At 74.3% G+C, this 57,671-nt stretch carries 40 protein-coding genes (2 of these 40 only partly in view); 31 read left to right on the top strand and 9 right to left on the bottom strand.

Translation table 11 applies throughout. The features are described 5' to 3' along the window. Positions 1–699: the 5' portion of an agmatinase gene (speB, locus tag LV78_RS29195; protein ID WP_253848946.1), read on the bottom strand. The gene continues 315 nt to the left of window position 1, outside the view; 699 of the gene's 1,014 nt are visible here — the first part of the coding sequence; the start codon lies at positions 697–699; its stop codon lies beyond the left edge, outside the window. Positions 700–1,375: 676 nt separating this feature from the next. Here speB and LV78_RS29190 point away from each other — a divergent pair. Genes LV78_RS29190 through LV78_RS29165 form a run of 6 tightly spaced genes read left to right on the top strand, consistent with a single transcriptional unit; the run spans position 1,376 to position 11,295 of the window. Next, the gene (locus tag LV78_RS29190) at positions 1,376–2,869 is read left to right on the top strand and encodes an NAD(P)/FAD-dependent oxidoreductase (RefSeq protein WP_253848944.1); all 1,494 of its coding nucleotides are present in this window, start codon (positions 1,376–1,378) and stop codon (positions 2,867–2,869) included. Continuing rightward, positions 2,866–3,183, top strand: coding sequence for a phosphopantetheine-binding protein (locus tag LV78_RS29185; RefSeq protein WP_253848942.1), 318 nt, complete (start codon positions 2,866–2,868; stop codon positions 3,181–3,183). Before LV78_RS29190 ends, LV78_RS29185 begins: the two co-directional genes overlap by 4 nt. A gap of 48 nt (positions 3,184–3,231) precedes the next feature. Next, a complete protein-coding gene (locus LV78_RS29180) occupies positions 3,232–7,065 on the top strand; it encodes a non-ribosomal peptide synthetase (RefSeq protein ID WP_253848939.1) in 3,834 nt (1,277 codons plus the stop codon). Between the two features lie 44 nt (positions 7,066–7,109). Then, the gene (locus LV78_RS29175; RefSeq protein WP_253848937.1) at positions 7,110–8,813 is read left to right on the top strand and encodes an amino acid adenylation domain-containing protein; all 1,704 of its coding nucleotides are present in this window, start codon (positions 7,110–7,112) and stop codon (positions 8,811–8,813) included. Between the two features lie 14 nt (positions 8,814–8,827). Beyond that, positions 8,828–10,057, top strand: coding sequence for an ATP-grasp domain-containing protein (locus LV78_RS29170; RefSeq protein WP_253848935.1), 1,230 nt, complete (start codon positions 8,828–8,830; stop codon positions 10,055–10,057). Then, positions 10,054–11,295, top strand: coding sequence for an MFS transporter (locus tag LV78_RS29165; RefSeq protein WP_253848934.1), 1,242 nt, complete (start codon positions 10,054–10,056; stop codon positions 11,293–11,295). The genes LV78_RS29170 and LV78_RS29165 overlap by 4 nt, the downstream gene beginning before the upstream one ends. Positions 11,296–11,414: 119 nt before the next feature. Here the strand turns inward: LV78_RS29165 and LV78_RS29160 are convergent, their stop codons facing one another. Further along, the gene (locus tag LV78_RS29160; protein WP_253848931.1) at positions 11,415–12,173 is read right to left on the bottom strand and encodes an AfsR/SARP family transcriptional regulator; all 759 of its coding nucleotides are present in this window, start codon (positions 12,171–12,173) and stop codon (positions 11,415–11,417) included. Between the two features lie 156 nt (positions 12,174–12,329). Here LV78_RS29160 and LV78_RS29155 point away from each other — a divergent pair, with 156 nt between their 5' ends. Together LV78_RS29155 and LV78_RS29150 are read left to right on the top strand one after the other, a co-directional pair. Further along, positions 12,330–12,656, top strand: a complete 327-nt coding sequence (locus LV78_RS29155) for an alpha-amylase inhibitor (RefSeq protein WP_253848929.1) — start codon at positions 12,330–12,332, stop codon at positions 12,654–12,656. Positions 12,657–13,063: 407 nt separating this feature from the next. Further along, the gene (locus LV78_RS29150) at positions 13,064–16,144 is read left to right on the top strand and encodes a S8 family serine peptidase (RefSeq protein WP_253848928.1); all 3,081 of its coding nucleotides are present in this window, start codon (positions 13,064–13,066) and stop codon (positions 16,142–16,144) included. Positions 16,145–16,256: 112 nt separating this feature from the next. Here LV78_RS29150 and LV78_RS29145 read toward each other — a convergent pair whose 3' ends face one another. Then, positions 16,257–16,748 (bottom strand): MarR family winged helix-turn-helix transcriptional regulator, encoded by a 492-nt coding sequence (locus LV78_RS29145; RefSeq protein WP_253848926.1) that lies wholly within the window; start codon positions 16,746–16,748, stop codon positions 16,257–16,259. 106 nt (positions 16,749–16,854) lie between these two features. Further along, the gene (locus LV78_RS29140; protein ID WP_253848925.1) at positions 16,855–18,018 is read right to left on the bottom strand and encodes an FAD-dependent monooxygenase; all 1,164 of its coding nucleotides are present in this window, start codon (positions 18,016–18,018) and stop codon (positions 16,855–16,857) included. Between the two features lie 247 nt (positions 18,019–18,265). On the opposite strand from LV78_RS29140, the gene LV78_RS29135 reads away from it, so the two are divergent. The 7 genes from LV78_RS29135 to LV78_RS29105 all read left to right on the top strand — a co-directional run bounded on the left by LV78_RS29135 (position 18,266) and on the right by LV78_RS29105 (position 32,422). Next, on the top strand, positions 18,266–20,098 hold the full coding sequence (locus LV78_RS29135; RefSeq protein ID WP_253848923.1) for a chorismate-binding protein: 1,833 nt from the start codon (positions 18,266–18,268) through the stop codon (positions 20,096–20,098). A gap of 518 nt (positions 20,099–20,616) precedes the next feature. After that, positions 20,617–22,464, top strand: coding sequence for a non-ribosomal peptide synthetase (locus LV78_RS29130; RefSeq protein WP_253848922.1), 1,848 nt, complete (start codon positions 20,617–20,619; stop codon positions 22,462–22,464). Positions 22,465–22,509: 45 nt separating this feature from the next. Further along, entirely contained in the window at positions 22,510–27,135 is a 4,626-nt protein-coding gene (locus tag LV78_RS29125; RefSeq protein ID WP_253848919.1) for a non-ribosomal peptide synthetase family protein, read from the top strand. Between the two features lie 73 nt (positions 27,136–27,208). Continuing rightward, a complete protein-coding gene (locus LV78_RS29120) occupies positions 27,209–28,423 on the top strand; it encodes a 3-deoxy-7-phosphoheptulonate synthase (RefSeq protein ID WP_253848918.1) in 1,215 nt (404 codons plus the stop codon). Further along, the gene (locus tag LV78_RS29115) at positions 28,420–30,324 is read left to right on the top strand and encodes an anthranilate synthase family protein (RefSeq protein ID WP_253848916.1); all 1,905 of its coding nucleotides are present in this window, start codon (positions 28,420–28,422) and stop codon (positions 30,322–30,324) included. Before LV78_RS29120 ends, LV78_RS29115 begins: the two co-directional genes overlap by 4 nt. After that, on the top strand, positions 30,311–30,856 hold the full coding sequence (locus LV78_RS29110) for a flavin reductase family protein (RefSeq protein WP_253848914.1): 546 nt from the start codon (positions 30,311–30,313) through the stop codon (positions 30,854–30,856). Before LV78_RS29115 ends, LV78_RS29110 begins: the two co-directional genes overlap by 14 nt. 15 nt (positions 30,857–30,871) lie before the next feature. Beyond that, the gene (locus LV78_RS29105; protein WP_253848912.1) at positions 30,872–32,422 is read left to right on the top strand and encodes a 4-hydroxyphenylacetate 3-hydroxylase family protein; all 1,551 of its coding nucleotides are present in this window, start codon (positions 30,872–30,874) and stop codon (positions 32,420–32,422) included. A 63-nt stretch (positions 32,423–32,485) separates the two neighbouring features. Here LV78_RS29105 and LV78_RS29100 read toward each other — a convergent pair whose 3' ends face one another. Beyond that, positions 32,486–33,154 carry an O-methyltransferase gene (locus LV78_RS29100; RefSeq protein ID WP_253848911.1) on the bottom strand — a complete coding sequence of 223 codons (669 nt, stop codon included), beginning with the start codon at positions 33,152–33,154 and terminating at the stop codon, positions 32,486–32,488. A 247-nt stretch (positions 33,155–33,401) separates the two neighbouring features. Here LV78_RS29100 and LV78_RS29095 point away from each other — a divergent pair, with 247 nt between their 5' ends. The 10 genes from LV78_RS29095 (at position 33,402) to LV78_RS29050 (ending at position 44,488) form a co-directional block, all read left to right on the top strand. Beyond that, a complete protein-coding gene (locus LV78_RS29095; protein ID WP_253848909.1) occupies positions 33,402–33,908 on the top strand; it encodes a VOC family protein in 507 nt (168 codons plus the stop codon). Continuing rightward, positions 33,905–34,843: a 3-methyl-L-tyrosine peroxygenase-related protein gene (locus LV78_RS29090; protein WP_253848907.1), complete on the top strand. Its 939-nt coding sequence runs from the start codon at positions 33,905–33,907 to the stop codon at positions 34,841–34,843. Before LV78_RS29095 ends, LV78_RS29090 begins: the two co-directional genes overlap by 4 nt. Positions 34,844–34,859: 16 nt before the next feature. Then, positions 34,860–35,759 carry an LLM class flavin-dependent oxidoreductase gene (locus LV78_RS29085; RefSeq protein WP_253848905.1) on the top strand — a complete coding sequence of 300 codons (900 nt, stop codon included), beginning with the start codon at positions 34,860–34,862 and terminating at the stop codon, positions 35,757–35,759. Continuing rightward, a complete protein-coding gene (locus LV78_RS29080; protein WP_253848903.1) occupies positions 35,756–36,688 on the top strand; it encodes a PhzF family phenazine biosynthesis protein in 933 nt (310 codons plus the stop codon). Before LV78_RS29085 ends, LV78_RS29080 begins: the two co-directional genes overlap by 4 nt. Continuing rightward, complete coding sequence (locus tag LV78_RS29075) at positions 36,682–38,475, top strand: gamma-glutamyltransferase family protein (RefSeq protein WP_253848900.1); 1,794 nt, start codon at positions 36,682–36,684, stop codon at positions 38,473–38,475. Before LV78_RS29080 ends, LV78_RS29075 begins: the two co-directional genes overlap by 7 nt. Before the next feature lie 139 nt (positions 38,476–38,614). Then, the gene (locus LV78_RS29070) at positions 38,615–40,921 is read left to right on the top strand and encodes an ATP-binding cassette domain-containing protein (RefSeq protein ID WP_253848897.1); all 2,307 of its coding nucleotides are present in this window, start codon (positions 38,615–38,617) and stop codon (positions 40,919–40,921) included. After that, entirely contained in the window at positions 40,914–41,336 is a 423-nt protein-coding gene (locus LV78_RS29065; protein WP_253848895.1) for a helix-turn-helix domain-containing protein, read from the top strand. Before LV78_RS29070 ends, LV78_RS29065 begins: the two co-directional genes overlap by 8 nt. Positions 41,337–41,354: 18 nt before the next feature. Then, positions 41,355–41,558: a tautomerase family protein gene (locus LV78_RS29060; RefSeq protein WP_253848893.1), complete on the top strand. Its 204-nt coding sequence runs from the start codon at positions 41,355–41,357 to the stop codon at positions 41,556–41,558. Positions 41,559–41,600: 42 nt separating this feature from the next. Further along, a complete protein-coding gene (locus LV78_RS29055) occupies positions 41,601–43,034 on the top strand; it encodes a flavin monoamine oxidase family protein (protein ID WP_253848890.1) in 1,434 nt (477 codons plus the stop codon). Between the two features lie 125 nt (positions 43,035–43,159). Continuing rightward, positions 43,160–44,488: a glycoside hydrolase family 16 protein gene (locus LV78_RS29050; RefSeq protein WP_253848888.1), complete on the top strand. Its 1,329-nt coding sequence runs from the start codon at positions 43,160–43,162 to the stop codon at positions 44,486–44,488. A gap of 167 nt (positions 44,489–44,655) precedes the next feature. On the opposite strand, the gene LV78_RS29045 is transcribed toward LV78_RS29050, so the two are convergent. Next, entirely contained in the window at positions 44,656–45,426 is a 771-nt protein-coding gene (locus LV78_RS29045) for an AfsR/SARP family transcriptional regulator (RefSeq protein ID WP_253848886.1), read from the bottom strand. A gap of 167 nt (positions 45,427–45,593) precedes the next feature. Here LV78_RS29045 and LV78_RS29040 point away from each other — a divergent pair, with 167 nt between their 5' ends. Continuing rightward, on the top strand, positions 45,594–47,378 hold the full coding sequence (locus tag LV78_RS29040) for a serine/threonine-protein kinase (RefSeq protein ID WP_253848885.1): 1,785 nt from the start codon (positions 45,594–45,596) through the stop codon (positions 47,376–47,378). 70 nt (positions 47,379–47,448) lie between these two features. After that, positions 47,449–48,237 (top strand): FHA domain-containing protein, encoded by a 789-nt coding sequence (locus tag LV78_RS29035; RefSeq protein ID WP_253848882.1) that lies wholly within the window; start codon positions 47,449–47,451, stop codon positions 48,235–48,237. A gap of 39 nt (positions 48,238–48,276) precedes the next feature. Here LV78_RS29035 and LV78_RS29030 read toward each other — a convergent pair whose 3' ends face one another. The 3 genes from LV78_RS29030 to LV78_RS29020 all read right to left on the bottom strand — a co-directional run bounded on the left by LV78_RS29030 (position 48,277) and on the right by LV78_RS29020 (position 53,870). Beyond that, entirely contained in the window at positions 48,277–51,471 is a 3,195-nt protein-coding gene (locus LV78_RS29030) for a DUF4132 domain-containing protein (RefSeq protein ID WP_253848880.1), read from the bottom strand. A gap of 120 nt (positions 51,472–51,591) precedes the next feature. Further along, positions 51,592–52,839, bottom strand: a complete 1,248-nt coding sequence (locus tag LV78_RS29025; RefSeq protein WP_253848878.1) for a glycoside hydrolase 5 family protein — start codon at positions 52,837–52,839, stop codon at positions 51,592–51,594. Next, positions 52,836–53,870, bottom strand: a complete 1,035-nt coding sequence (locus LV78_RS29020) for a LacI family DNA-binding transcriptional regulator (protein WP_253848876.1) — start codon at positions 53,868–53,870, stop codon at positions 52,836–52,838. The genes LV78_RS29025 and LV78_RS29020 overlap by 4 nt, the downstream gene beginning before the upstream one ends. Positions 53,871–54,017: 147 nt before the next feature. On the opposite strand from LV78_RS29020, the gene LV78_RS29015 reads away from it, so the two are divergent. The 4 genes in view from LV78_RS29015 to LV78_RS29000 are tightly spaced (at most 21 nt apart) and all read left to right on the top strand, a layout consistent with a single transcriptional unit that may run on beyond the window. Continuing rightward, on the top strand, positions 54,018–55,301 hold the full coding sequence (locus LV78_RS29015; RefSeq protein ID WP_253848874.1) for an ABC transporter substrate-binding protein: 1,284 nt from the start codon (positions 54,018–54,020) through the stop codon (positions 55,299–55,301). A gap of 14 nt (positions 55,302–55,315) precedes the next feature. Further along, positions 55,316–56,251, top strand: a complete 936-nt coding sequence (locus LV78_RS29010; RefSeq protein ID WP_253848872.1) for a carbohydrate ABC transporter permease — start codon at positions 55,316–55,318, stop codon at positions 56,249–56,251. 21 nt (positions 56,252–56,272) lie between these two features. After that, positions 56,273–57,124: a carbohydrate ABC transporter permease gene (locus LV78_RS29005; protein ID WP_253848870.1), complete on the top strand. Its 852-nt coding sequence runs from the start codon at positions 56,273–56,275 to the stop codon at positions 57,122–57,124. Continuing rightward, a protein-coding gene (locus LV78_RS29000; RefSeq protein ID WP_253848868.1) for a glycoside hydrolase family 3 N-terminal domain-containing protein crosses the window boundary here: on the top strand, positions 57,121–57,671 show its beginning. 1,711 nt of this gene lie beyond the right edge of the window; the window shows 551 of its 2,262 coding nt (coding positions 1–551); its start codon is at positions 57,121–57,123; its stop codon lies off the right edge, out of view. Before LV78_RS29005 ends, LV78_RS29000 begins: the two co-directional genes overlap by 4 nt.

The raw sequence follows: 57,671 nt of genomic DNA, 5'->3' as shown, positions 1-57,671 counted from the left end.
GTCGGTGGCGGTGGTGAAGGCCTCGGTGAGGCAGGCGGCCAGGCCTCGTTCGCCGATCTCGGACATCTCGTAGGACCTCATGCCTCGCTCGGCCATCCACGTGAGGGTCTCCGGGCCGGGCCAGAAGCCTCGCAGGCCGATCTGCAGGAAGCGGTCGCCGCGCAGCGCCTCGGACTCGATGAGGCGTCGCATGGGCGCGCCGTGGCCCCACAGGGAGCCGAACTCGATGTCACCGGTGTCGGCGTGCGCGTCGAAGTGCACCATCGACACGCGGCCCGCGCCCAGCACGTCGGCGACGCCCGAGGCGTCGGCGTAGGCGATGGAGTGGTCGCCGCCCAGGACTAAGGGGATCGCGCCCGCGCGCGTGACGGTCCCCACTGCCGCGCGCAGCGCCGCGAGGGAGGTGACCACGTCGCCCGCGAACATCTCCACGTCGCCAGCGTCGTAGACCCGGAGGTCCCGCAGGCCGTCTGCGCGCAGCGCGAGGCTCGGCCGGGTCGCGTCGTGCGGCAGGTAGTCCGCCGCGCGAATGGCACCTGGGCCGAAGCGGGCGCCGGGACGGTTGGTGACGCTGCCGTCGAACGGCGCGCCGATGATGACGACATCCGCGTCGGCGTAGGTCGCCGGATCGGCGTGGTCGCACTTCGGAATACCGAGGAAAGTGATGTCAGGTCCGAACTGGGTCCCATAGCGAGCCATGCGTCCATGCTATCCGCACACGACCGGGCGGCAGCAGTGCCGCGCGACCCCGGTTTGAGTCGGGGTGCAACGCGTCCGCTTGGATCACCACCCCTCGCCCAACGGGGCCCACGAACAGCGGCATCAGCGTTCGGAACCGGTCGGAACATTAATGCCATTCGGACCGTTAATGCATTCCACACCGTCCGGAACGGATTGTTCGAGATCAAGAGGAGCGCGCTCGTACTTCTACCCATGAGCACTGAATGCGCTGTTCAGAGCGCTGCGGTCGAACCAGCGAACGGAACGGGGCGATACTCGGAAAAATGACGCTTGCGGGCCCGCCGGGGCGGTGCTCTACTGTCCTGGCGATCCCGAGGGGTCGATCACAGAATTACCACTGCTCGCACCGGTCGACACCGAGCTGCACGCAGCACAACCCAGGGGGAATCAATGCGGATCGAGACTCCGTCTCGCCGAAAAATTTTTCGGGGGCATTAACTCCCCCACCACCTGTCGCCCCGGGCTTCGCCCCGCCGTGCGCACTCGCGCTCCGGTCGGGCCGGGGCGCTGCCGGTGCGCGCTCATCTCTTCCGCACGTTCTGGTGAAAGAAGTGAGAGAAGTCGGGACTTCAGGCGCGGTGGTCCCGGCGTGCCGCCGTTCGAGCTGCGCCCGAGCTAGGGGGTTTTCGGAAAAGTGGCAGAGACCGAACACGCTCAACACCCGACGCAGGTCGACGTGGTGATCGTCGGCAACGGCGCGCTCGGCCTGTTCCTGGCCGACGAGCTGCTGGAGCGCGGGACCGGGACGGTGGCCGTGGTGGGCCCCGCGTCGCGGGACACCGGCGCCAGCCAGGCGGCTGGCGCGATGCTCGGCTGCTTCGGCGAGACGACGTCGGAGTCGCTGCGCACCGACGCGTCGCGCAAGCGCTTCGAGCTGGGCGTCACCGCGCACGACCGCTGGCCGTCGGTGCTGGAGAAGCTGGAGCCGCACTCCACGACGGGGCGCCCGCTGCAACCGGCGACCGGGTCGCACGTGGTGCTCAACAGCATCGGCTCCGAGCTGGACACGATCAACTTCACGGCGATCCTCGACGCGCTCGACACCTACGGCAAGCCATGGGAGGAGGTGGACCCGAAGGAGATCCCCGGTTTCCGGCCTCGGCTGGACACCCGGTCGCTGCGCGCGGTCCACCTGCCCGCGGAGGGCGCGGTGGACGCCAGGGGCGTGCTGATCGCGCTGGAGGCGAGACTGCGCGCGGCAGGCGCGGTGTTCGTCGACCAGACCGTGCGCAGGCTGCTGTGCGACGACGACGTGGCCACCGGCGTCGAGCTGGCGGACGGCTCCGTCATCGAGGCGGGCAAGGTCGTGGTCGCCGCGGGCGCGCACAGCGAGGCGCTGGTCAAGACGGCGTCCGACGACATCGAGCTGGTCCCGACCTTCGCGGGCCTCGGCTTCGCGATGCTCGCCCGCCGCACCGGCGGCGAGGCGTTCCGCACCGTCGTGCGCACCCCGAACCGGGGCTTCGCCTGCGGCCTGCACGTCGTGCCGCAGGGCGGCGGCCTGGAGTACTACGGCGCGACGAACCGGTTGGTGGACACCATCTCCGGCGTCACGTGGATGGCCGACGTCCGGTTCCTCGCCCAGTACTCGATGCAGCAGCTCGACGAGCGGGCCGCAAGCCACGAGGTGGTGCGGTGGCTGTCGGGCAACCGGCCGGTCACCCTCGACGGCTTCCCGATGATCGGCTGGCTGCCGGTCGCGGGGCTGTACCTGATGACGGGCACCTACCGCGACGGCTTCCACTGCGCGCCGCTGCTGGCCGAGCACGTCGCGAACGAGCTGCAGGGCAAGCCGGGGACCATCGACCCGATGTTCACGCCGACGCGCGCGCCCATCGCCACCAGGACGATCGAGCACTCGATCGACGAGTACGTCGAGCACAACCTGGCGGCGTGGTTCGAGACCGGCGCGGAGGCCGCGCCGCAGATGACCACCGCCCAGATCGCCGAGTACTACCGGACGAGGTGCGTGCAGGCCTACGACCAGCTCGGCATCGACTACGCGCTCGGCCCGGACATCCTGTGGTACGCCCAGGGCAGCCTGCTGGGCGCGCGTCGCGTCGCCCGGTACCTGCGCAGGCACAAGGGAACGCGGGCGCAGGTCGCGAGCGTCGGGGAGGCCCGGTGAGCGAGCGGGGCGGGAGCACCGTCGAGGTCGTGCGGGCGCTGGTGGACAAGCAGCTCAACTTCGCCGTGCACGGGTTCGAGCTCAAGCACGACGACGACCTGTGGAACCTCGGCATGACGTCGCTGACGTGCCTCGGGCTGATGCTGGGCATCGAGGACGCCTTCGACGTCGAACTGCCGGAGTCGCTGCTGAAGGAGGACACCTTCCGCAGCGTCGACAGCATCACCGCCGCCGTGGACGGCGCGCTCGGCGGCGGCGCGGGCGCAGGCACCGGGGAGGCAGCCAGACCGGAGGAGGTCCCGGCGCAGACCTGACCCGACCAGTCCGGCGCCCCCACCGCTCGTCCGAAGGCGAAGGCCGTCATGCCACGATCAGAGCCCCGTCCGACCAACCCGTTCCCGCTGGTGCGCACCGCCTCCGACACCCACCCGCTGACACCGGGGCAGGAGCGGTTGTGGTGGCTGCACCAGTCGGACGCGTCGCACGAGTACCACATCACCGGCGGTTGGCGGTTCCCGGACGGGCTCGACCGCCGGGCGCTGGAGGCCGCGGTGGCGGGCCTGGTGGCGCGGCACGACGTGCTGCGCGCCGGGTTCGCCCTGCGGCCGGACGGCACGACGGCGCAGGCGGTCGTCGACGGGGTGCGGGTGGAGGTGGAGTGGGCGGGCGCGCGGTGGCGGGCCGCCGTGGAGCGGGCCGCCACCGCGCCGTTCGACCTGGCGCGCCCGCCGCTGCTGCGGGTGGTCGCGGCGGAGCTCGAGGACGGGGCGGCCGGGGTGTTCGTGGCGATGCACCACGTCGTCACCGACCGCTGGTCCATGGACGTGCTGGCGCGGGACCTGGTCGAGCTGTACCGGGCGGCGCTGCGGGGCCGGGAGCCGGAGCTGCCGGAACTGCCGGTGCGGTACGGCGACTACGCGGCGTGGCACCGCCGCCTGCTGGACGACGACGACCTGCTCGCACCCCGGCTGGCGAACTGGGTGCGGGCGCTGCGGGGCGGCGAGCGGCTGGAGCTGCCGCTGGACCGGCCGCGCTCCGCGACGCCCGACCCGGCCGCGGCGACGGTGACGACCGAGCTGTCGGAGGAGGCCACCTCGGCGATGACCGCGCTGGCCTGGCGCGCCCGCGCGACCCAGGCGGTGGTGGTGACGGCGGCGCTGGCGGCGGGGCTGGGCGCGCTGTGCGGCCAGACCGACGTGGTGCTCGGGGCGATCATCTCCGACCGGCCGCGCCCCGAGCTGCAGGACCTGGTGGGGTTCTTCGTCAACACGGTGGCGCTGCGGGTCGACCTGTCCGGGCCCTCGCTGACCTTCCGGGAGCTGGTGCGGCGCACCCGCGACGCGTGGATGGCCGCGGACGCGAACCAGGACGTGCCGTTCGAGCGGGTGGTGGGGGCGCTGGGCGCGGGGCAGGACGCCGGGCGCAACCCGCTGTTCGACGTGGTGGTGAACCACGCGGGCGACCGGGTCGCGCTCGCCGACGCCCCCGGCGCGCCGACGTGGTGGCGACCGGAGCTCCCGGTGACGGCCAGGTTCGACCTGTCGATGACCACCCAGGTCGTCGACGGCAGGCTGCGCTCGACGTTCACCTACCGGTCGGCGCTGTTCGACGAGGACCCGATCGCCTCGCTCGCGGCGCGCTGCGCACGGCTGCTGGAGCTGGGCGTCGCGGCGCCGGACGTGCCGGTGGCGGAGCTGGAGCTGGTGGCGGAGACCGAGCTGAAGCTGCTGCACGGCCGCAACGACACCACTCCCGCGCCGGAGGCGACGGTGGTGCAGCTGGTGCAGGAGCAGGCGGCGCTGCGGCCGGACGAGCCCGCGGTGCTGGGCGCGGGCGGCGCGCTGACCTACCGGGAGCTGAACGGACGTGCGAACGCCCTGGCCCGGCGTTTGGCCCTGCTCGGCGCGGGCTCTGGCCGGGTGGTCGCGGTGTGCCTGGACACCGCGCCGGAACGGGTGGTCGTGCTGCTGGCGGTGCTCAAGGCGGGCGCGGCGTACCTCCCGCTGTCCCCCGAGCACCCGGTGGCGCGGCTGCGGCTGCTGCTGGCCGACGCGGGCGCGGTGCTCGCCGTGACGAGCCCCGGCCTGCGGGACCGGCTGCCGGACGACGCCGTGCCGGTGCTGGAGTGGCCGGACGAGCGCGGCCTTGAGTCCACTGAGGACGATCCGCCGGTGGTGGCGCGCCCTGAGGACGTCGCGTACCTGATCTCCACCTCGGGGTCCACCGGCACGCCCAAGTCGGTCGCGGTCCCGCACCGCGCGCTGGGCAGGCTCGTCTCGGGCGCGCCGGACTACCTCGAGGTCGGCCCCGGTTCGGTGTTCCTGCAGTGCGGGCCGCTGAGCTTCGACGTCGCGGTGCTGGAGTGGGCCCCGCTGGCGCACGGCGGGCGGGTGGTCGTCACCGGCACCGGAACCCTGCTCGACGGCCTGCCCGAGGTCGTCCGCGAGCACGGCGTGACCACGCTCAAGCTCGTCTCCCCGCAGCTGGACCTGCTGGCGGAACGCGGTTTCGCCGGGCTGGCCGGGTTGCGGCAGCTCGTCGTCGGCGGCGACGTGGTCAACCCCGGCAACGCCGAGGCGGCTCGCGCGCACCTGCCCGGCTGCCGCGTCACGGCCTCCTACGGGCCGACGGAGTGCGCCGTGCTGGCGACGGTGTCCGACGAGGGCGCCCGCTCCGGCCGGGTGCCGATCGGCCACCCGGTGCCGCACACCCGCGCCTACGTGCTCGACCGCCACCTGCGGCCGACCCCGGTCGGGATGCGCGGCGAGATCCACCTCGCGGGCGACGGCCTCGCGCTCGGCTACCTCAGCAGGCCGGGGCTGACCGCTGCGGTGTTCGTCCCCGATCCGTTCGGCCCTGCGGGCTCGCGCATGTACCGCACCGGCGACCTTGGCAGGCGGCTGCCCGGCGGCGCGATCGACTTCCTCGGCCGGGCGGACGGGCAGGTGAAGATCCGGGGCTTCCGCATCGAGACCAGCGAGGTCGAGCACGTCCTGCTGCGCGCGCCGGAGGTGACCGCGGCGGTGGTGGTGCGGGCCGAGCTGCCCACCGGACCGGCGCTGGTCGCCTACGTGGTGGTCCGGGGTCCGCTGGACGCCCCCGCGCTGCGCGCCCGGCTCGCCGAGGCGCTGCCGCCGTACCTGGTGCCGGAGCACGTCGTGCGGGTGGACCGGATCCCGTTGACCCCCAACAACAAGCTCGACCGCGCGTCGCTGCCCCCGGTCACCCCGGCGGGCGCCCCGACCTCGGAACCCACGACCGGGTTGGAGGCGCGGGTGGCGCTGGCGTGGTCGGCGGTGCTGGGCGCTCCGCTGGGCGTGGACTCGGACTTCTTCGACAGCGGCGGCCACTCCCTGCTTGTGCCCAGGGCCACTGCGGCGGTGCGTGGGTTGCTCGGCCGCGAGGTTCCGCTGCGGCTCATGGTGGCGCACCGGACCCCGGCGGCGTACGCGGCGGCCCTGCTGCGCGGGACCGACGGGGAAGCCCGCGAGCACCGCCTCGAACCGCGCGCCTGGACCAGCGCGACGCTGCCCGGCGAGCGGCGAGCGGGCCTGCTCGTCCCGGACGGCGCCCCCGACGGGGGCGCGCGGGCGCTGATCGTGCTCGACGGCTCGGAGTTCGCCGACGTGATGCGCCTGCCCGCCGTGCTCGACTCCCTGGTGCGCCAGGGCCGCGTCCCGCCCACGGCGGTGCTGTTCGCGGACTCGCCGGACTGGGCCGCGCGCAACCGCGAGCTGCGCGACGCGGCGTTCACCGATGTGCTCGCCGACGAGCTGCTCCCCCTGCTGCGCGAGCTGCTGGGCGGGCGCTGGCCCGCGAGCCCGCCGGTGGTGCTGGGCGCGAGCCTCGGCGCGGTCGCGGCCGTGCGCGCCGGGGTGCGCAGGCCGGGGTTGTTCTCGGGGGTGGTCGGCCTGTCCGGCGGGCTGTCGGCCGCCGACGTCGCCGGGCCGCCCGCAGGACCGGGCGCGACGCGCTTCTTCCTGTCGGCGAGCCGGGAGGAGGCCGAGCTCGTGCTCGACGACGGCGCGACGCTGCTGGACGCGGCCGGCCGCGCGGCCGAGGAGCTGGCTCGGCGCGGCCACGACGTGCGGCACGTCGTCGGCGAGGGCGGGCACACCTACGCGGCCTGGGAGGCGGTGCTCCCGGACGCGCTGTCCTGGGCCTTGGGCGCGGGACGGGGGCACGACCGGCGGTGACAGGACCGGCAGTGACAGGACCGGCGGAGAGGACCGAGCACACCATGTCCGAAGACGAGCACCGCCAGTTCCACGCGGTGGTCAACCACGAGGGGCAGCACTCGACCTGGCCTGCCGACCGCGTGCTGCCCTCGGGCTGGCGCGTGGGCGCGATGACCGGGACGCGGCAGCAGTGCCTCGACCACGTCGACCGGGTCTGGACCGACCTGCGCCCGCTGAGCCTGCGCGCACCGGGGGCGCGCTCCGCCCAGGTGGACGGCGAACCGCGCACAGTCGTCGACCTGTTCACCCGCGAGGCGCGGCTGCGCCCGGAGCGGCCTGCCGTGCGCACCGCGGACCGCACGTGGACGTACGCCGAGTTCGACCTGCTCACCGCCCGGCTCGCCAACCGCCTGCGGCGCGCGGGCGCGGGTCCCGACTCGGTGGTCGGCCTGCTCGCGCCCAAGGGCGTCGCGGCGCTGACGGCGGTGGTCGCGGTGCTGCGCAGCGGTGCGGCGTGCCTGCCGCTGGACCCCGCCGACCCGCCCCGGCGCAACAGCGAGGTGCTCGCCGACGCCGGGTGCGCCCACGTGCTCGTGGACTCCCCCGTCGAGTGGTGGCCCGACGCGCAGGCGATCGACGACCCGGCCCTGGTCGGGGAGGACGCCGCGCCGCCGCCGGGCCCGCTGCCGCTGGACCTGGCCTACGCGATCACCACCTCCGGCTCCACCGGGCGGCCCAAGGTCGTCGGCGTGCCGCACGAGGGTCTGGTCAACCTCGTGCGGGCCTCGGCGGCCGAGCTGGACCTGATCCGGCCCGACGACGTGCTGCTGTGGACGACCGCGCCGACCGTCGACAGCTCCATGCACGACGTGCTGATGGCGCTGGCGGTCGGCGCGTGCGTGGCGATCCCCGAGGCCGGTGACCTGCCCGCGAGCCGGGTGCTGTCCTCGGCCCGAGGTCTCGGCGTGACCGTGCTGGAGATCCCGGCCGCCGTGCTCGGCCCCTACGGGCGCTCGCTGCTGCCCCGGCTCGCCGAGGCCGGGGTGCGGCTGGTGATCACAGGCGGCTCGCAGCTCGACGGCCCCGGACTGGCCGACGCGCCGCCGCTGGTCGTGGCCAACGGCTACGGCCCGACTGAGGCGTCGGTCGCCGCGACCTGGTACCGGTGCGGCGCGGACACCCCGCGCTGGGCGCCGATCGGCCGCCCCGTCCGCAACGTGCGCGCCTACGTGCTGGACGAGGACCTGGCGCCGGTGCCGGACGGCGCGGACGGGCAGATGTTCATCGCGGGCGTCGGCCTGGCGCGCGGCTACCTCGGGCAGCCCGCCCGGACCGCCGCGGTGTTCCTGCCCGACCCGTTCACCGACGAGCCGGGCGCGCGCATGTACGCCACCGGCGACCGGGTGCGGTTGCAGCCCGACGGCGACTACCGCTACCTGGGCAGGATGGACGACCAGGTCAAGGTGCGCGGCTTCCGGGTGGAGATCGGCGAGGTCGAGCACGCGCTGCGCGAGTGCGCCGGGGTCGTGGACGCGGCGGCGCTGCTGCGCGAGGACGCCCCCGGCGGCGCGGCCATCGTCGCCTACCTGGCGGGCGGGCCGTGCCCCGACGAGGTCGTCGTGGAGCAGCTGCGGCAGCTGCTGCCGGGGCACATGATCCCGACGCACTTCCGGTGGCTGGACGCCTTGCCGCTCAACCGGCCGGGCAAGGTCGACCGCGCGGCGCTCGCCGCTCTGCCGGTCGTCGACCCCGCGCTGCGGGCGTGAAGGGAGAGCAGGTCGTGGCATCCGACACCACCCCCGAGCGGGGGCGGCCCGTGCTCGCCGTCGTCGGCGGCAAGCTGAAGATCGTCCGCAAGGCCCGCGAGCTGGGGCTCGGCGTGGTCTACGTGCAGCACCCCGACAAGTACGACCGGTCGCACTGGCCGTACGTGGACCAGGCGCTGCTCGTGGACTACACCGACAGCGCGCGGTTGCTGCCGCTGCTGGCCGAGCTGCACCGGGTGCACCCGTTCCAGCGCATCCTGTCGCTGACCGAGCTGGGGCTGGTGCCGACCGCCGAGGTCGACGAGCTGCTGGGGCTCGGCGGCAACCCGCTCAAGACCGTGGACATGTTGATGGACAAGGCGAAGATGCGCCAGCACCTCAACGCGCTGGGGATCAGCCCGGTCGCGGCAGTGGTCGGGGAGACCGGGCGGGACGTGCTGGACTTCGCGCGGGAGCACGGTTTCCCGGTGGTGGTGAAGCCGACCAGCGAGGCCGGGAGCCTCGCGGTGTCGGCGGTGCGCGGGCCTTCCGAGATCGGCCCGGCGCTGGAGCGGGTGCGCGCGCTGGGGCTGCGGCGGTTCCTGGTGGAGGAGTACCTGGAGGGCCCGGAGATCAGCGTCGAGACGCTGAGCTTCGACGGCCGCCACGTCGTGGTCGGCACGACCGACAAGGTGTGCGTCGGGTTCGTCGAGATCGGCCACTCGATGCCCAGCGCGTTCCCCGCCGAGGTGCTGCGCGAGGCCGAGGACCTGGTGGTGGCGTTCCTGGACGCGGTGGGCCTGCGGCACGGCCCCGCGCACACCGAGCTGAAGCTGACCGACCGGGGGCCGGTGGTGGTCGAGTCGCACAACCGCGTCGGCGGCGACCGGATCAACGAGCTGGCGCAGACCGCCTACGGGGTGGACATGGACCTCTACGCGATCGGCGCGCCGCTGGGCGTGGTGGAGCCGCTGCGCGAGCGGCCGGAGCCGCTGGGCGGCGCGGCGGTCCGGTTCCTGGTCCCGGCGCCGGGCCGCGTGGTGTCGGTGGCCGGGGTCGACGCGGTCCGGCGGGACCCCGCGCTGGTGGAGCTGGAGGTGTCGGTCGAGCCGGGCGACGAGGTGCCACCGCTGGTGTGGAGCGAGGACCGGGTGGGGCTGGTCGTGGCGCGCGGGACGAGCGCGGCCGACGCGGTCGAGCAGTGCGAGCGACTGGCCTCCATGGTGGAGATCGGCACCGAGCGGGATGCGGGGACGGCCCGGTGAGCGCCCCGTCGGACGACGCGCAGCCGCGCTTCCGGGACGCGCTGCGGCGGCTGCCCCCGGTGGTGTGGACGCTCAGCCTCGGGATCCTGGTCAACCGGATCGGCAACTTCCTGCCGGTGTTCATGGTCCTGTACCTGACCGGCAGGGGCTTCTCCCCCGGCGCGGCCGGGCTCGTGCTCGGCGCGGCGGGGCTGGGGAACGTGCTGGGCAACACCCTCGGCGGGGTGCTGGCCGACCGGCTGGGCAGGCGCTGGACCATCGTGCTGTCGATGGTGTGCGCTGCGGGGCTGACCGCGTCGATCCCGCTGTTCGACACCCTGCCGCTGCTGATCGTCATGGCGTTCCTGACCGGCACCGCCGCGCAGCTCTACCGCCCGGCCGCCGCCGCAGTGCTGGTGGACGCCTCGGGCAGCCCTCAGGAGCGGCTGGCGGCGTTCGCGGTGTTCCGGTTCGCCATCAACATCGGGGCGGCGCTTGGCGCGGCGCTGGGCGGTGCGCTCGCGACGGTGTCCTATCCGGGGCTGTTCCTGGGCAACGCTGCGGCATGCCTGCTGTTCGCCGGGGTCGCGGCGGTCCTGCTGCGCGACCGGCCCAGGGGCGACGCGGACGGCGGGACCGGCGAGGTGGAGCCGAAGGTGGGCTACCGGGAGGCGCTGGCGGACCGCGCGCTGCTGCGGTTCCTGGTGATGGCGGTGCTCGCGGAGTTCATCTACGTCCAGTCCACCGTTGGCCTGCCGCTGCACGTGAGCGACGCGGGCATGTCCCCGGCGAGCTTCGGCCTGCTGATCAGCGTCAACGGCGTGCTGGTGCTGCTGTTCGAGCTGCCGATCACCAGCGCGGTGTCCCGCAGGACACCGCACCTGGTGCTGCTGTGGGGGAACCTGGCCACCGGGGTCGGGCTGGCGCTGACCGGGGTGTCGGCGAACATGTCGTGGCTGATCGCCACGGTCGTGCTGTGGACGCTCGGCGAGATGCTGTACGCCTCGGTCGCCGCCGCGCACCTCGGCGGGCTGGCCCCACCCGCGCTGGTCGGCCGCTACCAGGGCCTCTACGGCGCGGCGATCACGTTCGGCACGGGGGTCGGGCCGCTGGTGGGCGGCCTGGCGTACGCGGTCGACCCGTGGGCGCTGTGGGCGTTGTGCGCGGTCGGCGGCGTGGTGTCCGGAGTGCTGTGCCTGCCGAGCCGGGGCGGGAAGCGCGTGGCGGCCGAGGAGCCCGCGAGCCCGACCGCGCCGTGACCGTCCCCTGTGGACGGGATTTCGTTGCGAATTCCCGTCCACAGGGGACATTCCGATGACTCGACCCACGTCTAGTCCACTTCGGACTCCCGTCGCACGGTGCGGTCACCGCCGGGTGATCAGCGGAGCAGCGGAACCCTCTCCCCGCGCAGGATCGACCGGTGCAGTCCCCGCAACTCCGGTCCTGGGTCCGCGCCGAGCTCGGCGGCCAGCACCCGGCGGGTCCGCTCGAACAGCGCGAGCGCGGCGGAACCCCGGCCGCCCAGGCACAGCGCGGTCATGAGCAGGACCACGAGCGTTTCCCGCGTCGGCTCCTCGGCGACGAGGTCCGCGAGCTCCGCCGCCGCCCGTCGGTGCCGTCCGGCGGCGAGGTCGGCCTCGGCGCAGGACTCCCAGGCGGACAGCCGCAGTTCCGCCAGCCCCGCGCCGACCCGGTCCCGGAGCGCGTCGTCGGCGACGTCGGACAGCAGCGGCCCCTGCCACAGGGCGAGGGCGGCCCGCAGCGCGCAGGCCCGCCGTTCCGGGTCGGCCAGCTCGGCGGCGCGCTCGACGTCGACGCGGAACCGGTGCGCGTCAACGGTTTCCGGCGCCACCTCGGCGGTGTAGGTCGATCCCCTCGCCACCAGCCGGAACCCGGTCGCGCCGTCCCTAGCGGGGTCCAGCACCCGGCGCAGCCGGGAGACGTGCGTCTGGACGAGAGCCCGCGCGCCGTCCGGCGGATCTCCTTCCCACAGCAGGGCTTCCAGCCGTTCGACCGGCACGGGTCGGCCCGCGCTGAGCAGCAGGAGACCGAGCACCAGCCGCTGCGCGCGCCTGCCTAGCACGACCGGCTCCCCGCGCCGGTAGGCCGTCACAGGGCCGAGAAGCAGAAACCTCATCGGACACCACAGCTCCCCCCAGGTGTGTCAAGCGGGCGTCAAACCCAGGCTGGCAGAGTCCGATCAGCGCGGCAGGGAAATCGATGAAACTGCTGGTAGCGCACCACCGGGGACGATTCGGCCAGAATCGAATCCACTGACGAGGGGGAGTTTTCCATGGACTTCAAGCGCACTGCGGGGAGAGCGGTCGCGACGATGGCGGCGGCCGTGGCGCTGGTGGGTCTGAGCGGCGCGGGCCAGGCCGTGGCCAGCGACGACCTCGGCACGTTGGGCAACGCGCCCACGTGCGTGAAGGTCAGCAGCAGCAAGGGCATCGCCACGCAGACCGGGAAGGCCACGAACAACTGCGGCAGGAGCCTGAACCTCAAGATCATCTGGGCGTTCGGGGCCGACGGGCCGTGCTCGACCGTCGCCAACGGCAAGTCGATCACCAACAAGGTCGCGATCCAGCCGAGGGTCTTCGACGGCGCGAGCACCTGCTGATCCAAGCCCGGAAAGGGGCCGGTCCTGCGGCGGCGTGGGACCGGCCCTCGTGCGTGAGGGCGGCGCGTGGAGCGGGCGGTGGTGGGGCGAGCGGTGGTGGGACGGGAACCGCGCAATCCCCTATTCGGTGCGCCTGCTGGAAGTTCCAGCGCGCCGCCCGCCGCGTTCGCGCAGCTCTTCCGCCTTGACGCCTGACCGGGCTGCGGCTCGGCAGGCGGGCGGTGCGGTTCGGAGGTCCGCCGTCGCCGGAGAAAACAGGCCTGGGCGTGTCAACAACCGGTGGGTCGCGGGGCGTCTCCTCTCCGCGTGCACCGCGCACGCGCAGTCCAGCGGAGGTGTCCTGAGTGGGACTTCGACGAAGAGAGCACGCGGCCCTGGTGGTTGCGGCGGTCGCTGCGGGGTTGGTCGTGGCGCCTGTGGCGCCTGGCGCGCTGGGGGCGCCCTCGGGCGTGGCCGAGCGGGCGGGGGACGTCGCGGAGGTCACCCTGGTGACCGGTGACCGGGTGCGGGTGGTGGGGGGCGAGGTGCGGGCGCTGGTTCCCGCCCCTGGGCGCGAGAAGATCGGGGTGCAGCGGTTCGAGCGGGACGGGCGGGTGCACGTGGTGCCTGCCGACGCGGTGGCGGCCATCGCCTCGGAGAAGCTCGACCTGCGGTTGTTCGACGTGACCGGGCTGGTGGAGGCGGGGTACGACGACTCGCGGCGCGACTCGGTGCCGTTGATCGTGACGCACCGGGACGGGGTGGCGGCTCGGCGGGCTACCGGGTTGCGGGTCGCCGAGGAGTTGCCCGCGGTGCGCTCGGTGGCGGCCAGCAGTCCGAAGGTGGGCGCCGCCGGGGTGTTCGAGTCGTTGGTGTCCGATCCCGGCGTGGAGAAGGTGTGGTTGGACGGGGTGCGCAAGCCCTCGCTCGACCGGAGCACCGCGCAGATCGGCGCGCCTTCCGCTTGGCGGAGCGGGTACACCGGGGCTGGGGTGAAGGTCGCCGTGCTGGACAGCGGGGTGGACGACGCGCACCCGGACCTCGTCGGTCGGGTGGGTGCTCGGGCGAACTTCACGGACGACGCGGACAACACCGACGCCGTCGGGCACGGGACGCACGTCGCGGCGACCATCGCGAGCACGGACGAGCGGTACCGGGGCGTGGCGCCGGGCGCCGAGGTCCTGGACGGCAAGGTCTGCACGACCTGGGGCTGCTCGGACTCCGCGATCCTGGCCGGGATGCAGTGGGCGGTCGACCAGGGCGCGGACGTGGTCAACCTCAGCCTGGGCGGGCCGGACGCTCCCGGCGTCGACCCGGTGGAGGCGGCCGTCGACGCGCTGTCCGCGAGCAGCGGCGCGCTGTTCGTGGTCTCCGCGGGCAACGGCTACGCCGACGGCACGGTGGGCTCGCCCGGCAGCGCGGACTCCGCGCTGACCGTGGGCGCGGTCGACCGGGCCGACGGGCTGGCCCGGTTCTCCAGCCGGGGGCCGCGTCCGGACGGCGGGGTCAAGCCCGACGTCACCGCGCCGGGCGTGGACGTCGCGGCGGCGAAGTCGAGCTCGGGCGTGCTCGGGACGCCCGTCGACGAGGGGCACGTGGCGATGTCGGGCACCTCGATGGCCGCGCCGCACGTGGCCGGGGCAGCCGCGCTGCTCAAGCAGCAGCACCCGGACTGGACCGGGCAGCGGATCAAGGCCGCGTTGATGGGGTCCGCTGTCGGCAATCCGGCGTTGACGCCGTACCAGCAGGGCGTGGGTCGGGTCGACCTCGCCTCGGCGATCACGACGACCGTCACCGCCGAACCGGCCTCGATCGCGCTCGGCGCGCAGGAGTGGCCGCACGGCGACGACGTCCCGGTGACGCGTGAGATCACCTACCGCAACGACGGGAGCGAGCCGGTCACGCTGGACCTGGGCGTCGAGACCAGCGCGCCCGCAGGCATGTTCACCGTCAGCCCTGCGCAGCTCACCGTCCCGGCGGGCGGCACCGGCACGGCGACCGTCACCGGCGACTCCCGGATCGGCGCGGCGGACGGCTCGTTCAGCGCCTGGGTCGTCGCGGGCTCCGGGCCGCGCGTCCCGGTCGGCCTGCACCGGGAGGCGGAGGCCTACGACGTCACGTTCGAGACCATCGGGCTCGACGGCGGACCGGACGAGAACTCCACCACGGTGGTCATGGGCCTGTCGAACGACGACTTCTTCTTCATCAGGTACGAGTCCGCCAAGACGCTGACGCTGACCCCCGGCCACTACTCGGTGAACACCACGTTCCACCGGGAGGACTTCTCCAGCAACGGCACGGTGAACAGGCCGGAGCTGGAGGTCACCGGAGCGGCCACGGTCACCGCCGACCTGCGGACGGCGCCGCTGGTGGACATCGAGCTCCCCGACGACCCGGCGGCGGAGCACCTGTACGGCTCCCCCTTCACGTACCGCCGGCACGGCGACCGCCGGATCGCCTACGGCGCCTCGCTGGCCGGCCCGGACATCCGGTACGGGCAGGTCGGGCAGGCCCCGCCGCCCGGTGACCTCACGACGGTCTTCAGGCACGAGTTCTGGGTCGAACCGGCGGACGTGGAGACGCACTACCGGCTCGCCTGGGTCAGGGACGGGCTGGTGGCGGGCATCGAGCGCACCTTCACCGCGCAGGACCTCGCCGAGGTGCGCACCGACCTCGGTCCCGCCCCGGAGGGGGTCGAGGCCCGCCACGGCGCCTACGCCGACTTCGAGGGCGTCAGCGGCAGCATGGTGATGTACCCGGTGACGCCCTCCGGGCGCGTGGTCGACCGGGTCAACGTCGAGTCGCCCTGGCACTGGGAGTACGAGCTGGGGCGCTTCGGGGAAGCCGGGGTGCACGTCACCGATCAGCGCGACTACCGGGCGGGGCAGGTCTACCAGGAGCGGCTGGGCGTGCCGGTGTCCGGGCCGTCGGGGCGCGCGTCCGGCACCCGCGACGGTGACGTGATCAGCGTCGCGGCCCCGCTGTTCGACGACTCCGACGGCAACCTCGGCGACACGCCGCACACGTCCGCCCGCACGGCGCTGCACCGCGACGGGGTGCTGGTCGGCGAGACGGCCGAGCCCGGTTCCGGGGTGTTCGACGTCGCGCCCGGTGAGGCGGAGTTCCGGCTGGAGGCGTCGTACGAGCGCGACGAGGCGGTCGCGGAGTTCGGCAGCGCGCTGAGCGCGAGCTGGACGTTCCGCTCCGGGACCACCGCCACCCCGGTGGAGCTGCCGCTGGACGTGGTCCGGTTCGCGCCTGAGCTGGACCGCTCCGGGAACGCGCCTGCGGGGGCGTTCGCCGTGCCGCTGGAGGCGACCGGGGCGTTCACCACGACCACCGTGGACGCGTCGTTCGACGACGGCGCGACCTGGACGGCGGTGCCAGTGGTGGACGGTGTGGCGACGGTGCCCAACCCGGCGTCCGGGTGGGTGTCGCTGCGGGTGAGCGCCGAGGGCCCTGACGGGACCTTCGCGCAGACCGCCATCCGGGCTTACCGCATCGGGTGACCGGGTGGGGGGACGTCGTTCCGGCGGCGTCCCCCCGACCGCGTCCCGGCGGGATCGGTGGTGGTGGTGGCGGGCGCCGGGAAGGTCACGGCGTCCCGGTCAGGCACCCTGCTCAGGCGTCCCGCTCCAGCGGGGTCTGGGCCTGGTCGTAGAGGGCGTCCGCGACCTTCTTGCACAGCTCGGCGAAGATGCTGCGCTCGCCCGGCGAGAGGACGGAGCCCGCGACCGCCGCCGCGTCCCGGCGGCTGTCGGCGGCCCGGTTGAGGAACTGGCGGCCCGCGGCCGTCAGGGTGGTGGTCAGCTCCCTGCGGTCCGTGCCGTCGGCGACCTGGGTGACCAGCTCGCGGTCCTTGAGGAAGCGCAGCGCCTTGGACAGGCTCTGCCTCGACACGCCGAGGGCCTCGCTGAGCTGCGACGGGGTCATCCGGCCGCGCAGGCGCAGGTTCTCCAGGACGTCGTACTGCTGCCAGGTCACGTGCTCGGGGTTCGTCCTGGTGCGCCGGGCCACGAGGACGCACTGGAGGTGGGTCAGCGCGTCTTCCAGCTCATCCGGTTCCGCCTGCGCGTCGGTGGGGGTCGGGTCGGACTCGCTCACGGTGGTCATGCGCGCCTCGCAATGCTCCGCTGCCGCCTCCGCGCGAGGCATGACGCCTCCCGGGGGACAATACGGTTTCCGGAGGGAAACAGCTTAGCACGGGTCGCGCGCCTGATCAGGCCGTTGCCGCCTGCGCGCGGGTGAACCAGTTCCGCACGCGCTCGACGTGGTCCCGGTCGAGCAGGGGCAGGTCGCGGTGGCCGATGCGACCGCTGCGGGTGAGCAGGTCCAGGGTGAACTCGTCCGGCGGGAGGCCGACGCGCTCGTCCACGTGCTCGAACCAGTCGCGGCTCACCTCGGCCACGCGCTGCATCCGCTCGACCGCCGGTTTCCGCTCCGCCTCGTAGGCGGCCAGGGCGTCCGGCAGGTCGTCGTGGTCGGTCAGCGCCATCGCCAGCGCGACCGCGTCCTCCATCGCGAGCTTGGTGCCGGAGCCGATGGAGAAGTGGGTGGTGTGCGCGGCGTCGCCGAGGAGCACCGCGTTCCCGTCGCTCCAGCGGTCGTTGCGCACCGAGGTGAACCGGCCCCAGCGCGAACCCGCGCAGAGCAGCCGGTGGCCGCCCAGGAGGTCGCCGTCCTCGGCCAGCAGCGCGGCGATGGCGTGTGCGGTGGCCTCCGGGGAGCGGTCGGGGCGCTCCAGGTCGCCCGCGCGCAGCACCCGGTCGGTGGTCTCCACGATGAAGGTGCTGCGGCCGGGGGCGTACGGGTAGGCGTGCACCTGGAGCGGGCCGTGCGGGGTCTCCACGACGGCGAAGGTGAGCGCGTCGAAGACCCGGTCGGTCCCCATCCAGAGGTAGCGCGAGTCGCGGGGTTCCAGGTGGGCGCCGAACGCCTCGGCGCGACCGGCCCTGGTCGCCGACCCGACGCCGTCCGCCGCGACCACGAGGTCGAACCCGGCGCGCAGGACGGGGAGCGGCGGCGCGGTCGATCCGAAGCGCAGCACCACGCCCCGGTGCGCGCAGCGCTCGCGCAGCAGCCGCAGCAGCGCCCGGCGGCCGACGGCGGAGAACCGGTAGCCCTCGTGCGAGGTCGTGCGCCCCCGGTGGCGCACGTCCACGGACTCCCAGCGGACGAAGTGGTCGACGACGGAGTCGAACAGCTCGGGGTCGGCGGCCTGGACGCCGCCCAGCGCGCCGTCGGAGAACACGACGCCGAAGCCGAAGGCGTCCTCGGGGCCGCCGCGCTCCCACAGCACGACCTCGTGGCCGGGGGCGACCTGCTTGACCAGTGCGGCGAAGTAGAGGCCGCCGGGTCCCCCGCCGATCACCGCGATGCGCATCCGTGACTCCTCCCGCCGGTTCGTTCACGTGTGGCGCGCCGAAGACGCGATAATTTCCCCCAGGAAACCACTCACCGGCGCGCTGCGGCAACCCGTCTGCGCCGCGCCCGCCGATTACCGGAACTCTCTTGTGCCCCTTGGCACACCGGTCGCCGAGGTGCGACCTGTCCCACGGCGTGGTTAGCCTTGGTTACCCGTGAGCAAACACCTGCGGGCTCGATGCTTCGGTTGAACGGGGGACGACCGCGTGGCGGCGCTTCGGGACGACGAGGAGGTGCGCGGGCTGCTGGCCCGGCTGACCGGTCCGCGACCGCCCGCGTTCGCGGTGCTGTGCCGCGAAGGCGACCACGCGGACGTGCTGGTCGGGGAGACGACCACCGCGCCCTCCACAGCCGACATCCCGATCGGCCCGGCCGGATCGGTGGCGCTGCTGCCGTTCCGACTGCTCGCCGAGCGCGGGCTGCCCTGCCGGGACGACGGCGCGCCGCTGCGGGTGCTCGTGGCCGCCGAGCGCCACCTCGTGCCACGGGCGGCGCTGGAGCGGGTGCTGCCCGCAGGGGCCGAGGTCGTCGACGCCCGCTTCGACGAGGACGACGAGTCCTACGCCACGCGGGTGCGTGAGCTCGTGGCCGGACTGCGGGACGGCGGGGTGGCGCACTGCCTGCTGCGGCGCGGGTTCACGGCGCGGCTGCGCAGGCCTGGTCCTGCCTCGGCGCTGGCGCTGCTGGGCGGCCTGCTGCGCGGTGAGCGGGGCGCGTACTGGACGTTCGCGGTGCACGAGGGCGGGCCCGACGGCCTGGCGCTGGTCGGCGCGCCCCCGCAGGGGCAGGTCCGGCTCGCGGGCGGCGAGGTGGTGCTGCGCCCGGTGTGCGGCACGTACCACCACCCGAAAACCGGGCCGACGGTCGAGGGTCTGGTGTCGTTCCTGCGCGACGACAAGGAGTTCGGCGAGCTGGTGACGGCGGTCGACGCGGAGCTGGCCGCGCTGTGCGCGCTCGAACCCGAGGAGATCCGGGTGGAGGGCCCGCTCCTGCTGCCGATGAGCCGCCTGACGCACACCGGCTGCGTGCTGCGCGCCACCGGCGTGCCCGACGCGCGGCGGGCGCTGGCGGGCACGATGTTCGCCGCCACCGCGATCGGCAGCCCGCTCGCGGGCGCGCTGCGGCTGCTCGCGGAGCGCGAGCCGGACGGGCGCGGCCACTACGGCGGCGCGGTGGCGCTGCTGGAGCCGGACGGCTCGCTGGACGCCGCGACCCTGATCCGGACCGCCGAGGTCGAGGGCTCCGGGCGGGTGCGGGTGTCCGTCGGCGCCACCGTCGGGGCCGACTCCTCCCCCGCCGGGGAGACCGCCGAGACCAGGGTCAAGGTCGACGCCCTGCTGGCCGCGCTGCGCGGGTCCGGCGCCGGGGACCGGCCCGCGCCGCCGGCGCGACCCGAGGTGTTCGCCTCGGCCCCGGTGCTCGACGCGCTCGACGCGCGGCGGCGGGAGCTCGCCCCGCACTGGACCCGCCCGGCGCCAGCGCGGCCGGACGACCGGGGGCCGCTGCTCGTGGTGGACCTCGGCGACCAGGGCGCGGCGGCGCTGGCGCACCTCGCCCGCCTGCGCGGGTGGCGACCGGTCGTGCGCGCCGCCGCCGACGTGGCGGCCACCGGCCTCGGCGCGCCGGGCGCGACCGTCCTGCTGGGACCCGGACCGGGGCGCCCGGACGACAGGGGGCTCGACGCGGTGCGCGGGCTCGTGGGCGCGGCGCTGCGCGAGGGGCGCGAGGTGCGCGGGGTGGGGCTGGGCTTCCAGGTGCTGGCCCGGCTGCTCGGCTTCGGGGTGGCGCCCCGGCGGGGCGCGGACCGGCCGGGGGCGGCGCGGGTCTTCGGCGTCCCGAACGAAGTGCTGCCGCACAACGGTTTCGCGGTGACCGGACCGGCGCCGGACGGCGTGGAGGCGCACCGCGAGGGCGGCACCGGGGAGGTGCTGGCGCTGCGCGGCCGGGGAGCGGCGGGGGTGCGGTCCGGCCCCGAGTCGGTGGCGGCGGCGGGCGGGGCCGAGGCGCTGGACGCCCTGCTGCGCCTTTCGGCCCGCTAAACCTCCCGGCGAGCGGTTCACCGGATCCGCGCAACCAGACCGCCCGCCTTGGGCCCGGCCGCCGCCGGATTCCCCCCCGAATGGACGACGGGGCGCTGGACCGGCGTCGCCGATAGATGATTGTTCTTCGCGATTGATTTCCTGAAGGATATCGTCTCGAAAAGAGCGGGAACATCATCCCGACATTCCCCCGGATCACCGCCCAAGTGCGGTGCGAACGACTCGCCTGCCCGCGCATCCTCGGTTGAGCAGCCCAACGCAGTACCCAGTGACCTCGGCTTTCATGTCACAAGAAGCCAAGTGCCACCGGCCGGTCGAGAATCCCTACACCTCTCGGCATAGCTCTTCTGTATACCTTTGCAGAAATCACCCGATCGTGTTGACACCTCAAGCCGGGAGTAGCAAACTGATTTCCCAGGGACAACCAGATGGGCGAGCGGGTCGTGTCGACCGAGCAGCCGTCATCACTTCGTCCCGCCGGAAACCCCCGTCTACCTCTCCGTGAGGAGGACCGTGTCGTGCGGGAACAGGCAGTGCCGGAACAAGCAGCGCCGGAACGAGCAGCAGGACGCCACGAGACCGGGAGCGCCGCTCCCCCACCCGTGCTGACCGCTTTGTTCGAGCGGGTGGTCGAGCGGTTCGGCGACCGACCCGCGCTGGTCGAGGGCGACCGCGTCACCGGCTACGCCGAGCTGGACCGCGGCTCCGACCTGGTCGCCGCGCGGCTGCGCGAGCGGTGGGGCGTCGCCCCCGGCGAACCGGTGGGCGTGCACATGGCCCGCAGCACCGAGCTGTACGCGGTGCTGCTGGGCATCCTCAAGGCGGGCGCCTGCGTGACGCCGCTGAACCCCGAGCACCCCGAGCGGTTCGTGGCCCGCGTGGTCGCCGAGTCCGGGATGCGGGTGGTCGCGCACGACGGCGAGCTGGACTTCGGACCGGCGGTCCGCACCGCGCCGGTGGCGGTGCTGACCGAGGACGACGGCGGCGCGGTCGCGAAGTCCGATGTGGACCTCGACGGCGACAGCCCCGCGTTCCTGATGTTCACCTCCGGCTCGACCGGCCGCCCCAAGGGGGTGCGGATCGCGCACCGGGGCCTGGCCCGCCTCGGCCCCGACCAGGGCCCGCTGGCCGTCACCGAGCGGGACGTCCTGGTGCAGCTCGCGGCCTACTCGTTCGCCGCCTCGACCATCGAGATCTGGCTGAGCTTCCTGCACGGCGCGAAGCTGGTCGTGCTGCCGCCCGGCCTGCCGTCGCTGCCGGTGCTGCGCGACGCGCTGCTGCGCCACCGGGTGAGCGTGCTGAGCGCGCCCGGCGGGCTGTTCAGCGTCCTGGTCGACGAGGAGCCCGACGCGCTGGCGGGCCTGCGTGCGGTGCTGCTCAGCGGCGACTTCCCCTCCCCCGCGCACCTGGCCAAGGCGGCCGGGCTCACCGAGGGGGTCGTCTACAACGGCTACGGCTGCACCGAGAACTCGACGATCTCGCTGCTGCACCCGATCCGCACGCCCGAGGACGTCGACCGGCACGACCGGGTCCCGGTGGGCAGGCCGCTGCCCGGCGTGCGGGCGCACGTGCTGGACGACGACCTGCGGCCGTGCCCGCCCGGCGAGGTCGGGCAGCTGTGCCTCGGTGGTTCCGGCGTGGCGCTGGGGTACCTGGACCAGCCGGAGCTGACCGCCGAGAAGTTCGTGCCGGGACCGGACGGCTCGGTGCTGTACCGGACCGGCGACCTGGCGCGGCGCACCGACGACGGCGACGTCGTCCTGGTGGGCCGGGCCGACAGCATGGTGAAGATCCGCGGCTTCCGGGTGGAGCTGAGCGAGGTGGAGCTGGCGCTGCGCGCGCACCCGGCGGTCGGGCAGGCCGTGGTGCGGGCGTTCGGCAGCGACGAGGAGGAGAAGCACCTCGGCGCCTTCTACTCCACTTCGGACGGACGCGAGCTCCCGGTCGACGACCTGGTGGCCTACCTGTCGGGCGAGGTGCCCCGCTACGCGGTGCCCTCCTCGTTCCACCACATGGACCGGTTGCCGCACAACGTGAACGGGAAGATCGACCGCAGCGCGCTGGCGGACCCGTCGGCGTCCCGAACGGCAGTGGAAGGCGAGGCTGGCATGACCGACTCCGCGAGCTTGCTCGAACCGGTGATCCTCCAGACCTGGAAGGACATCTCGGGCAACAAGCAGTTCACCGCCACCGACTCGTTCCTGGGCCACGGCGGCAACTCGCTGCACTTCGTCCAGCTCGCCAACCGGCTCCAGAAGATCTTCGCGGTGGAGGTCGGGACCGAGGACGTGTTCCGGCACGGCACCGTCGAGCGGCTCGCGGCGTTCATCGCCGAGGTCAGGGAGCGCGAGTCGGCGAGCCGCTGAACCCCGGCGCGCGCCGGGCGATCGAGACGGAGGAGACGAGCGACTGTGAACTCACCACTGGAATCGGCGGTGCTGGAGCTGGCGCGGACGGTCACCGGCGTGGCCGACCTGTCCGCCGCCGACTCGCTGCCCCGGCGCTGCGGCGGCCAGGAGGCGCTGCCCCCGGTCCGCGCGGCGGTGCGCGCGGTGCTCGCCGCCGGGCTCACCGACGAGCTGGCGCGCGGGGCCGACACGGTGGGCGAGCTGGCGGAGGCGGTGGAGCGGCTGCGCGCGGGCGGGCCGGAGCCGGACCGGCCCGTGCTGCGCGCCGGGTTGGCGGAGCGGCGGGAGGACGCCGTCCCGGCGTCGTCCGGGCAGAGCGGCATCTGGCTGGCCGACCAGTACGCGCCCTCGTCCACCGCGTACAACGGCCCGTTCCACGTCCGGTTCCCCGAGGCGCTGGACCCGGAGGCGCTGCGCGAGGCCGTGCGGCGCGTGGTGGACCGCCACGAGGTGCTGCGCACGAACCTGGTGCTGCGCGACGGCGCGCTGACCCAGGTGGTCTCGCCCGAGGCGCGGTTCCGCTACGAGGCGCGCGGGTTCTCCTCCGACGCCGGACTCGCCGCCATCGCCGCCGAGGTCGCCGGGACCAGGGTCGACCTCGGCGCCGACCCGGTGGTGACCGTCGTCTGCGCCACCCGCGCCACCGGGCGCGGGGAGCCGCCGGAGACCGCGGTGGTGTGCGACATCCACCACGCGGCCTCCGACGCGGCCTCCGCCGGGCTGTTCCTCGCGGAACTGCTGGCGCGCTACGACGAGGTGGTCGCCGGTCTGTCCACTGAGGACGGCCGGGACCGGCCCCAGTACGCGGACTTCGCGCGCTGGCACGAGCTGCGGCTCGCGGGACCGGAGCTGCCGCGCCTGCTCGACCACTGGGCCGAGCGGCTCGGCGGCGGGCTGCCCGCGCTGGACCTGCCGGTGGACCGGCCGCGCCCGGCCACCCGGCGCTTCGCGGGCGACGTGCTGCCGTTCACCGTGCCCCCGGCGCTGGTGCGCGAGCTGCACGCGCTGGGCGCGGCCGAGGGCGTCACGCTGTTCATGATCGCCCACGCGGCGTACGCGCTGCTGCTGTCCCGGTACGCGCGGCAGGACGAGGTCGCGATCGGCACCCCGGTGTCGCTGCGCGATCCGGCCGAGGCGCAGGACGTCATCGGCTACCTGGTCAACATGGTGGTGCTGCGGCACCGCCTGGACGACACCACGACCGTGCGGGACCTGCTGCGGGCGGTGCGCGACGAGGCCGCCGACGCGGTGCGGCACAAGTGGGCGCCGTTCGAGAAGGTCGTCGAGCGGGTGCGGCCCAAGCGCGGCGGCGGCTACTCGCCGCTGATCCAGACCATGCTGGTGCTCACCCCGCCCGGCTCCTCCCACTTCGAGCGCGGCGGGCGGCGGCTGCCGATCCACCGCGACGTCGGCCACGGCGCCAAGTACGACCTCTCCCTGGTGCTCCAGCCCGGTGACGGGGGCGAGCTGGCCGGGTCGTTCGAGTACGACACCGACCTGTTCGACGCAGGCACCGCGCGCGGCCTCGGTGAGCGCCTGGTGCGCGTGCTGGCCGAGTTCGCCCGCAGGCCCGGCGCCGCGCTGGGCGAGGTGCGCCTGCTCCCGCCCGACGAGGAGCGCGCGCTGCTGGAGCGCGACGACCGGGTGGCCGGGCGCACGCCGCCCCGGCCGACCTCGGAGCTGTTCGAGGAGCGGGTCGCGAAGTCCCCCGACGCCGTCGCCGTGGAGCACGCGGGCGCGGAGCTGACCTACCGGGAGCTGAACGGGCGGGCCAACCGCCTGGCCCACGCCCTGCGCGGACGCGGACTCGGGGCGGGCGACCGGGTCGGCCTGTACCTGTCGCGGTCGGTGGAGTCGGTGGTGGCGCTGCTGGGCGTGCTGAAGTCCGGCGCGGCCTACGTGCCGGTGGACCCGTCCTACCCGCGCGAGCGCGTCGCGGACATGCTCGCCGACGCGGGCGCGCGGCTCATCCTCACCGACTCCGCGTCGGCCGCCGACCTGCCCGCCGACGTGGCGCGGCTGGAGCTGGACCGCGCTGACCTGTCCGGGTGGCCCGGCCACGACCTCGGCCGGGTCAAGCGGCCCGAGGACGAGGTGTACGTGGTCTACACCTCCGGGTCGACCGGGCGCCCCAAGGGCGTGGTGATCCGCGACGAGACGGTGGCCAACCTGGTGCGGGTGCAGGACCGGGTCTCCCCCGTCGGCGCGACCGGCCGGACCGCGCAGTACATGTCGCTGTCGTTCGACGTGTCGGTGATGGAGATCCTCGGCACGCTCTGCGCGGGCGGCGCGCTGGTGCTGATCCCCGAGGAGGTCCGCAAGGACCTGCACGCGCTGGCGGAGTTCCTGCGGGAGCACGACATCGCCCGCGCGTACCTGCCCTACGTGGCGCTGCAGGGGCTCGCGGCCATCGCCGTGGACGCCGGGCTGCGGCTGGACGCGCTGCGCGAGGTCGCCTCGGTCGGCGAGCAGCTCGTCGTCTCGCCGCAGATCCGCCGGTTCTTCGCCGAGCACCCCCGCGCCCGCCTGCTGAACATGTACGGCCCGTCCGAGACCCACCTGGCGACCTGGCACGAGGTGGCGGGCGACCCGGCGACCTGGCCGGAGGCGCCCGCCATCGGCCACGGCATCCCCGGCCTGCGCCTTGCCGTGCTGGACCGGCGCGGCGCGGTCGTGCCGCCGGGCGTGCCGGGCGAGCTGCACCTGGGCGGCCCGGTGCTGTCGCCGGGCTACCACCGGCGGCCGGAGGAGACGGCGCGGCGCTTCCTGCCCGACCCGAGGAACCCCGGCGAGGTGCTGTACCGCACCGGCGACCTGGTGCGGCGCACCCGCGACGGCCTGGAGTACCTGGGCCGCGCGGACGACCAGATCAAGGTCAGGGGCTACCGGATCGAGCCCGCCGAGGTCGAGGCGGCCATCGACGCGCTGGACCTGGTCGCGGCGTCGGCGGTCACGGCGGTGGACGTCGCGCCCGGCGACCGGCGGCTGGTGGCGTTCGTCGCGGGCGGTCCCGACGACCCCCGCGAGGTGGCCCGCGCGCTGGTCGGCGTGCTGCCCGACCACATGGTGCCCGCGCACGTCGTGCGGGTGGGGCGGCTGCCGCTCACCCCGAGCGGCAAGGCCGACCGCAAGGCGCTGCGGGGCCTGTTCTCCTTGGCGGACACCGGGTCCGACGCGCCCGCAGAACCGCCCGCCACGCCGCTGGAGGAGTCCGTGGCCCGGCTGTGGGCCGAGCTGCTCGGCGGCGGCGCGGTCGGCCGCCACGACGACTTCTTCGACCTCGGCGGCCACTCGATCATGGCCACCGAGCTGGTCTACCGGCTGCGCCGCGAGCACGGCGTGGACCTGCCGCTGCGGGTCGTGCTGGAGGACCCGACGGTGGCGGGCATGGCGGCCAGGGTCGCGGAGGCCGGGGACACCGGCGCGACCGCCGCGCCGCGCCGCCTCGACCTGCGCGCCGAGGTCCGCCTGCCCGACGGCTTCGCGGTGCGCGGGACCCCGGTGCCCGACGACGCGGTGACCGACGCGCTGCTCACCGGCGCGACCGGCTTCCTCGGCGCGTTCCTGCTGCGCGACCTGCTGCGCACGACGGACCTGCGGGTGCACTGCCTGGTCAGGGCCGACGACGCCGGGCGGGCGTGGGAGCGGCTGGTGGGCACCGCGCGGCGCTACGGCATCGAGGACGCGCTCGACCGGTCCCGCGTGGTGGCCGTCCCCGGCGACCTGACGCGCGAGCGGTTCGGTCTGTCCACTGAGGACCACGACGCGCTGGCTGACGCGGTCGACGTGGTCTACCACGCCGCCGCGCACATCAACTTCGTGCTGCCCTACGCCTCGGTGCGGGCGACCAACGTCGACGGCACGTCGCGCGTCGTCGCGTTCGCGGCGCACCGCAAGGTCAAGCCGCTGCACCACACGTCCACCATCGCGGTGTTCTCGCCCGCCGAACCGGAGCGCGTGCTCACCGAGGAGTCCGAGCCCCGCGCGCCGGAGGCATTGGGCATCGGCTACACCCGGAGCAAGTGGGTGGCCGAGCGGATCGTGTCGGCGGCGCGGGACGCGGGCCTGCCGGTGACGGTCTACCGCATCGGCCGCGTCTCCGGGGACAGCGCCACCGGCGCCTGCCAGCCCGACGACTTCCTGTGGCGGCAGGTCAAGAGCTTCATCCAGCTCGGCGCCGCACCGCCCGGCGAGAGCGCGACCACCGACCTGCTGCCGGTGGACTACGTCGCCCGCGCCGTCGTGGCGCTGTCCCGCGACCGGGAGGCGCGCGACCGGGTGCTGCACCTGTTCCACCCGCGCGGCGCCGACTTCGGCACCGTGCACGAGGGCATCCGGGCAGCGGGCCACGAGGTGCGCGTGGTGCCCGAGGACCGCTGGTGGGAGCTGCTGGAGCGCTCGGCGGCCGAACCCGGCGGCAACGCGCTGGCGGCCACCGTGCCGCTGTTCCGCGAGGGCGCGCTGGAGCTGGGTGACAACACCTACCGCAACGACCGCACCGCCGCGCTGCTCGACCGGCTCGGCCTGCCGTTCCCGGACATCGAGCCGGGCGGCGTGGCGCGGATGATCCGCTACTTCGAGCGCACCGGTGAGCTCGCCGGGTCCGAGGTGCCCGAGCCCGCGGCCTGACCACCCGGTCCCGCCGTCCCCCGTCGATTCGACCCGATCCGCCCCGCCGCCGCGCGGGACGTGGAGGAACACGATGACGACCCACATGACCCGCGCCGACCGGATGAGCGAGGTCCGCGCCGTCGAGTCGCTGCCCGCGAGGCAGCAACCCCGGTGGTCCGACCGGGACCGGCTGGCCGAGGTGCGCACCCGGCTGTCCATCTCCGAGCCCATCGTCGACCACGAGTCGGTGCGCGAGCTGTCGCTGCTGCTGGCCCGCGCCGCGCGCGGCGGGTTCTGCGTGCTCCAGGCGGGCGACTGCGCCGAGGACCCGGCCGAGTGCGGGGTCGACGACGTCCGCCCCAAGGTGGAGCTGCTCGACCTGCTCGGCGACATCATGCGCGTGGGCGCGGGCACGCCGGTGCTGAAGGTCGGGCGCATCGCCGGGCAGTACGCCAAGCCGCGCTCCGCCGACCACGAGGTGCGCGACGGCGTGGAGCTGCCCGTCTACCGGGGCTCGATCGTCAACAGCCCCGCGCCGACGCCCGCCGCCCGGCGCGCCGACCCCGAGCGCGTGCTGCTGGGCCACGTGGCCGCGCGCCGGGCCGTCGGGGCGGTCGACGGCCTCGGCCGGGGCGACGGGGCCGCGCCGGAGCAGCGGGTGTGGACCAGCCACGAGGCGCTGCTGCTGGACTACGAGGTGCCGCAGGTCCGCCGGACGACGACGGGCGGGCTGTACCTGGCGAGCACGCACTGGCCGTGGATCGGCGAGCGCACCAGGCAGCTCGACGGCGCGCACGTGCGGCTGCTGTCCCTGGTGGACAACCCGGTGGCGTGCAAGATCGGGCCGAGCACGGGCGTGGACGAGGTGCTGGGCCTGTGCGCCGCGCTGGACCCGCACCGCGTCCCCGGCAGGCTGACCCTGATCCCCCGGTTCGGCGCGGCGCGCGTGGCCGACCTGGCGCCGCTGGTGCGCGCGGTCGTGCGCGCGGGGCACCCGGTGCTGTGGCTGTGCGATCCCATGCACGGCAACACCGTCGTCGGCGACCACGGCCTCAAGACGCGCAGGCTCGGCGACGTGATGGCGGAGATCAACCGGTTCGTCTCGGTGGTCTCCGGGAACGGCGGCGTGCCGACCGGGCTGCACCTGGAGGCGTCCCCGGCGGACGTGTCCGAGTGCGAGGGCGCGGGGGCCGTGGTGCGGCGCGGCGAGCACTACCGGACGCTGTGCGACCCCCGGTTGAACACGACGCAGGCCGTCGCCGCCGTCGCCCACTGGCGTCGCGGGTCGCTGCGGGTGGCCGCGTGAGCCGGTCCGCCGCGCTGCCCGGCCTGCCCGAGAGCGGCCCGTTCGCGCTGCTGCACCGCCCCGGCGCGGGCGTGGCCGAGGTCGAGGTGCTCGCCGGGCCGGTGCGCCGCGCCGACCGGCTCGACGAGCTGGACCTGGACGGTCCGGCGACCGGGGGCGGCGACGGGCCCACCGGCCTGGTCGTCGTGCCCTACCGGCAGATCGCCGAGCGGGGCTTCGACTGCCCCGACGACGGGGAGCCGCTGCTGCTGATGCAGGTGCGCAGCGCCCGCCGGGCGCCGGTGGCGGAGGTCGTCGCCGCGCTGCCCGAGCGGGTCCCGGAGGTCGAGGGGCTCGCGTTCGACCTGGACGACGACGCCTACGCCGAGGTCGTCGGGCGCGTCGTCCGGTCGGAGATCGCGGCGGGCGAGGGCTCGAACTTCGTGCTGGCGCGCAGCCTGCGCGGCCGGTTCCGGCAGTTCGACCGGGAGGCTGCGCTCGCGGTGTTCCGGGGGCTGCTCACCGGCGAGAGCGGCGCCTACTGGACGTTCCTGGTGCACACCGGCGACCGGTACCTGGTGGGCAGCTCCCCCGAGCGGCACGTGCGGGTGCGCGGGGACGAGCTGGCGATGAACCCCATCAGCGGCACCTACCGGGTGCCCGAGGGCGGGGTGGACCACGAGGGCCTGCTGCGGTTCCTGCGCGATCCCAAGGAGGTCGACGAGCTGTACATGGTCGTCGACGAGGAGCTGAAGATGATGGCGGCGCTGTGCGACCGGGACGTGGTGGTGTCCGGGCCGTCGCTGACGTGGATGTCGCACGTCGCGCACACCGGCTACCACCTGACCGGCCGCTCGGACCGGCCGCTGGCCGAGGTGCTGCGGCGCACCGCGTTCGCGCCGACGGTGACCGGCAGCCCGCTGGAGAACGCCTGCCGCGCGGTGGCCAGGCACGAGCCGGGCGGGCGCGGCTACTACAGCGGCGTGGTCGCGCTGGTGGGCGCGGAGCGGGGTCGCCGGTCGCTGGACTCGGCGATCCTGATCCGGATGGCCGACATCGCGGCGGACGGCGCCGTGCGGCTGACCTCGGGCGCGACCGTCGTGCGCGACTCGGCGCCCGCCTCGGAGGTCGCCGAGACCTCCGCGAAGGCCGCCGCGCTGCTGCGGGTGATGACCGGCGGGCGCACGGCCCCGGCCGTCGCGCCGCCGTCCGCCGCGCTGGAGCGGGTGCTGCGGGCCCGCAACGACGGGGTGTCGGCGTTCTGGCGGTCGGCTCGGGCGCAGCGCGTGGCCGACCCGCTGCTGCTGGGCGTGCCGGTGGCGGTCGTGGACGCCGAGGACGACTTCAGCGCGATGCTGGCCTACCAGCTGCGGGCGCTGGGCTGCGCGGTGCGGGTCGTGCCGTGGCGGCGGGCGCGCGCGGCCGACGCGGACTCGGGCGTGCTGCTGCTGGGCCCCGGTCCCGGCTCGCCGACCGACCTGCGGGACCCCAGGGTGGCGGCGCTGCGCGCCCTCGCCTCGGACGCGCTGGAGCGCCGCCGCCCCCTGGTCGCGGTGTGCCTGGGCCACCAGGTGGTGTGCGACTTGCTGGGCCTTCCGCCCGCGCGGCTGCCGCGCCCCGACCAGGGGCGGCGACGGCGGGTGCGGGTGCACGGCCGCGAGCGGTGGCTGGGCTTCTACAACAGCTTCGCCGCGCGGGCCGACGGCCGCCCGGTGCGCGCGGGCGACCGGCCGGTGCGGGTCGAGGTCGATCCGGACGGGTCGGTGCTCGCGCTGCGCGCCGAGGGGCTGTCCACGGCCCAGTTCCACGCCGAGTCGTTCCTGACCGACGACAGCCCCGCGATCCTGCGGACCATGCTGCGCGACGCGCTCGCGCCGGGCGCGACGCGCACGAGAGGAGAGCACGTCCATGAGCACGCCTAGCCCGGCCGCGCTCGGCGTCGAGCCCCTGGAGCTGCGCCGCTTCCTGGGCAACTTCCCCACCGGCGTCACCGTGGTGACCTGCCGCCGGGGCGACGTGGTGCACGGCGCGACGGTCAACGCCTTCACGTCGGTGTCGCTGGCGCCGCCGCTGGTGCTGACCGCGCTGGACCGGCGCAGCCGCGCCTGCGGGCACCTGGCCGAGGGGGCGTTCGTGGTGAACGTGCTCGGCGAGGCCCAGCGCGACGTGGCGCTGCACTTCGCGGGACGGCCGATGGCCGGACCCGTGCCCTGGGTCGGGCAGGAGGGCGGGCGCCCGCGCCTGGACGGCGTGGTCGGCCACCTGTTCTGCCGGGTCTGGCGCAACTACGACGGCGGCGACCACGTGCTGCACGTGGCCGAGGTCGAGGCGCTGGACCTGCGCGGCGGACGCCCGCTGCTGTTCCACCGGGGCGAGTTCCCGCGCGTGGCCGACGGCGACCCGGTGTGGTCGCAGACGCTGGACGGCTGGGCGCCCCAGTTCACCACCCGCTGACGGAGGGAAGCAGGCATGACCACGCTGCACGAGTCCGCACCCGCCCCCACCGGGGCGCGGGTGACCCGGCCGATGACCGGGGACGAGTACCTGGAGAGCGTCCGCGACGGCCGCGAGGTGTGGGCCTACGGCGAGCGCGTGCGCGACGTCACCGAGCACCCGGCGTTCCGCAACACCGCCAGGATGACCGCCCGCCTCTACGACGCGCTGCACGACCCGGAGCACCGGGACGTGCTGACCGCGCCGACCGACACCGGGAGCGACGGGTTCACGCACAGCTTCTTCCGCGTGCCCCGCAGCGTCGAGGACCTGGTCCACGACCGCGACGCCATCGCCCGGTGGGCCCGGCTGTCCTACGGCTGGCTGGGCCGCAGCCCGGACTACAAGGCGAGCTTCCTGACCACGCTGGGCGCGAAGCCCGAGTACTACGGGGACTTCGCGGACAACGCGCGCCGCTGGTACGCCGAGGCGCAGGAGAAGGTGCTGTTCTGGAACCACGCGGTGATCAACCCGCCGGTCGACCGGAACCGGCCGCCGGACGAGGTGGACGACGTCTTCGTGCACGTCGAGGAGGAGCGCGACGACGGCCTGGTGGTCAGCGGCGCCAAGGTGGTGGCGACCGGGTCGGCGCTGACCCACGCGAACTTCATCGCCCACTACGGGTTGCCGGTGAAGAAGAAGGAGTTCGCGCTCGTCGCGACCTTCCCGATGGACTCGCCGGGGCTCAAGCTGATCTGCAGGCAGTCCTACGAGCTGGCGTCCGCGCGGACGGGCAGCCCGTTCGACCAGCCGCTGTCGAGCCGGTTGGACGAGAACGACACCATCTTCGTGCTGGACCGGGTCAAGATCCCGTGGGAGAACGTGTTCATCTACGGGGACACCGCGAAGGCGGGCACGTTCCTGACCCAGTCCGGGTTCACCCACCGGCTCACCTTCCACGGCGTGACGCGCCTGGGCGTGAAGCTGGACTTCCTGGCGGGCCTGCTGCTCAAGGGCCTGGAGGTGACCGGCACCAAGGACTTCCGGGGCGTGCAGACCAGGGTCGGCGAGGTGCTGGCGTGGCGGAACCTGTTCTGGGGCCTGGGCGACGCGATGGCGCGCACGCCGAACCCCTGGCACGGGGACGCGGTGCTGCCGAACCTGGACTACGGCATGGCGTACCGGTGGTTCATGACGCTGGGCTACCCGAGGGTGCGGGAGATCATCATGCAGGACCTCAGCAGCGCCCTGATCTACCTGAACTCGCACGCCGCCGACTTCCGCGAGCCGGAGCTGCGGCCGTACCTGGACCGCTTCATGCGCGGCTCCGGCGGCTACGACGCGGTGTCGCGGGCCAAGCTGATGAAGCTGATCTGGGACTCGGTGGGCACCGAGTTCGCGGGCAGGCACGAGCTGTACGAGCGCAACTACTCGGGCAACCACGAGAACGTGCGCATCGAGCTGCTGCTGGCGCAGACGGCCTCGGGCCAGGTGGACGGGTACAAGGGGTTCGCCGAGCAGTGCATGTCCGAGTACGACCTGGACGGCTGGACGGCGCCGGACCTGATCACCCCCGGTCGGGAGTGACGGCGTGGCGCGGGCGGACCGCCGGGGCGCGGGCGGCGGACCCGCCGCCGCCCGCGCGGCCGGTCACCCGGTGACCAGCGCGAGGGTGAACCCGTCGTGGCCCTTGGCGCCGACGGTCTGCAGGGTGGTCGCCTCCACGCGGGGCTCGTCGGCGAGCCGCTCCAGGAAGCGCCGCACGCCCCGCACGCCCCGGTCGGGGTGGTCGGGGTCGGCGACCGCGCCGCCCTGCACGACGTTGTCGACCACGATCAGCGAACCGGGCCGGGTGAGCTCGAGCGCCCAGTCGAAGTACTCGGGGATGTCGGGCTTGTTGGCGTCGACGAACACCAGGTCGAAGGGCGCGGCGGGGTCGCCGACGAGGCCGGGCAGGACGTCCAGCGCCCGGCCGGTCAGCTGGCGGACCCGGTCGGCGACGCCCGCGCGGGCGAGGTGCTCGCCCGCCGCCCTGGCGAAGGACTCCTCGTACTCGACGGTCACCAGCTCGCCGCCCTCGGGCAGCGCCCTGGCGAGCCAGATGGCGCTGTACCCGCCGAAGGTGCCGATCTCCAGGATCGTCCTGGCGCCTCGGGCCCGCGCCAGCAGGTGCAGGAACTTGCCCTGCGCGGGCGAGACGGCGATGTCCGGGAGCTCGAACCCGACGTTGGCGCGGGCCGCGTCCTCCAGCGCCGGGTCGGGCGCCACGAGAAGGCCGTCGACGTAGGCGTCCACTGCGTTCCACAACTCTTGTCCCATACCTGGCCATTTTAAGGAGCGAACCCCGGCAAGCCAACTACAAAAATTGCCCAAAACCTCTTTCAACCATATGCGCAAACCCGTGACTTGGTGAGTAAAACACCAGCTCACCGGCTTGATCGCGCCCTTTTTCGGGCTGACTAGACACTATTGGCAAAATGTGTCGAACAACTTGCAGGACCGCCTCTGGCGTGCTTAGCATCGAATGACGAACCCTATTCCGAACGCTCATGACGGAGGAATAGCCGTGACCGGAACGACCGCTTCGCCGGACCGGGTGCGCGCGCCGCTGCCGCCCGCCCCCAGAACGCACCACGTCGGCATCCAGACCAGGGACCTGGCGAACTGCGTCGCCTGGTACCGGGACTTCTTCGGGTGCGCCGAGGAGTGGAGCCTGGAGGAGTTCTCCGACCTGACCGAGAGCAGGCTGCCTGGGATGCGGCGGCTCACCGAGGTCAAGGTGGGCGACCTGCGCTTCCACCTGTTCGAGCGCGCCGACGGCACCGACGAGGCGCCAGGCGGCAACAAGACCCAGTTCCAGCACGTGTGCCTGGCGGTCTCCTCCCCCGAGGACGTGGCGGCCTGGCGCGAGCGCTGGCTGGAGCTGCACGCCTCGGGCCGCTACCGCTTCGCCACCGACGAGCTGCCCACCGACGTCGTCGTCGACGCCGACGGCGTGCTGAGCTGCTACCTGGTCGACGTCAACGGCCTGGAGTTCGAGCTGACCCACGCGCCCGACGGCGGTGGGCGATGAGCACGTCCGCCGCCGTGCTCGCCGACCTCCCGGTCCGGCGGGGCTGGGACTTCGGCGACTTCCCCTACGGGCTGGAGCCCCTGGTGCTGCCCGACCCGCCGGACCGCGACGCCAGGGGCGGGCCGCCGGACGTCGCGGCCGACGGCGAGTCGGCCGAGCTGCTGCGGGAGCTGGGCGCGCTGCCCGCGTGCCGCCGGTCCGCGCCCGCGCTGACCGACGCCGACGAGGCCCACCGGGTGTTCTGGTTCCGCTGGATCACCGGCCACCAGGCCACGTTCGCGGTGTGGCAGTGCCTGGCGCGGGCGCAGCACGACGCCGAGGCCGAGCCGGACGAGCCGCGCCACCTGGCGGTGATGGGCAGGCTGGTGCAGGCGTACACCGCGATGCTGCTCTACACCGGCTCGTGCCCGAACGACGTCTACCACGAGGTCGTCCGCCCCAGCATGTTCCTCCAGCACCGGGGCTTCAGCGGCGCGTGGGCGCCGGACTTCGCGCCGGTGCGGCGGCTGCTGCGCGGCCGGAGCTTCCCGTGGTCGGAGAGCCCTGCGGGGCAGGAGCTCCAGGAGCACGTGCGCGCCTACCACGAGGTGCACGCGGGCATCGCCGCCAAGCTGGTCCCCGGCGGGCGGTCGCTGCTCCAGGAGACCGTCGCGGAGACGCGCCTGCTGCACCCGCAGATGCGCGCGGTCGTCTACGACAACTACTTCATGACGCTGCGCGCCCCGGTCGACCGGTCGGAGGTCGCCAGGCAGCTCGTGCGCAGGCTCAAGGCCATCGCGCTGGACGTCACCGAGAACGGGCTCTACCCCGGCCAGGACGCCGACTCGCCGGACCTGCCCGAGGAGCTGCGGGCCCCCGGCGTCATCGCGCACGAGCGCGGGTTCACCTCGATCGTCACCGGGCTGGCCGCGCTGGTCACCGGCGCCACCGCCTGACGCGGGAGGAGGGCAAGTGCGACACGGAGTGCTGATCCTGCCCGAGCAGCGCTGGCGGGACGCCAGGACGCGGTGGACCCGCGCCGAGGAGTACGGGTTCGACCACGCCTGGACCTACGACCAGCTGATGTGGCGGTGGCTGCGGGACGAGCCGTGGTTCGGCACGGTGCCCACGCTGACCGCCGCCGCGACGGCGACGACCAGGATCGGCCTGGGCACGATGGTGGCCACGCCCACCTACCGCCACCCGGTGCCGTTCGCCAAGGAGGTCATGTCGCTGGACGACATCAGCGACGGGCGGTTCACCTGCGGGCTCGGCGCGGGCGCGGGGGTGGCGGACGACCTGGTGGTCGACCCGGTCGAGCGCACGCCGAGGGAGCGGGCGGACCGGTTCGCGGAGTTCGTCGAGCTGACCGACCTGCTGCTGCGCCAGCGGGTGACCTCCTACTCGGGTGAGCACTACCGGGCCGACGAGGTGCCGATGAACCCCGGCTGCACGAGCGCGCCGCGCACGCCGTTCGCCATCGCGGCCACCGGGCCGCGCGGGATGCGGCTGGCCGCCCGGCACGCGGAGACCTGGATCACGGCGGGCCCGCCCGCCACCTTCGACGCGCGGCCGTACGAGCTGGCGCTGCCCGCCGTCGCGGCGCAGGTGCGGATGGCCGAGGAGGCGTGCGCGGCGGTCGGGCGGGACCCGGCGTCCCTGCGCAGGCTGCTGCTGACGGGCGCGGCGGTCGGCGGCGTCCTGGACTCGGTGGAGTCCTGGCGGGACGCGTCGGGCCGCTTCGCCGAGGTCGGCGTCACCGACCTGGTCGTGCACTGGCCGCGCCCGGACTTCCCCTACGCGGGGGACGAGCGGGTGCTGGAGGACCTCGCGGGGGACCTGGTGGCGACGAGCGCGGGAGGGTCGCGGTGAGCGGGCGGATCGAGTACGAGGTCGTGGACATGTTCGCCGACGGACCGCTCACCGGGTGCGCGCTCGGCGTGGTGCCCGACGCCGCAGGCCTGTCCGACGAGGAGATGGCGGCGGTGGCGCGCGAGATCGGCGCCTCGGAGACGGCGTTCGTGCTGCCCGCGACGACCCCCGGCGTCACCCACCGGGTGCGGGTGTTCACCCCCGGCGGCGAGTCGCCGTTCGGCGGGCACTCGGCGGTGGGCACGGCGGCGGCGCTGGTGCGCCTGGGCCGGTTGGCGGCGGGTCAGCTGGTGCAGCAGTGCGGTGAGCGCCGCCAGCCGGTGGAGGCCGACCCCGACGGCGCGACCCTGACCGCCACCGGGCCGCTGGAGGTCGTCCCGTTCGACCCGGTCGGGCCCGCCGAGGCGTGCGGGCTGCGGCCGGAGGACGTCGACGGGACCGCCGCGACGGCCGGTTTCGGCCCGGCGTTCCACCTGCTGCCGGTGCGGCCGCAGGCGCTGGCCCGCGCCGCGCTGCGCCCGGAGCACCCGGTCTGGCGCGGCCAGCCGGACGTCCTGCTCTTCGCCTGGGACGCCGCGACGCGCACCGCCCGCGCCCGGATGTTCGCGCCGGGCTACGGGATGCCCGAGGACCCGGCCTGCGCCTCGGCGGCGCTCGCGCTCGGGCCGTGGCTGGTGCGGGCGGGTCTGCTGCCCGCGACCACCGGCTCCCACCCGTACCGGCTGCGCCAGGGCGTCGAGCTGCGCCGCCCGGCCATCCTCGCCTGCCACGTGGACGTCGTGGACAGCCGGGTGACCGGGGCGTCGGTGTCCGGCGCCGTCCTTCCGGGGGCCAGCGGCCGGATGACCCTGCCCGCGCCCACGCCCGCCCCCACCACCGCCACCGCACCGGCCCAGCCGGAGCCCACACCGGAGGAACGACCGTGCTGACCCGACCCGAACTGCGCGGCGCCAAGGCCGCGGTGTCCTCGACCCACTGGCTCGCCTCGGCGGCCGGGATGGCGATGTTCGACCTGGGGGGCAACGCCTTCGACGCGGCGGCCTGCGCCGCGTTCGTCATCCAGGTGGTCGAGCCCCACCTCAACGGGCCCGCCGGTGACGTGCCGATCATGGTGCGCCGCGCCGGTTCCGACCGGGTGGAGGTGGTGTGCGGGCAGGGGCCGATGCCCGCCCGCGCCACCCCGGAGGAGTTCCGCGCCCTCGGCCTGTCGGCGGTGCCGGGCTCGGGCCTGCTGCCCGCGTGCGTGCCCGGCGCGTTCGGGGCGTGGCTGCTGCTGGTGCGCGACCACGGGCGGCTGCCGCTGGCGGACGTGCTGGCCCCGGCGGTGCACTACGCCGAGCACGGGTACCCGGTGCTGCCAAAGACCTCGGAGATGATCGGCTCGCTGGAGGAGCTGTTCCGCGACGAGTGGGCGGAGTCGGGGCGCACGTACCTGGTCGACGGGCGGGCCCCGGCGCCGGGGAGGCGGGTGCGCAACCCGGCGCTGGCTCGGACCTACCGGCGGCTGCTGGCCGAGTCCCAGGCGGCGGGCGGCACCCGCGAGCAGCGCGTCGACGCCGCGCTGCGGGCGTTCTACGAGGGCTTCGTGGCCGAGGCGATCGACCGGTTCGCCACGACCGCGCGGGTGGCCGACTCCACCGGCAGGCGCAACGGCGGCCTGCTGACCGGGGCGGACCTGGCGGCGTGGCGGCCGACCGTGGAGGACTCGGTGTCGCTGTCCTACCGGGGGCTGAGCGTGCACAAGCCCGGCCCGTGGTCGCAGGGCCCGGTGTTCCTGCAGCAGCTCGCCCTGCTGGAGGGCTTCGACCTGGCCGCGATGGGCGCGGGCAGCGCGGACCACCTGCACACGGTGGTGGAGTGCGCCAAGCTGGCGTTCGCCGACCGCGAGGCCTGGTACGGCGACCCGCAGCACGCGGACGTGCCGCTGAAGGCGCTGCTGGAGCGCGGGTACGCCGACGAGCGGCGGGCGCTGGTGGGCGTGACCGCCTCGGGCGTGCTGCGCCCCGGCTCCCCCGACGGCCGCGCCCCGTTCGTGCCGCCGCTGCTCGGCCACGACGAGCCGCCGGACGAGCCGTCGTGGCTGCTCCAGCTCGACGACGGCGTGCCCGCGGTGGTGCGGCGGACGGCCGCGCGCGGCGACACCTGCTGCGTGACGGCCACCGACGCGGAGGGCAACGTCGTCGCGGCGACGCCCAGCGGCGGCTGGCTCAAGAGCTCGCCGGTCGTGCCGGACCTGGGCTTCCCGCTCGGGACGCGGGGGCAGATGGCCTGGCTGGTGGACGGCCACCCGAACACCCTCGCGCCGGGCAAGCGCCCGCGCACCACGCTGAGCCCCACGATCGTGCTGCGCGACGGCGCGCCGCACCTGGCGTTCGGCACGCCGGGCGGCGACCAGCAGGACCAGTGGACGCTGAACTTCCTGGTCAACCACGTGGACTTCGGGATGGGCGTGCAGGAGGCGGTGGAGGCGACCGCGTTCCACACCGACCACGTGCCGTCGTCGTTCACCCCGCGCCGGGCGAGGCCGCTGGCGCTGGTCACCGAGTCGGGGCGCGACCGGGCGGTGGTCGAGGAGCTGCGCCGCCGGGGTCACGAGGTGCAGGAGGTCGCGCCGGGCACCCTGGGCAAGGTGTGCGTCACCGGCCGCACCGACGACGACCTGGTGCTGGCGGCGGCCAGCCCGCGCGGGCAGCAGGCGTACGCGGTGGCCAGGTAAATCACCCGGTCGGCGCACCGGCGGCGGAAAGCTGGTCAAGTCGCGTGGCGGCGGCGTCGGCGCCGTTATATGATTTCCTCCTGGAAATCATTATGGACGGATCATCCCGGACGAACCACCCGGACAGCGGGAGGGGAAGATGAGCGCTCGCGGCGAGGTCCGCTCCGGCGGGCACATCGTGATCGGCAACGCCAGGGTGAACAACCTCAGGAACGTCTCCCTGCGCATCCCCAAGGGCAGGCTCACCGTCTTCGCGGGGGTGTCCGGGTCCGGCAAGTCGTCGGTCGTGTTCGACACCATCGCGGTCGAGTCCCAGCGGCAGCTGGGCGAGTCGTTCCCCTCGTTCATCCGCAACCGGCTGCCGCGCTACGAGCGGCCGGACGCGGAGGTCGTGGCCAACCTGTCCACGGCGATCGTGGTCGACCAGAAGCCGGTGGGCGGCAACTCGCGGTCCACCGTCGGCACCATGACCGACGTCCACCCGGTGCTGCGGGTGCTGTTCTCCCGGCACGGCAAGCCGGAGGCGGGCGAGTCGACGCGGTTCTCGTTCAACGACCCGCAGGGCATGTGCCCGGCCTGCGAAGGCCTCGGCCGCGCCGTCCGGGTCGACCAGGACGCGCTGATCGACGAGGACAAGAGCCTCAACGACGGCGCGATCCGGTTCCCGAGCTTCGCCAAGGGGACCTTCCAGTGGCAGCTCTACGCCGAGTCCGGGCTGTTCGACCCGGACCTTCCGGTGAAGAAGTTCAGCGCGGCCGACCACAACAAGCTGTTGCACGGCAGCGGGTTCAAGGTGGACCGGGCCGGTCGCAACGGCGTCTACAAGAACGAGTACGAGGGCGTGCTCCTGCGGTTCGACCGCCGCTACCTCAAGAAGGGCCTCGACTCGCTCGCCGAGCGCGAGCGCGCCGCCGTCGAGGAGGTCGTCCACGAGGGGCCGTGCCCCGAGTGCCGGGGCGGGCGGCTCAACGAGGCGGCGCTCGCGTCGAAGATCGACGGGCGCTCCATCGCGGACCTCACCGCGCTGGAGGTCGACGAGCTGATCGACCTGCTGGCCGGGCTCGACCTGCCTGCGGCCAAGCCGATCGTCGCCTCGGCGCTGGCCGCGCTGCGCCGGATCTCCGACATCGGCCTCGGCTACCTGACCCTGGACCGCGAGACGCCGACGCTGTCCGGCGGCGAGAGCCAGCGCCTCAAGACCGTGCGCCACCTCGGCAGCAGCCTGACCGACCTGACGTTCATCTTCGACGAGCCCAGCACCGGCCTGCACCCGCGCGACGTCCACCGGCTCAACGAGCTGCTGATCGCCTTGCGGGACAAGGGGAACACGGTGCTGGTCGTGGAGCACGACCGCGACGTGCTGCGGATCGCCGACCGCGTCGTGGAGATGGGCCCCGGCGCGGGCGCCGAGGGCGGCGAGGTCGTCTTCGAGGGGACCGTGGCGCAGCTGCGCCGGGCCCGCACCCCCACCGGCCGGGCCATGCGCTCGGTGCCGGGGATCAAGGAGCGGTTCCGCGAGCCGACCGGGACCCTGCCGGTGCGCAGGGCGAAGCTGCACAACCTCAAGGAGGTCTCGGTCGACTTCCCCACGGGCGTGCTGACCACCGTCACCGGCGTGGCGGGCTCCGGCAAGAGCACGCTGGTCGCCGGGGTGCTGCCGCTCCAGCACCCGGACGTGGTCGTGGTGGACCAGTCGTCGACGGGCCTCTCGCCGCGCTCGGTGCCCGCCACCTACCTGGAGGTCATGGACCGGGTCCGGGGCGTGTTCGCCGAGGCCTCGGGGAAGGACCCCGGCCTGTTCAGCTTCAACTCCACCGGCGCCTGCCCGTCGTGCAAGGGCCGGGGCGTCATCCAGACCGACCTGGCCTACCTCGACCCGGTGACCACCACCTGCGAGGCGTGCGGCGGCAGCCGGTACCGGCCGGAGGCGCTGGAGCACACCCTCGACGGGCGCACGATCGCCGACGTGCTCGCCATGACCACCGACGACGCGCTGGAGTTCCTCGCCGACGAGGACGTCCGCGCCCGGCTGGCGCTGCTGTCCGAGGTCGGCCTGGGCTACCTGGCGCTCGGCAGGCCGCTGTCCACCCTGTCCGGCGGCGAGCGCCAGCGGCTCAAGCTCGCGAGCAGGCTGCGCGAGACCGGCAACACCTACGTGCTGGACGAGCCCACCACCGGCCTGCACATGTCGGACGTCGGCAGGCTGCTGGCGCTGCTGGACCGCCTGGTGGACGCGGGCAACACCGTCATCGTCATCGAGCACGACCTGGACGTGGTGCGGCACTCGGACTGGATCGTCGACCTGGGGCCGGAGGCCGGGCGGCACGGCGGCGAGGTGGTGTTCGAGGGCACCCCGGCGGGGCTGCTGGAGGCCGAGGGCTCGCACACCGCGCGCTGCCTGATCGCGGACCTGGAGGAGTGCGCCCCCAGGAGGCGGAATGGCTGAGGACGACCTGGTGCCGATCGGGCGCGTCGCCGAGTGGTTCGGGATGCGCGTGCCCGCGCTGCGCTACTACGAGGACGAGGGGCTGCTGACCACCCGGCGCCGCAACGGCCGCAGGCACTTCGACCGGGACGACCTGCGCAGGCTGGCGCTCGTGCGGACCTACGTGGAGGGCGGGGTGCTCAGCCTCGACGAGGTCAGGGAGCTGACCTCGGCCGAGCCGTCGACGGGCGCGCGGCTGCTGGCCGCGCGCCACCTCCCGGCGCTGGAGGAGCACTCGTTCAGCGCCTCCTCCGCGCTGCGGCTGCTGCGCCACCACGTCGAGCACGACCAGCCGGACCAGCTGTCGTGCCCCCGCTGCGCCGAGGAGCTGCGGGAGCGCCTGGTTCGGTTCACCCGCCGCCGCAGGGACACGTGAAGGAACGGGAGGAGACCCATGCCGCAGATCCACGTGACGGTGTTGAGGGGCCGGGCGGAGAGCGAGATCACCGCCCTGGGCGCCGCGCTGACCGACGCCGCCGCGCGAGCGCTCGGCGTGTCCCCGGACGTGGTCCGGGTGACGGTCGCCGAGTGCGAGCCGGAGCACTGGTTCGTCGGCGGCGAGTCGGTGGCGAGCCTGCGGGCGGCGGGTCGCCGCTGACCGCGCGACGCCATGACCGGGACTACCAGGAGGAGCGTGATCGTGCGAGAGCCGACCCAGGCGCAGGTGCGCCGTGAGCTGGAGAGTGGACTGCCCGGCCTGCGCCCGCCGCGCAGCGTCGTCGTGGTCGGGGCGGGCCTCGCCGGGCTGGCCGCCGCCCACGAGCTGGCGAGCCGGGGGTGCGAGGTGACGGTGCTGGAGGCGTCCGACCGCGCGGGCGGCCGGGCCTACACGCTGCGCCGCCCGTTCGCGGACGGGCTGCACGCCGAGGCGGGCGCGATGACCATCACGCCGCACTGCCACTACGTGCACCACTACGCGCGCGAGCTGGGCGTGGGGATGGACGTCGCCGACCTGGTGGACTCGCAGTTCGCGTACTTCATGGGCGGGCGGTTCTTCACCCCCGACCAGGAGTCCGTCGCGGGCTCCGGCCTGCCGCTGACCGACGCGGAGCGCGCGCTCGACGTGCCGGGCATGATCAAGCGGTACGTCACGGAGCTGACCGACGAGCTGCGCCCGGACCTGACCGCGCAGGAGTGGCGCGCCACGCCGGGGCTGCTCCCCTACGACGGCCGCTCGGTGCACGAGGTGCTGCGCGAGCGCGGCGCCTCCCAGGCCGCGATCGACCTGATGGAGCCGCTGTTCCTGGAGATGCGCGGCGGCGACCTGAAGTCCGCCTCGGCGCTGTCGTGGCTGCGGCACGAGGCGAGCCCGCACTCGCTGACCCACGCCGACCCGAGGTGGTCGAAGATCAAGGGCGGCACGGACAACCTGCCGCGCGCGTTCGCCGAGCGCCTGCGAGCCCGCATCCACTACCGCAAGCCGGTGGTGCGGGTGCGCCAGGACGACGACGAGGTCGAGGTGACCTTCCTGGAGCACGGCAGGCTGAGCTCGATCAGGGCGGAGCACGTCGTGGTCACCGTGCCGTTCAGCGCGATCCGCCACATCGACCTGGGCGAGGCGCGGCTGCCCGCCGACAAGGTCGAGGTGATGCGCAAGCTCAAGTACTCGTCGATCGTGCGCGTGTACCTCCAGGTGCGCGAGCAGTTCTGGCCGGGCAGGGCGGTCAGCTACTCGACCGACCTGCCGGTCCGCTGGCTGCGCGACGCGACCCCGCGCGCGGAGGGCCCGCGCAAGATCCTGGAGTGCCTGCTGACCGGCTGGCGGGCGCGCGCGATCGGCGCCATGACGGAGGAGGAGCGCGTCGCCTTCGCCCTGGACCAGGTGGAGCAGGTCCTGCCGGGCGCGCGGGCGCACTTCGAGCTGGGCACGTCGGTGGTGTGGGACAAGCAACCCCACATCGAGGGCTCGTACGTCCTCCCGGAGGTGGGCCACGAGAAGCTCCTGCCGATCATCCGCCGTCCCGAGGGGCGCGTGCACTTCGCGGGCGAGCACGCGGGGTTCGAGCCGAACGGGGGGTCGATGACCTTCGCGCTGGAGTCGGGGGTTCGCGCGGTGGTGGAACTGGGGGCGTGAGCCGGGCGGGCGCGGGCGCGGCGGCCCCTCGGCGCCCGCGCCCCGCTCAGCGCCGGTTCAGCGCGGGTTCAGCGCGGTGCGTGATCTTCCTGTCGGTCAGTGCGACGAGACAGGAGGAACGATCCATGACGCTCCACCGGAGAAGACGGCTCGTCGGCTCGGGGGCCCTGGGCGCGGTGGTCGCGCTGGTCGTGGCCGGGATCGCCATCGCCCAGCCGCCCGCCGGGACGGGCACCGAGGTGTCCACGTGCAACAACCCGGTGCTCGGCAAGTCGCTCGGCGAGTGGGGCCCGCTGCGCGGTTCCGGGGCGGTCCGCGAGGGGGTCGGCGACCACCGGTCGGCCCGGTTCGCCTACGCGCAGCGGGACAACCCCGTGCCCAACCCCTCATTCTACCTGCCCCAGCAGCAGGTCGTCGGCGGTGAGGTGTGGTCCTTCGGCTACGACGTCGCCGCCGGGCAGAGCGGGCGGGCGCGCGTCGAGGTCGACTGGTACTCCACCCCCGAGGGGGACAACAGCGGGTACCTCGGGAACGTGCCCGGTCCGTGGGTGCCGTTCGGGAGCGGCGGGTGGACTCGGGTCGCGGGCGGGTTCACCGTTCCGGCGGGGGCGGTGCGGGCCAACGTGCTCACCGACCACGAGTACGGCGCCGCCGGTGCGAGCTTCCGGGCCACGGCGTGCGACTACCGCGTCGGCTCCGGCGCCCCGACGACCACCACCACGACCCCGCCCTCGGACCAGACGCAGGCCGCCGTCCGGCACGGCTGGGGCTCGCCGCTGCCCAGTTCCGACGAGTTCGGCGGCGCGGGCCCGGTCGACCCGGCGAAGTGGTCGACGCCCAGCGGCTCCGTCGGCGGGACGGCGGGCTGCTGGGAGGGGCACAACGGGAACGGCCGCCGGTGCGCCAAGAACGCCGTGGTGGCCGACGGGATCATGCGGATGACCGGTGAGGCCAACGGTGACACGGGGTGGCTCAAGCACCGGCTCGACCGGCAGCACGGCCGCTGGGAGATCCGCTCGCGCTCGCGGAGCACCGGGACCTCGGGCGGGCGGTACCACCCGCTGCACCTGATCTGGCCGACCTCCGAGCGGTGGCCCCAGGACGGCGAGTACGACTGGGTCGAGTACACCGACCCCGACGCCCAGTGCCTGTCGGCGTTCCTGCACTACCCGCACCCCTCGAACGTCGGCGTCCAGCAGGAGCACCGGGAGCTGTGCCCGGTGGACATGCGCCAGTGGCACAACTTCGCGTTCGAGTGGACCGCTTCGGCGCTGGTCGGCTACGTGGACGGCGTCGAGTGGTTCCGCGTCTCCGGCGGGGGCGGGCCGAACGGGCGGCGGGACGTCCAGTCCATGCCGTCGGGGCACCTCAACATCCAGCTCGACAACTTCACCGGTGACGGCGGGCTGCGCGCGGCGGTGTTCGAGGTCGACTGGGTCCGCGTCTACTCCTGATCCCCGGCGTCGGGGGGCGCCGGTGGGGGTGCCGGAGGTGCAGCGGTGGGGTCTGCCACCTGCGGCGGGTCCGGCCCGGCGGGTTCGCGAGCGCGAGCCCACCGGGCCGTTCGCCGTGAGCCGGGCCGTTCGCCGTGAGTTGGTCAGGCGGGCCGGAGATCAGGCGGTCAGGCGCCGAAGGGCGGCGCGCCGGAGGGCGCCCCGACCGGCCGATCGAGGGCGGGGTCGTTGCGCAGCACCCGCTCGTACAGGCGGTGCAGCCCCGGCCCCGGATCGGCGCCCGTCACCACGACCGACGACCGCCGCGCGTCGTGGAAGACCCGGAGCGCGTCGGCGGGCCGTCCGGCGCGGTAGAGGGCCACCATGAGCAGCCCCTGCAACCGCTCGTGCCACGGGTGCGCGGCGACGAGGACGCGCAGTTCCGGGACCAGCTCCGCGTCCCGCCCGGCCCGCACCTCCAGGGCGAGGCGCTCCTCCAGCGCCGCCAGGCGCTCCTCGGCCAGCGCCTGCTTGATCGGGGCGGCGCCGGGAGCGCTCACGTCCTGCAGCGGCTCCCCCCGCCACAGCCCCAGCGCCCGGCGCAGCACCGACGCCCGCTCCTCGCCGCCGGGCCGCGCGACGAGCGCGCGGAAGCGGTGGAGGTCGACCAGCGCGGGGTCCACCTCCAACGCGTAGCCCGCGCCGTGGCGCGCCAGGTGGACACCGGGGTCGACCGACAGGACCCGGCGCAGCCCCGACACGGCCTGCTGCACGACGTTGCGCGCGGTGCTCGGCATCCGGTCGTCGTCCCACAGCACGTCGACGAACCGCTCGAACACCACCACGCGGCCGACCTCCCCCAGCAGCAGCGCCAGCACGCACCGCTGCTGCGCCTTGGGAACCGCGACCTCCACCCCCCGGTGCCACACCGCGACCGGCCCCAGCACACCGAACTCCACGCGCACCCCCGTCGGTCGGGCGTTCCGGACCACTGCGCCGCCCCGCGCGGGCCGCGGACGACCCGCGCAGCGTGCGGCGCGGGGCCGGGAGGGTTCCCGGAGAGGCGGGGAGAGCGGCTTGTTCACCTCGATACGATGCGACGGGGGTCACACGGGGAGAGCGAATCGTGCAGACTGGGCAGGTCGTCGCCAGCAGGTACCGGCTGGAGGAGCGGATCGGCTCCGGGGGCGGCGGGGTCGTGTGGCGGGCCACCGACGAGCGCCTGGGCAGGCCGGTCGCGCTGAAGCGGGCGGGCTCGGGGGACGGGGACCCGCAGCGGTTCCGGCAGTTGGAGCGCGAGGCCAGGCTGCTCGCCCAGCTGAACCACCGGCACGTCGTGACGATCTACGACGTGCTCGACGACGGCGGCGAGTGCTGGCTGGTCATGGAGTACGTGCCCGCGCGGAGCATGGCCGAGCTGGACGTCGTCGCGCCCCGGCAGGCGGCGAAGCTGGGCGCGCAGATCGCCGACGCGCTCGCGGCGGTGCACGCCAAGGGGATCCTGCACCGGGACATCAAGCCGGGCAACATCCTGGTGATCTCCGACGACGAGGTGAAGCTCGCCGATTTCGGCATCTCCCGCGCCACCTCGGGTGACGCGACGGTGACCAACCCCGGTCTGCTCACCGGGTCACCGGGGTACGTGGCGCCCGAGGTCGCGAACGGCGCGGCGCCGACGGCGGCGTCCGACGTGTTCTCGCTGGCGTCCACGCTGTTCGCCGCGGTGGAGGGCGAGTCGCCGGTCGGCGGGTCGGGCGACGGCGTGCTGCTGCGCCTGCGGCGGGCCGCCAACGGCTCCGTCGCCGCGCCGCGCCGCAGCGGACCGCTCGCGCCCGCGCTGGAGCGGATGCTGCGCGTCGACGCCGGGGAGCGCCCGACCGCCGCCGAGGCGCACGAGATCCTCGCGGACGTCGCCGGTGTGGAGGTGGCGCGGCGCGCGCCCGTCCCCGGCCCGGTGCGGCGGCGTGGACCGCTCGTCGCCGCCGGGGCGCTGGTCGCGGTCGCGGCGGTGGTGGGCTGGACCGCGCTGTCCGGCGGGCCCGACGCGCCCGACGCGCCGACGGGGCCGGTGCTCGCCGGTGACCAGCGCGCCGCCGACCCGTGCGCGCTGGTCCGCGACGCGGCGCTGGAGCCGTTCGGCCAGCCCAACCTGGTCTCCGACGACTCCGGGTTCAACCAGTGCAACTCCATCGTCAAGAAGGGCGGGAAGGAGGCGAACGTCCTGGCGCGGATCGAGCGCACCCCCGGCGAGCAGTCGCCCGTGCAGGCCCGGGACCGGGGGCGCTACCTGCTCGTGGACGAACCCTCGGGCGAGGGGTCCTGCGGGCGCAGGTTGCTGCTGCCCGACCGGTACGAGATCCGGGTCGAGGTGACCAGGGCGGACCTGATCGGCGCCGACGCGTGCGAGATGGCCGACGCCGTCGTCCGCAGCAGCGACGCGGTGATCTCCGGGGGGCCGATCCCGGAGCGCCGCCCCGGCAACCCGACGCTGCGGCCGGACTCGTTCAGCGGGGCGGACGCCTGCCGGGCCGGGGACTCGCCGTCGTTCCCCGAGCGGCCGGGGATCGACCGGGCGAACCCGGAGGTCGGGTTCGGCCGCTGGGAGTGCACCTGGAGCAGCGCCGCCGACGGGGTGGTCTACCGGTTGCGCTTCACCAGGGCCAAGCCGTTGAGCAGGAGCGGCGGGGAGAAGCTGGAGATCGACGGCAGGCAGGCGGTGATCGGCTACCCGGGGGACGCGCCGGGCAACGACAAGTGCGAGGTCGAGGTGCACAACTTCACCTACGCGGACGCCTACGGCGACCCCAAGGACGAGGTGCTGGAGGCCACCGTCGTCGGGGACGGCCTGCCCTCTGACGAGCGGTGCCGCCTCGCGGTCCGGTTGGCCACCGCCTTCTTCCCCGCGCGGTGACGCGGGAACCCTCCCGGAGGTCCCGGACAGGCTGGGGGGAGCTGCTCACCCGAGGCGCCAGGAGGCGGACGTGGTGGAAGACCGGTCGAACGAGCTCCCCGCGAGCCGCTGCAGCCTCGCCCTCGGCGTGGCCTCGGACACCGCGCCCGGCGTGCTGCACGTGCTGGCGGCGGGCGGCGGCGCCGCCTTCGGCCCCCTGGAGGGGCGGACCGTCCTGTTCGGGCGGGGCAGGCCGGACGTGCACGTGTGCCTGGGCGAGGACGACCTGCGGGTCAGCCGGGCGCACGGGGCGCTCACCCGCCGAGGTGACCGGTGGTGGATCAGCGCCCTGGGCCGTCTTCCGCTGAGGTTGCCGGGGTCCCGCCTGCTGTTCCGGCAGGACGAGCCGATCCCGCTGCGGACGGGGTACACCCCGCTGTTCGTCCGGGGGTCGCACGAGCGCTTGCACCTGCTCGAGGTGCACGTGCAGCCCACGGACGGCGACCGGGCGCCCGCCGACCACCTCGGGACGACCCGGCCACCGCGCACCTGGCCCCTCACGGCGGCGGAGAAGCGCGTGGTCGTCGTGCTGGCCCAGCGGTACCTGCTGCACGAGCCGCACCCGATCCCGCTGTCCTGGCGCCAGGTCGCGGAGCACCTGAACGAGCTGCGGCCGGACGAGGGCTGGACGCACAAGAAGGTCGAGCGCGCGGTCGCCGAGGTGCGGAACCGGTTGAGCGCCCACGGCGTCTCCGGCCTGACCCGCGAGGAGGTCGGCGAGCCGATCGGGAACACGCTGAACCACAACCTGATCCGCGAGCTGATGGAGAGCACCACCCTCGTGCCGCCGGACCTGCGCGCGCTGGAGCAGGAGGGCTGAGGCGCGCGGCGGCCCCCGTGGCGCGCCACGGGGGCCCCGTCAGCGCGACAAGGCGCCGTTCACGTCCGAGAGGAGCTCCGAGACCAGCACCGGGTCCAGGTCGCCGAAGCGCGGATCGGTCGGGGTGGCGGCGGGGTCGCCGGTCGACGACAGGCGCAGTTCGCCCAGGAGGAGGTGCGGGAGGTGGTCGAAGGAGGAGAACGGGAGGCCCTGGTCCAGGTGCAGGAAGACCCAGTGGGACTCGTCCAGGTTCCTGCGCAGCCACGGGGGCGCCTGGGGCGCGGCGGTGGCGTCGCGGCTCCAGCCCTTGTTGATCAGGCCAAGCAGCCTGCCCGGCGCGGCCTTCTCGCCGGTGAAGCGGGACAGGGACGGGCTCGTCCGCTCGGCCTCGGTCAGCGCCGTCCAGGGTCTGCCCAGTTGGGGGAACGGTTGCACGATCTCGTAGTCGGCGAGCAGGTCCGACCACGCGGGGATCGCGTCGGCCAGGTGCAGCGGGTGCGCGACGCCGATCAGGGCGTCGTCGGGGATCTCCACCCCGGCGTCCGAGAGGTCGGCCGGGGTGTGGTCCTCGGACAGGCGGAACGGGTGGTGGCCGGTTCCGGTGGACACGGCCCACACCAGGCGCTTGGCCAGGTGGGCCAGGAGCGGGTGGGTGGTGAGCAGGGCCCGGAACTCGTCGCCCCGCCAGCGCCTGCCCGTCACCATCGCCTGCTCCAGGCGCCTGGCCTGCTCGGTGATCGTCCGGGCGACCTCCTTGCGCAGCGACGAGAAGCCGGCTCGGGCGGCGGTGGCGCGGGCGTGGTCGTCGGTCTCGGCGGGTGCGGGGGCCGTTTTCCGGCGTGCGCCGTCCGGGAGGACCACCAGGGGCGTCAGGGCCTTGTCGAACTCCACGGGGAAGGAGCGCGGGCCGTAGTCCAGGAGGAGGCGCGTGCCGATCCCGAAGTCGGGGACCAGGCGGTCGGCCAACTGGTCAGGGGTGAGGCCCGCCGCGGTGGCGGCGGCGGTGATCCGCTCCGCCGCCTTCGAGCGCAGGGACTTGCTGGAACCCTTGTGGGACAAGGTGTTCATGGCGCGCAGCGCGGTGTCGGCGCCGATCTCGCCGAGGACGTCCAGCGCGGTGACCGCGCGCTGGAACGCGCCTTCGCCCGGCCAGCGGTCGATCAGCTCGGCCAGGTCGCGGACGGTCGTGTCGTCGCCGATCCCGCCCTGCGCGGTCAGCGCCCAGCCCGCCGACGGGAGCGCGCCCTCGGCCAGCCAGGTGTGCAGCAGGGCCCGGCCGAACGCCGCCAGCGACCTCGGGTCGCAGGCCTCGCGGACCGGCGCCAGGCCTGCCCGGCGGGCGCGGGGGTCGGGCACGGCCAGCAGCGCCAGGAGGTTCTCGACGGCGGGCGCGGGCAGCGCCGGGCCGTCGTCGCGCAGGAGCACGGGCGGCAGGGTGAGCGGGGTCGCCCACTCCGGCAACGACGGGCGGGTGCGCGGCAGCAGGGACAGGGGGTCGCGGGTGAGCGTCGCGCGCAGGCCGGACTCGGCTTCCGGGCCGTACTCGGCGGCCACCGCCAGCACGGCGTCCAGGCCGAGGTCGTCCGCGACCAGGCGCAGCGCGCGCTCGGCGGCTCGGCGCGGGGCCTCCCGCTCGCCCAGCGCGGCCGGGATCAGGGGGCGGGCGGCGTCCAGGCCGTGTCGGGCGAAGTAGGCCTGCGCCGGGGCGCGCATGGACTTGAGCCGGTCGCCCCACTCGGCGAACAGGGTCGCGATCGACGCGCTGACCAGCGGGGCGGCCACCTCGAACGCGCGGTCGCGCCTGGTCGACGCGACGTGCGCGACGGCGCCCGCCGCGTCCGCCTCGAAGCGGGCCACCAGGCGCAGGCCCCAGACCCAGAAGGCGTCCGCGTTGTCCGGGCGCCACGCCGCCACCACCGGGCGGGCCAGGGCCTCGGGCGCCAGCAGGAGCACGGGGTGTCCCGCGTCGCCGTCGTTCGCGCGGGCCACCTCGCGCAGCGCCCGCGACCAGTCGGCGGGCCGGAGCGGTTCGCGGGGCAGGGAGAACAGCTCCTGCTCCAGCCACTGCTCGCGCTCGCCCGGCAGCCAGCGCACGCCGGGGCGGTCGATCGGCGTCAGGCCGGGCACGACGACCTCCTCGACCACCGGGGCGATCTCCCACGGCGGGTCGACGAGCGGGCGCGGCAACCGCACCGGGGCGGATTCGGCCGCAGGGGGCTCGGCTGCGGCGGACTCGGCTGCGGGGGACTCGGCGCGCGCCACCGGCAGCAGCTCGGGCGGGGCCAGCCGGGCGGCGCGCTCGGGGAAGCGCTTCACCGCGTCCCGCAGCGGTTTCACGCCGATCGGGCCCTGCGCGGCCAGGACGGTGAACGCCTCGTCCAGCGGGAACTCGGAGATCAGGCCGAGGACGCGCTTGCGGGCGGCTGCGGGGAAGTCCGGCAGCCAGCGCACGAGGGTGGGCAGCACGTCCTCGGGGCCGATCGCGTCGACCAGGGTCGGCAGCACCCAGGAGGGGTCCCGCACGCCCTCGGGAGGGCAGCGGTCCACCAGGGCCTCCAGCCACCGGCGGTCGGCGACGGTGCCAAGGAACAGCCAGGGGGTGATGTAGCGGGAGGCCAGGACCGACAGCTCCTCGAACAGGGGGTCGGTCCAGCCGGTCTCGGTGGGCAGCAGGAACGCGGCCAGGGTGCGGCCCCTGAGGGTGCCCCGGTGCGCGGCAACGCGCTCCACCGCCGCCTCGTGCTCGGCGTCCGACGCGGCGGCCAGCGCGTGCCGCACGCGGGCCAGGGGTCGGTGGCCCGCCCAGCTCCACTCGATCGCCTCGGTGTCGAACCGGGTGGTCAGGACGCCGTCGCGGTCGACCCGGTGGAGCGCGGAGACGAGCACCGCCTCGGCGGCGAACACCACGCCGTGCTCGGCCGCCCAGGCGTCGGCGAAGCAGGCGGTCTCCTCGGCCTGCCACGTCCCGGCGTCGTGCTCCACGATCCGGTGGACGATCCCGGCGCTGACCGGACCGGGGGTGGCCAGGTGCTCCTCCAGGGACCTCGCGAGCGCGTCGCCGCGCCTGCCCCCGGCCAGCGACTCGCGCGAGGCGGCGATCAGACCGCGCACCCGCACGGCGGCGTCGGGCGCCAGCGCGCGGGCCTTGCGGCCGTCACCCCGGCGCGGCAGGACCTGCCGCGCCTGCGCCCCGCCCATCACGTAGGCGTCCTCCGAGGACACTCGCCCACTCATGCCCGACCCCCTGGAATCCCGATGGTGGGACGGTAGCGGGGCGCACCGACATTTTTGGGGTTTTCGCAGGTCCAGAGGTCTGCGGAGGGTGACCGGACGGGCACCGGGCGTGCGCGCGGCTCAGGCGGGCGCCCCCTGCGCGAGCGTCAGGATTCCGCGTGCCTCCAGCGCCTCGGGGGACGCGGCTGCCGCGCTGGTCACCACGGTGACGTCGGCGCCCTGCTCGCGCAGTTCGTGCCAGCGCTCGAAGACCGCCCCGCCGGGGGCGAGGGCGGTGCGGGACAGGGGGCGGTCGTCGGCGTCCACGTCGACCACCACGGCGACCGTCCTGGGCTTCGGGGACGGCGGGGTGCGCCTCGCCTCGGCGATCAGGTCGGCGAAGCGGCGGCCAAGGGGCTTGACGTTGTTCTCCGTGTCCAGCAGGCCCAGGGAGTACTCCAGGTCCTTGTAGTCGCCCAGGGTCCGCGAGACGTCGTGGGAGCACCACCAGGTGATCGCGTAGAGGTCGGTGGTGGTCAGCGCCGCCTGGACGGTGCGGGTGCAGAACTCGGGCATCTCCGCCTCCGCCAGGTTCATCGACGGGGCGCCGACCTCCTGCAACCAGACCTGGCGGGTCGGGTCGGTCGCGAAGGCCTTCGACAGCTCGATCATCCACTCGGCGTGGCGGACCGACTGCGGGGACAGTGCGCCGTAGCGGGCGGCCGTGCCGTTGAAGATCCAGGAGTGCACGGTGGTCATGTCGCCCAGGCGGGTGGCGTGGGTCGGGACGAAGGGGTGCTCGTCGCGGTACCAGAGGTGGTCGTTCTCGCTGTGGGTCACGACGTGGCGCGGGTCGCGGTCGCGCGGGGCGGTGAGCAGCGAGGTCAGCCAGTGCGTCACCTGGTCGGTGGTGGCGGGCATCGCGGCGGGGTTGGGGGGCTGGAACTGGTTGACCTCGTTGCCCAGGGTCAGGCCGAGGAAGTTCGGGCGGTCGCGGACCGCGTCGTAGACGGCGGCGACCAGGGCGGCCTGGGCCTCCACCGCGGGCTGGTCGGTGAACATGTTGGTGCTGTGCCAGTTCACCAACCAGGCGGGCACGAAGTCGAAGCCGGACATGTGGCCCTGGATCACGTCCACGGCGATGTCCAGGTCGAGCTCCGCGGCGACGTCGGCCACCAGGGCGATGTCGTCCAGCGCCCGCTGCCTGATCAGGGTGCGGTTCGGCTGGAGCACCGGCCACAGCGGGAAGACGCGCACGTGGTCGACGCCCAGGGCGGCGATCGCCGCGAAGTCCGCGCGGACGACGTCGGGGTCGACGGCCATCCACTGGAACATCCAGTCCTTCGACGGGGTGTAGTTGACGCCGAACCTCGGGGTGCTCGTGGTCAAGGGCTCTCCTCGCGGTTGTTCGGAGCGGGGGCCGTGGACTCGCGGACGAGCAGGCGGCGACCGCTGACGGTCTGGGGGGTGGCTTCCTCGCCTCGGACCAGGCGTTCGAGCAGGGCGACGGCGGCGCGGGCGCTCTCCTCGACGGGGGCGTCGAAGGCGGTCAGGCGGGGGCGGACGATCGTGGACACCCAGGAGTCCTCCCAGGCGATCACCGAGAGCTGGTCGGGGACGCGGACGCCGACCTCGGGGGCGTGCGCGACGATCTCGGCGGCGACGGTCTCGCTGTCCACGATGATCGCCGTCGACTCCCCCAGCCTGCCCAGCAGGTCCGCCACCGGGTCCTCGGCGCCCTTGTCCCACGCCGCCACCTCGGCCCGGACGCCGCGTTCGAGGGCGGCCTCGCGGAAGCGCTCGTCCCTGGCCCTGGTGTGGGCGAGGCCGGGCGCGTCGGTGACGCGGGTGACGCTGCGGTGGCCGAGCCCGGCGAGGTGCTCGACGGCCTCGGCGAACGCGGTGCCGTCACCCACGGTGACCGAGGCGACCGGTCCGGGGACGGGCGCGCCGAGCAGGGCGGCGGGGGCGCCGAGCTGCTCGACCAGCGCGAGCCTGGGATCGTCGTCGCGCACGTCGACGAGCAGGAACGCGTCGACCCGCTTCTCGCCCCACCACTGCCGGTAGAGCTGCTCCTCGTCCTCGTCGGGCCGCACGAGGGTCAGCGACAGCGACCAGCCGAGCTCGGCCAGCGGCTCGGTCAGCCCGGCGAGCAGGCGCATGAAGAAGGGGTCGCGGCCGAACGTGCCCCGCGACCGGGCGATGACCAGGCCGAGGCTGCGCCCGCCCCCGCCGGAGACCTTGCGGCTGGCCAGGTTCGGGCGCCAGTTCAGCTCGTCGGCGGCGGCGCGGATGCGGGCCGCGGTGGCTTCGGAGACGTTCGGCCGTCCGTTGAAGACGTGCGACACCGCCGACGGTGAGACGCCCGCCCTGCGGGCCACCGCCGCGATCGTCACGCGCTTCGTGCTGGGTTCACTCATGGCACCGCCGAGGCTAAGGGCATTGACCGCCGGATGTAAAGCGGTATACCTTGCTCGCCACTTCGATTGTGTACCGCTTTACAAACCCGCCCCTCAAAGGCGGTTCCGCGTATCCGGATGACGCTACGAAGCTTCCGAGGAGGGCTCTTGTCCCACTCCATCAGCAGGCGCACCCTGCTGCGCGCCGCGATCGGTGGCGGTGTCGCCGCGCCGCTCCTGGCGGGGTGCGGCGCGTTGACGCCCGCGTCCAGCAAACCCGGCGCCCTCTCGGTGCACACCCAGCTCAGCGGCGCCGTCGCGGGCGCCAAGGTGTTCGCCGACGCGGTCGCCGCCTACGAGCGGCGGACCGGTCGTCCGGTCGCGCTGCTCAAGAACGGCTCCGACCTGCCCATCGTCTTCGAGACCAGCTCGCTCGCCGGTGCGGAGGCCGACGTCGCCCTGGTGAACCTGCAGGGCCGCACGCTCTCCTGGACCGGCCTGGGGGCGACGATCCCGCTCACCGGGCTGCTCGACGAGTGGGGGCTGAGCGACAAGATCATCCCCGAGGCGCTGGCCGAGTGGACCGACGGGGACGGCAACCTGCGCGCGTTCCCGTTCACCCGCACCAACTGGCCCGTCTCCTACAACACCAGGCTGCTGGAGCAGGCGGGCGTCCAGATCCCGACGACCTCCGACGAGCTGATCGCCGTGGCGCAGGCGTTGCGCGCCAAGGGGATCGGGCCGGTGACGGTCGGCGGGTCCGACTGGAGCGGGCAGAAGATGTTCCTCCAGGTCATCCAGGGCTTCCTCACCCCCGACGAGGCCAAGGAGGTGTTCAGCAGCGGCAAGCTCTCCGAGAGCCCCGCCGCCATCGCCGGGGTGCAGCACTTCGTGGAGCTGCGGGACGCGGGCGTCTTCGTCGACGACGTGCAGGGCTACACCTCCGACTCGGAGCTGACGCAGTTCAACACCGGCAAGGCGGCGATCGTGCCCGCCATGTCGTCGGCGCTGGCGAAGGTGCCCGCCGAGCGGGCGAAGGAGGTCGTCGTCGGCGGCTGGCCCAAGCCCTCGCGCGGCGGCGTGCTGGAGCACCCGAGCGTGATCCGCAGCTTCAACGGCCACGGCATCTGGATCAGCCGCAGGGGCGCGGAGAAGCTCGACCTGATCAAGCCCTTCGTGCAGAACCTGTACAGCGACGAGGTGATCGACTCGATGATCCTGGGCTCCGGCCGGGACATGAGCCGGATCACGGACACGGTCAGCAAGGACTTCCCGCTCGTCGCGCAGGCCTCCCGCCTCACCGACCAGCAGGTCTCCCCCGTCATGCTGCCCGACCTGGTCATCCCCCAGTCAGCGTTCGAGCCGATGATCCAGGCCACGGCAGCCGCCTACGGCCCGATCCCCGCCGAACGGATCATCGAGGTCTTCGAACGGGCCTACGCCACGGTGTGAGGAAGGAGCCGACCTTGACCGCTACGACCGACGCCGTTGTCGGCGTCACGACCAGTCCAGAACCTCCCACCCCGCCCGGCCGAGCCCCGCGCCCGTCCGCGCGCGACCGCTTTCCCGGCTTCGCGCTGCCCGCGCTGATCTGGTACGCGGTGTTCATGATCGGCCCGGTCCTGGCGATGATCGTCATCGGGTTCCTGTCCTGGCCGGGGATGCTCGTCCAGCCGGGGTTCGCCGGACTGGACAACTTCTCCCGCGTGTTCGCCGACGAGAACTTCTGGACCGCCGCGGGCAACTCGGCGCTGCAGATCGTGGTCGGCCTGCCGGTGATGATCGTGCTGGCGTTCCTGCTCGCGTTCTACGTCGTGCAGAAGCCGCGCGGCCACAAGGTGCTGCGCTACCTGCTCTTCATCCCCGCGCTGATCTCCGCGCCCGCGACCGCGATGGTCTTCTACGCGGTGCTCAACCCGGACGGCCTGCTCAACGGCCTGCTGCGACCGCTGGGCCTGGACGGCGCGGCCTGGCTCGCCGACCCCTCCACCGCGCTGGGCGCGATCGTCGCCGTCGAGCTGTGGAGCGGCATCGGCTACTCGGCGGTGCTCATCGCCTCGCGGCTCGACGGCGTGGACGCCGAGATCGTGCAGGCCTCGCGCATCGACGGCGCCGGTGACTGGCGGATCGCCTGGGGCATGTACTGGCCCATCGCCCGCGACTTCATCGGCGTCGTGACGATGCTCCAGTTCCTGTCCATGCTGTTCAACTCGGCGCAGACCGTGCTGCTGCTGACCCAGGGCGGGCCGGGGACGTCCACGACGACGCTCTCGTACCTGGTGTACCGCAAGGCGTTCGTCGAGACCGACCTCGGTTACAGCCAGGCGGTCGGCCTCATCCTCTTCGTGCTCGGCCTGATCGGCATGGGCGCGATCCGCAGGGTGCTCCGCGCGACCTACTGACCCGAACCCGAGGAGTCCACCATGGCCGGGACCGCCCGCCGCCCCCTGCGCGACCGCGCTGGTTCGATCACCAGCGGCGCGCTCGCCTGGATCTACGCCGCTCTGCTGATCGTGCCCCTGTACTACTTCATCGTGTCCTCGTTCAAGACGAACGAGGAGATCTTCGAGTCCCCGCTGGCGTTCCCGAGCACCTGGGACTTCGGGAACTTCACCACCGCGATCGACCAGGCCGACCTGGTGCCCGCGGTCGCGAACTCGGTGCTGACCACGCTCGGCGCGCTCGTGCTGACCCTGCTGCTGGCCCTGCCCGCCTCGTTCGCGCTCGCCCGGTCCACCGGCAGGGTCGGCAAGGCGGTCGAGGGCGTGTTCGCGCTGGGCTTCCTGATCCCGTCGTTCGCCGCGCTGTTCCCGACCTTCCTGCTCGCGGCGCTGCTCGGCCTGTTCCACACCCGCACGTTCGTCGTGCTGCTGCTGCCCGCGACCGCGCTGCCGCTGTCGATCGTGATCCTGACGTCGTTCATGCGCACCATCCCGCGCGAGCTGGAGGAGGCCGCGTCGATGGACGGGGCGTCGGCGTTCCAGGTGCTGCGGCAGGTGTACCTGCCGATCTGCGTGCCGGGCATCGCGACGGTGCTGCTGCTGAACTTCCTGTCGTTCTGGAACTCCTACCTGTACCCGCTGATCCTGATCGGGCCGGACACCGCGCAGCGCACGATCCAGGTCGCGCTGCCGACCCTGAAGGTCGACGCGGGCACCGACTACGGCGTGCTGATGGCGGGCACGCTGTTCACGCTGCTGCCGGTGTACCTGGTGTACACGGTGCTCCAGCGGCAGATGCAGCGCGCGCTGGTGTCGGGGGCGGTCAAGGGATGATCACCGCTTCCGCGCTGTCGCCGCAGAACCGGGTCGGGCAGGTCAACCAGCGCCTCAAGGGCTGGGAGGCGCTGCGCTGGGTCGACGGGGCGCCTCGGGTGACCGACGTGCTCAAGCGGGAGGTCGACCGGTTCGGCGGCCTCGGCGCGATCTACGGGGTGCTGCGCGCCGACCCGTGGTCGGAGGTGAACTGGCGCAACGGGATTCCGCCCGAGCGCAGCGCGGAGGCGTGCGCTGCGGTGCAGGAGTACGTGACGCGCAACGGTTGTGGCGTGCCGGTGCTGTTCGTGGAGGAGGTCCCGCACGGGTTGCAGGCGCTCGGCGGGACGACGCTGCCGGTGAACCTCGCGCTCGGGGCGGGCATGGACGCCGGGCTGACCGAGGAGCTGGCGGCGGCGGTGGCCGCCGAGGTCCGGGCCAGGGGCACGCACGTGGCGCTGGTGTCGGGGCTGGACGTGCTGCGCGATCCGCGCTGGGGGCGCGCCGAGGAGTGCTTCGGCGAGGACCCCGCGCTGGCCGCGCTGCTGGTGGCCGCGACCGTGCGCGG

This window comes from Actinosynnema pretiosum (assembly GCF_024171695.1).
Taxonomy (GTDB): Bacteria; Actinomycetota; Actinomycetes; order Mycobacteriales; family Pseudonocardiaceae; genus Actinosynnema; species Actinosynnema pretiosum.
The sequence above is the reverse complement of the archived record's forward strand: the minus strand, read 5'-3'. Positions and strand labels throughout refer to the sequence as shown.

What these genes read in the sequence shown, in the direction of transcription:
- LV78_RS29020 (WP_253848876.1), bottom strand. Translation starts at nt 53,870, where the DNA reads ATGAGTGAACCCAGCACGAAGCGCGTGACGATCGCGGCGGTGGCCCGC.
- LV78_RS29140 (WP_253848925.1), bottom strand. Translation starts at nt 18,018, where the DNA reads ATGCGCATCGCGGTGATCGGCGGGGGACCCGGCGGCCTCTACTTCGCC.
- LV78_RS29065 (WP_253848895.1), top strand. Translation starts at nt 40,914, where the DNA reads ATGGCTGAGGACGACCTGGTGCCGATCGGGCGCGTCGCCGAGTGGTTC.
- LV78_RS29175 (WP_253848937.1), top strand. Translation starts at nt 7,110, where the DNA reads ATGTCCGAAGACGAGCACCGCCAGTTCCACGCGGTGGTCAACCACGAG.
- LV78_RS29030 (WP_253848880.1), bottom strand. Translation starts at nt 51,471, where the DNA reads ATGAGTGGGCGAGTGTCCTCGGAGGACGCCTACGTGATGGGCGGGGCG.
- LV78_RS29120 (WP_253848918.1), top strand. Translation starts at nt 27,209, where the DNA reads ATGACGACCCACATGACCCGCGCCGACCGGATGAGCGAGGTCCGCGCC.
- LV78_RS29070 (WP_253848897.1), top strand. Translation starts at nt 38,615, where the DNA reads ATGAGCGCTCGCGGCGAGGTCCGCTCCGGCGGGCACATCGTGATCGGC.
- LV78_RS29105 (WP_253848912.1), top strand. Translation starts at nt 30,872, where the DNA reads ATGACCACGCTGCACGAGTCCGCACCCGCCCCCACCGGGGCGCGGGTG.
- LV78_RS29100 (WP_253848911.1), bottom strand. Translation starts at nt 33,154, where the DNA reads ATGGGACAAGAGTTGTGGAACGCAGTGGACGCCTACGTCGACGGCCTT.
- LV78_RS29110 (WP_253848914.1), top strand. Translation starts at nt 30,311, where the DNA reads ATGAGCACGCCTAGCCCGGCCGCGCTCGGCGTCGAGCCCCTGGAGCTG.
- LV78_RS29145 (WP_253848926.1), bottom strand. Translation starts at nt 16,748, where the DNA reads ATGACCACCGTGAGCGAGTCCGACCCGACCCCCACCGACGCGCAGGCG.
- LV78_RS29005 (WP_253848870.1), top strand. Translation starts at nt 56,273, where the DNA reads ATGGCCGGGACCGCCCGCCGCCCCCTGCGCGACCGCGCTGGTTCGATC.
- LV78_RS29180 (WP_253848939.1), top strand. Translation starts at nt 3,232, where the DNA reads ATGCCACGATCAGAGCCCCGTCCGACCAACCCGTTCCCGCTGGTGCGC.
- LV78_RS29155 (WP_253848929.1), top strand. Translation starts at nt 12,330, where the DNA reads ATGGACTTCAAGCGCACTGCGGGGAGAGCGGTCGCGACGATGGCGGCG.
- LV78_RS29090 (WP_253848907.1), top strand. Translation starts at nt 33,905, where the DNA reads ATGAGCACGTCCGCCGCCGTGCTCGCCGACCTCCCGGTCCGGCGGGGC.
- LV78_RS29050 (WP_253848888.1), top strand. Translation starts at nt 43,160, where the DNA reads ATGACGCTCCACCGGAGAAGACGGCTCGTCGGCTCGGGGGCCCTGGGC.
- LV78_RS29160 (WP_253848931.1), bottom strand. Translation starts at nt 12,173, where the DNA reads ATGAGGTTTCTGCTTCTCGGCCCTGTGACGGCCTACCGGCGCGGGGAG.
- LV78_RS29060 (WP_253848893.1), top strand. Translation starts at nt 41,355, where the DNA reads ATGCCGCAGATCCACGTGACGGTGTTGAGGGGCCGGGCGGAGAGCGAG.